The sequence below is a fragment of the Streptomyces chlorus genome (genome assembly GCF_042655885.1).
Classification (GTDB): Bacteria; Actinomycetota; Actinomycetes; order Streptomycetales; family Streptomycetaceae; genus Streptomyces; species Streptomyces chlorus.
In genome coordinates this window covers 22011-79681 of the sequence record NZ_JBHSOA010000004.1, presented here as the reverse complement: position 1 = coordinate 79681, position 57671 = coordinate 22011, and the positions used below count along the sequence as shown (strand labels likewise).

43 protein-coding genes, 1 tRNA gene and 1 pseudogene (1 of these 45 only partly in view) are annotated in these 57671 nt (G+C 71.0%); 15 read left to right on the top strand and 30 right to left on the bottom strand.

Going from position 1 to position 57671, the window contains the following annotated elements; all coding sequences use genetic code 11:
* A protein-coding gene (locus ACFPZI_RS02510) for a S41 family peptidase (RefSeq protein ID WP_381357548.1) crosses the window boundary here: on the top strand, positions 1-2538 show its 3' portion. It extends 1029 nt beyond the left edge of the window; the window shows 2538 of its 3567 coding nt (coding positions 1030-3567); the start codon falls outside the window, past its left edge; it ends in the stop codon at positions 2536-2538.
* Between the two features lie 49 nt (positions 2539-2587).
* Here the strand turns inward: ACFPZI_RS02510 and ACFPZI_RS02505 are convergent, their stop codons facing one another.
* From ACFPZI_RS02505 to ACFPZI_RS02495, 3 genes are all read right to left on the bottom strand, one after another.
* Positions 2588-2890, bottom strand: a complete 303-nt coding sequence (locus tag ACFPZI_RS02505) for a hypothetical protein (protein ID WP_381357545.1) — start codon at positions 2888-2890, stop codon at positions 2588-2590.
* A gap of 75 nt (positions 2891-2965) precedes the next feature.
* Positions 2966-3850 (bottom strand): SDR family oxidoreductase, encoded by an 885-nt coding sequence (locus ACFPZI_RS02500; protein WP_381357543.1) that lies wholly within the window; start codon positions 3848-3850, stop codon positions 2966-2968.
* Complete coding sequence (locus ACFPZI_RS02495; RefSeq protein ID WP_381357540.1) at positions 3847-5382, bottom strand: flavin-containing monooxygenase; 1536 nt, start codon at positions 5380-5382, stop codon at positions 3847-3849. Before ACFPZI_RS02495 ends, ACFPZI_RS02500 begins: the two co-directional genes overlap by 4 nt.
* 184 nt (positions 5383-5566) lie before the next feature.
* Here ACFPZI_RS02495 and ACFPZI_RS02490 point away from each other — a divergent pair, with 184 nt between their 5' ends.
* Entirely contained in the window at positions 5567-6187 is a 621-nt protein-coding gene (locus ACFPZI_RS02490) for a MerR family transcriptional regulator (RefSeq protein WP_381357596.1), read from the top strand.
* Between the two features lie 6 nt (positions 6188-6193).
* Here ACFPZI_RS02490 and ACFPZI_RS02485 read toward each other — a convergent pair whose 3' ends face one another.
* The gene (locus ACFPZI_RS02485) at positions 6194-6997 is read right to left on the bottom strand and encodes an exodeoxyribonuclease III (RefSeq protein WP_381357538.1); all 804 of its coding nucleotides are present in this window, start codon (positions 6995-6997) and stop codon (positions 6194-6196) included.
* 80 nt (positions 6998-7077) lie between these two features.
* Between ACFPZI_RS02485 and ACFPZI_RS02480 the strand changes: the two genes are divergently transcribed.
* Complete coding sequence (locus tag ACFPZI_RS02480) at positions 7078-7554, top strand: GNAT family N-acetyltransferase (protein ID WP_381357535.1); 477 nt, start codon at positions 7078-7080, stop codon at positions 7552-7554.
* 17 nt (positions 7555-7571) lie between these two features.
* Here ACFPZI_RS02480 and ACFPZI_RS02475 read toward each other — a convergent pair whose 3' ends face one another.
* The 8 genes from ACFPZI_RS02475 to ACFPZI_RS02440 all read right to left on the bottom strand — a co-directional run bounded on the left by ACFPZI_RS02475 (position 7572) and on the right by ACFPZI_RS02440 (position 19548).
* Complete coding sequence (locus tag ACFPZI_RS02475) at positions 7572-9764, bottom strand: DEAD/DEAH box helicase (protein WP_381357532.1); 2193 nt, start codon at positions 9762-9764, stop codon at positions 7572-7574.
* Positions 9761-11101: a BREX system ATP-binding protein BrxD gene (brxD, locus tag ACFPZI_RS02470; RefSeq protein WP_381357529.1), complete on the bottom strand. Its 1341-nt coding sequence runs from the start codon at positions 11099-11101 to the stop codon at positions 9761-9763. Before brxD ends, ACFPZI_RS02475 begins: the two co-directional genes overlap by 4 nt.
* Complete coding sequence (pglZ, locus tag ACFPZI_RS02465; RefSeq protein ID WP_381357527.1) at positions 11098-13854, bottom strand: BREX-2 system phosphatase PglZ; 2757 nt, start codon at positions 13852-13854, stop codon at positions 11098-11100. The genes brxD and pglZ overlap by 4 nt, the downstream gene beginning before the upstream one ends.
* Positions 13851-17816 (bottom strand): BREX-2 system ATPase PglY family protein, encoded by a 3966-nt coding sequence (locus tag ACFPZI_RS02460; protein ID WP_381357524.1) that lies wholly within the window; start codon positions 17814-17816, stop codon positions 13851-13853. Before ACFPZI_RS02460 ends, pglZ begins: the two co-directional genes overlap by 4 nt.
* A 218-nt stretch (positions 17817-18034) precedes the next feature.
* Positions 18035-18361, bottom strand: coding sequence for a hypothetical protein (locus tag ACFPZI_RS02455; RefSeq protein ID WP_381357521.1), 327 nt, complete (start codon positions 18359-18361; stop codon positions 18035-18037).
* On the bottom strand, positions 18358-18705 hold the full coding sequence (locus tag ACFPZI_RS02450; RefSeq protein WP_381357519.1) for a hypothetical protein: 348 nt from the start codon (positions 18703-18705) through the stop codon (positions 18358-18360). The genes ACFPZI_RS02455 and ACFPZI_RS02450 overlap by 4 nt, the downstream gene beginning before the upstream one ends.
* A gap of 124 nt (positions 18706-18829) precedes the next feature.
* Entirely contained in the window at positions 18830-19201 is a 372-nt protein-coding gene (locus ACFPZI_RS02445; protein ID WP_381357517.1) for a hypothetical protein, read from the bottom strand.
* Positions 19201-19548 (bottom strand): hypothetical protein, encoded by a 348-nt coding sequence (locus ACFPZI_RS02440; RefSeq protein ID WP_381357514.1) that lies wholly within the window; start codon positions 19546-19548, stop codon positions 19201-19203. The genes ACFPZI_RS02445 and ACFPZI_RS02440 overlap by 1 nt, the downstream gene beginning before the upstream one ends.
* Before the next feature lie 158 nt (positions 19549-19706).
* On the opposite strand from ACFPZI_RS02440, the gene ACFPZI_RS02435 reads away from it, so the two are divergent.
* The gene (locus ACFPZI_RS02435; RefSeq protein ID WP_381357512.1) at positions 19707-20003 is read left to right on the top strand and encodes a GntR family transcriptional regulator; all 297 of its coding nucleotides are present in this window, start codon (positions 19707-19709) and stop codon (positions 20001-20003) included.
* Positions 20004-20029: 26 nt separating this feature from the next.
* On the opposite strand, the gene pglX is transcribed toward ACFPZI_RS02435, so the two are convergent.
* The 4 genes from pglX to ACFPZI_RS02415 all read right to left on the bottom strand — a co-directional run bounded on the left by pglX (position 20030) and on the right by ACFPZI_RS02415 (position 27371).
* The gene (gene pglX / locus ACFPZI_RS02430) at positions 20030-23833 is read right to left on the bottom strand and encodes a BREX-2 system adenine-specific DNA-methyltransferase PglX (protein WP_381357509.1); all 3804 of its coding nucleotides are present in this window, start codon (positions 23831-23833) and stop codon (positions 20030-20032) included.
* A gap of 132 nt (positions 23834-23965) precedes the next feature.
* Positions 23966-25453, bottom strand: coding sequence for a hypothetical protein (locus tag ACFPZI_RS02425; protein WP_381357506.1), 1488 nt, complete (start codon positions 25451-25453; stop codon positions 23966-23968).
* Positions 25450-26877 carry a KGGVGR-motif variant AAA ATPase gene (locus tag ACFPZI_RS02420; RefSeq protein WP_381357504.1) on the bottom strand — a complete coding sequence of 476 codons (1428 nt, stop codon included), beginning with the start codon at positions 26875-26877 and terminating at the stop codon, positions 25450-25452. The genes ACFPZI_RS02425 and ACFPZI_RS02420 overlap by 4 nt, the downstream gene beginning before the upstream one ends.
* Entirely contained in the window at positions 26877-27371 is a 495-nt protein-coding gene (locus tag ACFPZI_RS02415; RefSeq protein WP_381357502.1) for a hypothetical protein, read from the bottom strand. The genes ACFPZI_RS02420 and ACFPZI_RS02415 overlap by 1 nt, the downstream gene beginning before the upstream one ends.
* A 263-nt stretch (positions 27372-27634) precedes the next feature.
* Between ACFPZI_RS02415 and ACFPZI_RS02410 the strand changes: the two genes are divergently transcribed.
* A complete protein-coding gene (locus tag ACFPZI_RS02410) occupies positions 27635-28063 on the top strand; it encodes a hypothetical protein (protein WP_381357499.1) in 429 nt (142 codons plus the stop codon).
* A gap of 57 nt (positions 28064-28120) precedes the next feature.
* On the top strand, positions 28121-28465 hold the full coding sequence (locus tag ACFPZI_RS02405; RefSeq protein ID WP_381357496.1) for a hypothetical protein: 345 nt from the start codon (positions 28121-28123) through the stop codon (positions 28463-28465).
* A 130-nt stretch (positions 28466-28595) separates the two neighbouring features.
* Here ACFPZI_RS02405 and pglW read toward each other — a convergent pair whose 3' ends face one another.
* The 8 genes from pglW to galU form a co-directional block, all read right to left on the bottom strand.
* The gene (pglW, locus tag ACFPZI_RS02400; protein WP_381357494.1) at positions 28596-33032 is read right to left on the bottom strand and encodes a BREX system serine/threonine kinase PglW; all 4437 of its coding nucleotides are present in this window, start codon (positions 33030-33032) and stop codon (positions 28596-28598) included.
* Between the two features lie 333 nt (positions 33033-33365).
* A tRNA-Ala gene (locus tag ACFPZI_RS02395) sits at positions 33366-33439 on the bottom strand.
* Between the two features lie 82 nt (positions 33440-33521).
* Complete coding sequence (sepX, locus tag ACFPZI_RS02390; RefSeq protein ID WP_381357491.1) at positions 33522-34835, bottom strand: divisome protein SepX/GlpR; 1314 nt, start codon at positions 34833-34835, stop codon at positions 33522-33524.
* 180 nt (positions 34836-35015) lie between these two features.
* Positions 35016-35666 (bottom strand): GNAT family N-acetyltransferase, encoded by a 651-nt coding sequence (locus ACFPZI_RS02385; RefSeq protein ID WP_381357488.1) that lies wholly within the window; start codon positions 35664-35666, stop codon positions 35016-35018.
* Between the two features lie 17 nt (positions 35667-35683).
* Entirely contained in the window at positions 35684-36229 is a 546-nt protein-coding gene (locus ACFPZI_RS02380; RefSeq protein ID WP_381357486.1) for a MogA/MoaB family molybdenum cofactor biosynthesis protein, read from the bottom strand.
* The gene (gene moaC, locus ACFPZI_RS02375) at positions 36226-36753 is read right to left on the bottom strand and encodes a cyclic pyranopterin monophosphate synthase MoaC (RefSeq protein WP_381357483.1); all 528 of its coding nucleotides are present in this window, start codon (positions 36751-36753) and stop codon (positions 36226-36228) included. The genes ACFPZI_RS02380 and moaC overlap by 4 nt, the downstream gene beginning before the upstream one ends.
* A gap of 84 nt (positions 36754-36837) precedes the next feature.
* Positions 36838-38160: a molybdotransferase-like divisome protein Glp gene (gene glp, locus ACFPZI_RS02370; RefSeq protein ID WP_381357481.1), complete on the bottom strand. Its 1323-nt coding sequence runs from the start codon at positions 38158-38160 to the stop codon at positions 36838-36840.
* Entirely contained in the window at positions 38157-39068 is a 912-nt protein-coding gene (gene galU / locus ACFPZI_RS02365) for a UTP--glucose-1-phosphate uridylyltransferase GalU (protein ID WP_381357478.1), read from the bottom strand. Before galU ends, glp begins: the two co-directional genes overlap by 4 nt.
* A gap of 167 nt (positions 39069-39235) precedes the next feature.
* Here galU and ACFPZI_RS02360 point away from each other — a divergent pair, with 167 nt between their 5' ends.
* A complete protein-coding gene (locus ACFPZI_RS02360) occupies positions 39236-39778 on the top strand; it encodes a 5-formyltetrahydrofolate cyclo-ligase (RefSeq protein WP_381357475.1) in 543 nt (180 codons plus the stop codon).
* Positions 39779-39892: 114 nt separating this feature from the next.
* Here the strand turns inward: ACFPZI_RS02360 and ACFPZI_RS02355 are convergent, their stop codons facing one another.
* Complete coding sequence (locus ACFPZI_RS02355; protein WP_381357472.1) at positions 39893-42739, bottom strand: penicillin acylase family protein; 2847 nt, start codon at positions 42737-42739, stop codon at positions 39893-39895.
* Between the two features lie 246 nt (positions 42740-42985).
* On the opposite strand from ACFPZI_RS02355, the gene ACFPZI_RS02350 reads away from it, so the two are divergent.
* From ACFPZI_RS02350 to mscL, 6 genes are all read left to right on the top strand, one after another.
* Entirely contained in the window at positions 42986-44512 is a 1527-nt protein-coding gene (locus ACFPZI_RS02350) for a potassium/proton antiporter (RefSeq protein WP_381357469.1), read from the top strand.
* A gap of 444 nt (positions 44513-44956) precedes the next feature.
* Complete coding sequence (locus tag ACFPZI_RS02345) at positions 44957-46249, top strand: MFS transporter (protein ID WP_381357466.1); 1293 nt, start codon at positions 44957-44959, stop codon at positions 46247-46249.
* Positions 46250-46525: 276 nt separating this feature from the next.
* On the top strand, positions 46526-46885 hold the full coding sequence (locus tag ACFPZI_RS02340) for an FmdB family zinc ribbon protein (protein WP_381357463.1): 360 nt from the start codon (positions 46526-46528) through the stop codon (positions 46883-46885).
* 78 nt (positions 46886-46963) lie between these two features.
* Complete coding sequence (locus ACFPZI_RS02335) at positions 46964-47806, top strand: S-methyl-5'-thioadenosine phosphorylase (protein ID WP_381357462.1); 843 nt, start codon at positions 46964-46966, stop codon at positions 47804-47806.
* Between the two features lie 372 nt (positions 47807-48178).
* Positions 48179-48685, top strand: coding sequence for a hypothetical protein (locus ACFPZI_RS02330; RefSeq protein WP_381357459.1), 507 nt, complete (start codon positions 48179-48181; stop codon positions 48683-48685).
* A gap of 140 nt (positions 48686-48825) precedes the next feature.
* Entirely contained in the window at positions 48826-49314 is a 489-nt protein-coding gene (gene mscL / locus ACFPZI_RS02325) for a large conductance mechanosensitive channel protein MscL (RefSeq protein ID WP_381357457.1), read from the top strand.
* A gap of 27 nt (positions 49315-49341) precedes the next feature.
* Here mscL and ACFPZI_RS02320 read toward each other — a convergent pair whose 3' ends face one another.
* Positions 49342-49518 (bottom strand): hypothetical protein, encoded by a 177-nt coding sequence (locus ACFPZI_RS02320; RefSeq protein ID WP_381357454.1) that lies wholly within the window; start codon positions 49516-49518, stop codon positions 49342-49344.
* 125 nt (positions 49519-49643) lie between these two features.
* Here ACFPZI_RS02320 and ACFPZI_RS02315 point away from each other — a divergent pair, with 125 nt between their 5' ends.
* On the top strand, positions 49644-50669 hold the full coding sequence (locus tag ACFPZI_RS02315) for a P1 family peptidase (RefSeq protein WP_381357452.1): 1026 nt from the start codon (positions 49644-49646) through the stop codon (positions 50667-50669).
* A 347-nt stretch (positions 50670-51016) separates the two neighbouring features.
* The gene (locus ACFPZI_RS02310; RefSeq protein ID WP_381357449.1) at positions 51017-51772 is read left to right on the top strand and encodes a DUF6227 family protein; all 756 of its coding nucleotides are present in this window, start codon (positions 51017-51019) and stop codon (positions 51770-51772) included.
* 624 nt (positions 51773-52396) lie between these two features.
* Here the strand turns inward: ACFPZI_RS02310 and ACFPZI_RS02305 are convergent.
* From ACFPZI_RS02305 to ACFPZI_RS02290, 4 genes and pseudogenes are all read right to left on the bottom strand, one after another.
* Positions 52397-54619 (bottom strand): PTS fructose transporter subunit IIABC, encoded by a 2223-nt coding sequence (locus ACFPZI_RS02305; protein WP_381357446.1) that lies wholly within the window; start codon positions 54617-54619, stop codon positions 52397-52399.
* 208 nt (positions 54620-54827) lie between these two features.
* On the bottom strand, positions 54828-55775 hold the full coding sequence (gene pfkB / locus ACFPZI_RS02300) for a 1-phosphofructokinase (RefSeq protein WP_381357444.1): 948 nt from the start codon (positions 55773-55775) through the stop codon (positions 54828-54830).
* On the bottom strand, positions 55772-56533 hold the full coding sequence (locus tag ACFPZI_RS02295) for a DeoR/GlpR family DNA-binding transcription regulator (RefSeq protein ID WP_381357441.1): 762 nt from the start codon (positions 56531-56533) through the stop codon (positions 55772-55774). Before ACFPZI_RS02295 ends, pfkB begins: the two co-directional genes overlap by 4 nt.
* 413 nt (positions 56534-56946) lie before the next feature.
* Positions 56947-57671, bottom strand: a pseudogene (locus ACFPZI_RS02290) (TetR/AcrR family transcriptional regulator); the annotation flags it as partial.

Sequence of the window (57671 nt, the reverse complement as noted above, 5' to 3'; positions counted from 1 at the left end):
GGCAGCCTGTACTGGCTCACCCACCGCGACGGCCCCGCCCGCACCCTCACGGACACCCCGGGCGTACGGGTACGGCTGCCGGAGATGCTCGGCGCGGGCGGCCAAGTGGCGTACGTGACGGACGCCGACGGCGAGGACGCCATCGAGATCGCCTCCCTGCCCCGGGCGAGCGGCCCCCGTCCCGCACGGCGGCTGGCCTCGGGGAAGCTGGGCCGGGTACTGGAGATGGTCGCCGACCCGGACGGCGAACGCCTGGCCGTCGCCTCCCACGACGGCCGCCTGCTACTCGTCGACGCCGGCGAGGCCGACTACGGCCTGGGCGACAACGTGGGCGGGGACGGCAGCGGGGGCGAGGACCCCAGCAGCCCCAGCAGCGAGGGCGAGGACCCCAGCAGCCCCAGCAGCTCCAGCAGCGGGGGCGAGGACCCCAGCAGCCCCGGCAGCGAGGAGGCTTCCGGCGGCGAGGGCCCCGGCATCGCCGACAGCTCCCCCGGACCCGGACCCGGACCCGACAACCGGGTCACCGAGCTGATCCGGTCCATCAACGGCCCCGTGCGCGACCTCGCGTTCTCGCCCGACGGCGGGTGGCTCACCTGGTCGCATCCCGGCATCGGGCGGTCGCTGCGGCAGATCAAACTGGCCCGGATGAAGGACCGGCTGGTCATCGACGTCACCAACGGCCGCTTCGAGGACGAGAATCCGGTCTTCACCCGGGACGGCCGCTACCTGGCCTTCCTGTCCTGGCGCGGCTTCGACCCGGTGTACGACGTGCACACCGGCGACCTGTCCTTCCCGCTGGGGTGCCGCCCGTACCTGGTGCCGCTGTCGTCGGCGACCCCCTCCCCCTTCGCCCTCAGCCCCGAGGGCCGGCCGGCCGCCGGGGGCCTGGACCCGGTGGAGGCCGACGACACCGAGGACATCGGCGACAGCGGCACGGTGACCGTCGAGACCGAGGGCCTGGAGAACAGGGTCACCCCCTTCCCGGTCGCCGCCTCCAAGTACTCGGCGCTGCACCCGGTCGCGGGCGGCGGGCTGGTCTGGCTGCGCTGGCCGATCTCGGGCGCGCTCGGCGAGACCTTCGCCAACCCGGACGACACCAGCGGCCGGCCGACGCTGGAGCACTTCAACATCAGCAGGGCGAAGAAGTCCGAACTCGTCGAGCACCTCGACTTCTTCGCGGTCAGCGGCGACGGCACCCGGCTGGTCGTCGCGGACGAGGGCGAGCCGCGCGCGGTGCCCGCGACCGAGCCGGGCGACAGCGACTCCACCGTGTGGATCGACGTCCGCCGCATCCTGCACGAGGCCGACCCGGGGGCCGAGTGGCGGCAGGCGTACGAGGAGGCCGGGCGGCTGATCCGGTCCTACTTCTGGGAACCCGGCATGTGCGGCATCGACTGGGACGCGGTGCTCGCCCAGTACCGCCCGCTGGTCGAACGGGTCTCCTCCCCCGACGAGTTCGCGGACCTGCTGCGCGAACTCCTCGGCGAACTCGGCACCTCCCACGCCTACGTCACCGCCGCCCGCCGCAACGAGGGCCCGCCGCACTACCAGCGCCGCCAGGGCTTCCTCGGCGCCAACCTCGTGCCCCGCGAGCACGGTTGGACGGTCCGGCGGATCCTCCCCGGCGATTCCTCGGACTCCCGGGCCCGCTCCCCGCTGGCCGGCACCGGCATCCGCGAGGGCGCCGTCCTCAGCCATGTCGACGGCCGCCCGGTGGACCCGGTCACCGGCCCCTACCCGCTGCTCGCGGGGGCGGGCGGTACGACGGTGGAGCTGACGTTCACCCCGGCCGAGGGCGCGGGCCCGCCCCGCAGGGTCGCCGTGGTCCCGCTGATCGACGAGCGCCCGCTGCGCTACCAGGACTGGGTGGCCAAACGGCGTGTCGTGGTGCGGGAGTTGAGCGGCGGCCGATGCGGCTATCTGCACATCCCCGACATGGGCGGCTCGGGCTGGGCCCAGTTCAACCGCGACCTGCGCATGGAGGTGTCCCGTCCGGCCCTGATCGTGGACGTGCGCGGCAACGCCGGCGGCCACATCAGCGAACTCGTCGTGGAGACACTGACCCGCACCATCCTCGGCTGGGACCTCACCCGCGACGCCCAGCCCGTGTCGTACGCGGCCAACGCCCCGCGCGGGCCGGTGGTGGCCCTCGCGGACGAGGCGACCAGCTCCGACGGCGACATGATCACGGCCGCGTTCAAGCTGCTGAGGCTGGGGCCGGTGGTCGGGCAGCGCACCTGGGGCGGGGTGGTCGGCATGACCGGCCGGCACCGGCTGGGGGACGGCACGGTGATCACGGTGCCGATGAACGCGGCCTGGTTCGACGCGTACGGCTGGTCGGTGGAGAACAAGGGCGTCGCCCCCGACCTGGAAGCACTGCGCACCCCGCTGGACTGGGCGGAGGGCCGGTACGCCGTACTGGACGACGCGGTCCGACTGGCCCTGGAACTCCTGGAGTCCGAGCCCCCGGCCACGCCCCCGACCTACAGCGACGTCCCCGACCGCTCCCGCCCGAAGCTGCCGCCGAGGGCGACATGAGAGGGGGCGCCTCCGGTGGAGGCGCCCCCTCCCGCTTCAGTACGCGACGTCAGGCGTCGTAGTCCTGGTGTCGGCGTTCCTCGGACTCCTGCTGCCGCCGGCCCTGTGGGTTGTCCGAGTCCTCCTCACGGCCGCGGCCGCGCTTCTGGCCCTGCTCCCTGGCCTCGCCCATCTTCTGCTTGGCCTGGCCCTGTTCCCTGGCCTCGCCCATCTTCTGCTTGGCCTGGCCCTGTTCCCTGGCCTCGCCCATCTTCTGCTTGGCCTGGCCCTGTTCCCTGGCCTCGCCCATCTTCTGCTTGGCCTGGCCCTGCATCTGCTCGGCCTTGTCCTGGAACTTGTCCTTCATACCCATGTGGGTTCACTCCCGTGGGGGTGTGGGGCTGTTGCTCGACCAGATTCACACGGGCGATTACCCCTCGCATGTCGATCAGTTACGCAGCGTGGTCCGGTGCTGTTCATCGGCGTTGCCGCCGGCTCCGACCAGTCCCGTCCGCATGCCGGTGAGCCGGTCCGCGAACCGCCGCACCTCCCGCTGCCCGACGGTTCCGATCATGCCGGGGAGGTAACCGCGTACGCTCTGCATGCCGCGCAGCCACCACTGCCCGTACACGTGGGCGGAGCGCCGCTCGATGCCGGCCACCAGCCGGTCCACGGCGGGACCCAGCGGGTACGTCTTGTTCGTCGGCCACGGCAGCCGCTGCCGCAGCTCCCGCATCGCGTCCTCCTGGTCGGCCCCGCGCACCATGTCGGTGTCGGTCCACGACAGATAGCCGACGCCGACCCGCACACCCAGGTGCCCGACCTCGGCCCGCAGGCTGTGCGCGTACGCCTCCACACCGGACTTGGACGCGCAGTACGCGGTCATCATCGGGGCCGGGGTGATCGCGGCGAGCGAGGCGATCTGGAGCAGGTAACCGCGGCTCTCGGTCAGCAGCGGCAGGAACGCGCGGGCGGTGACCGCCGATCCGATCAGGTTGACCTCGATGACGCGCCGCCAGGACTGCGGGTCGGAGTCGGCGAACGGACCGCCGTTCGCCACACCGGCGTTGGCGACCACGATGTCGACCCGCCCGAACCGCTCCTTCACCTCCGCCGCGACGAGGGTCATCGCCTCGTGGTCGGTGACGTCGGCGTGCCAGTGGTCGCTCTCGCTGTGCAGCCGCGCCGACACCTGCTTGAGCGCGTCCGGCTCCAGCCCGACCAGTGCCACCTTCACCCCGCGCGCGGAGAGCTTACGGGCGAGCAACTCCCCCACCCCACGGGCCGCTCCGGTGACGACGGCGACCTGCCCTTCGAGACGGCCCCTGCTCATGCGACCACCTCGGCGTTCTCGTGGGGCGCGGCGGTCTTCTCCGCGGGTGCGCGCAGGACGGCGTACTCGGACATGTCCACGCGCCGGGTCGCGCGCCGGAACTCGCCGGTGGTGCCCGGCCAGACGGTGGTGTTGCGGCCGTCCGCGTCCAGGTACCAGCTGGTGCAGCCACCGGTGTTCCACACCGTGCGCTTCATCCGCTCCTGCACCCGGTGGCTCCAGACGCGGACGGCGCTCCTGCGGGCGTCGAGGGCGACCCGGCCGCCGAGGACGTCGAGTTGGCGGAGGTAGTCGGCCAGGTAGTTCAGCTGGGACTCGATCATGAGGATCATGGAGGAGTTCCCGAGGCCGGTGTTGGGCCCGATGAGCGTCATGAAGTTGGGGAACCCGGCCGCCGAGGCACCGCGCAGTGCCTCCATCCCGCCCGTCCAGGTCTCGGCGAGGGTCTTCCCCTCCGCGCCGACGACCCGCTCGGCGATGGGCATGTCGGTCACGTGGAACCCGGTCCCGAACACGATGGCGTCGACCTCGGCCTCGGTCCCGTCGGCCGCCACGACCGTCGACCCCCGGACCTCGCTCAGGCCGCCGTCGACGACCTCCACGTTGGGCTGCGCGAGCGCCGGATAGTACGTGCTGGACAGCAGGATGCGTTTGCAGCCGATGCGGTAGTCGGGGGTGAGCCGGGCGCGCAGGGCCGGGTCCTTGATGGCGCGGGCCATGTTGCGCTTGGCCAGCTGCTCCACGAAGCCCAGCTCGCCCGGGTGCTTGGTGAACGCCTGGACCTGCAACTCCCTTACACCCCACAGCAGTCCGCGGCGCAGCTGGGTGGTGAAGGGCAGCGCCCGGTGCACGGCCCGCTCGGCGCCGCCGATGGCCCGGTCGAGGCGGGGCAGGACCCAGGGCGGGGTGCGCTGGAAGAGCGTGAGCCGGGAGACGAGCGGCTGAATGGACGGCACGATCTGGATCGCCGACGCTCCCGTGCCGACCATGGCGACCCGCTTGCCGCGCAGGTCGTAGTCGTGGTCCCAGCGTGCGGAGTGGAAGACCTTGCCGGGGAAGGTGTCGAGCCCCGGGATGTCGGGGGTCCTCGGATCGGACAGCGGCCCGGTGGCGGAGACGACCACGTCCGCGCTGAGGCTGCCGCTGCTGGTCTCGATGTCCCAGCGCAGCCGCTCCGTGTCCCACACCATCCGCTTCACCTCCGAGTCGAAGCGGATGTGCGAGCGCAGCCCGAAGACGTCGGTGACGTGCTCGAGGTAGGCGCGGATGTGCTCCTGCCCGGAGAAGGAGCGCGGCCACTCGGGGTGGGGCGCGAAGGAGAACGAGTACAGATGGGACGGCACGTCGCACGCGCACCCCGGATAACTGTTGTCCCGCCAGGTGCCTCCGACGCTGCCGGCCCGCTCCAGGACGACGAAGTCGGTGACCCCCTCGCGCCTCAGCCGCACGGCGGCCCCCAGCCCGCCGAACCCGGACCCCACCACCGCGACCCGTACGTGCTCGTGCTCGTGTTCGTGTTCGTGTTCGGCCATCCCGAAGCCTCCAGCCCTTGCGCACCGCCGAGAACCTTGCCAGTGACCACTGGCGCAATGGGGAGAGTAGGGCAGTCGCCTACTGATGGGTAGGGGGCACACAAGGAAAGTTACCGTCGGTACGCCCTAGGCTGCTGCCGTGGCAGAGGAAGCAGGACCCAGGGGCGAGCGGCGCGAGTACCGCATGGCGGAGCTGGCCCGGCTGGCCGGCATCACGGTGCGCACGCTGCGCTTCTACCGCGAACGCAAGCTGATACCGCCACCCCGCCGCGAGGGCCGCATAGCCTGGTACGACGACCACCACCTGGCCCGGCTGAACACCATCACGGCGCTGCTGGAACGCGGCCACACCCTGAACGGCATAGCGGAACTGGCCGAGGCCTTCGACCACGGCCGCGATGTCGGGGAGCTCCTCGGCGTGGACACCCCCACCGAGGAAATCCCCGTCCGCCTCACCCCTGAGGAACTCGCCGACCACTTCGCCGGCGAGGTCACCGCGGAGAACCTCGCCGCCGCGATGGACCTCGGCTACCTCGGCACGGACGGCGGGGAGATCGTCCACATCAGCCGCCGCCTGCTGGACGTCTCGTCCGCCCTGGTCCGCGAGGGCATCCCGCTCGCGGAGGTGCTGCGCGCGGGCCGGGAGGTCCGCACCCACACCGAGGCCATGGCCGACTTCTTCGCCGAACTGATCCTGCGCCACGCTCCCGAGGAGGCCGTGCACCGCCTGCGCCCCCTGGCCCGCAGCGTGGTCGACGCGGAACTCTCCCTGGCGCTGGACCGCCGACTGCACAAACGGGGCTGAGGGCCGCTAGCGGTCGTAGACCACCGTCACCGGCGCGTGGTCCGACCAGCGCTCCGCATGGGTGGCGGCCCGCTCGACGTACGCCTCGACCGCACGGGCGGCGAGCCCGGGGGACGTCACGTGGTAGTCGATCCTCCACCCTGCGTCGTTGTCGAAAGCCCGCCCCCGGTACGACCACCACGTGTACGGGCCGTCGACCTCAGGGTGCAGCGCCCGTACGACATCCACGTAACCGCCGTCGGCCGGGTCGAGGACCCGCCCCAGCCACTCCCGCTCCTCGGGCAGGAACCCGGAGTTCTTGGTGTTGCCGCGCCAGTTCTTCAGGTCGGCCTGCTCGTGCGCGATGTTCCAGTCCCCGCACACCACGACCTCGCGGCCGTCGGCGGCGGCCCGCTCCCGCAGGCCCTTCAGATACGCGAGGAACTCCCCCATGAAGCGGATCTTCTCGTCCTGCCGCTCGGTACCGACCTCGCCGGAGGGCAGGTAGAGCGAGGCGACGGTGACCCCGGGCAGATCCACCTCCACGTACCGCCCGCTGCCGTCGAACTCGGCCGACCCGAACCCGACCTGGACGCGATCGGGTTCACGCCGGGTGTACAGCGAAACCCCGGCACGCCCCTTCGCCGCAGCAGGCGCATGCACCACATGCCACCCCTCGGGCTCCCGGACGTGCTCGGGCAGCTGCTGCGGCTCCGCGCGCACCTCCTGCAGGCATACCGCGTCGGCGGAGGTCCGGTCGAGCCACTCCGCGAAGCCCTTCTTGGCGGCGGCGCGCAGTCCGTTGACGTTGACGGAGGTCACAGTGAGCATCCGGGCACGATACCGGCACACTGGACGGGGTCCGAAAAACGGATCCCTCACCCTTACCGGATTGATATACTTTACTGCGCATGAATATTCGCCACGTCTCCTACGACCACCCCGACGCCGTCAAGCTGAACGACGAGGTCCAAGCCGAGTACGACGTCCGCTACGGCGACGGCGGCGACTCCACCCCCATGGACCCCGCGGACTTCCGGCCGCCGAACGGCGTCTACCTGATCGCCTACGACGAGCACGACACCCCCGTCGCCTCCGGCGGCTGGCGCGTCCAGAACTCCAACGGCCAGGGAAACCTCGACGGCGACGCCGAGCTGAAGCGGATGTACGTGATCGAGCAGATGCGCGGCCGGGGACTGGCCCGCCGCATGCTGGCCGCCCTGGAGGACGACGCCCGCGCGGCCGGCCGCCTGCGCATGGTCCTGGAAACGGGCACCGAGCAGCCGGAAGCCATCGCCCTGTACACCTCCAGCGGCTACGAGCCCTGCGAGAAGTTCGGCTACTACCGCTTCCACGAGAACAGCCGTTGCTATGCGAAGGCGCTGTAGCAGCGGGACATCGACTGCTAGGCGCCGGTGAGCGTGACGAACCGGACCGGCTCCGCGAGGACCTTGCCGGCGCCCTCCTCGTCCGCACCTCGCGCGGCGAGAGTCGCTTCGGCGAGTCGCGGCGGCAGTGCTTCGCCGAACTTCAGGCCGCGTACGGCGTGCTCGTCGACCTCGGGCAGGCACAGGCCCGTGCGGCTGTCCGCGCGGGCGGCCTTCCAGCCTTCCGCGGTGAGATCGTCGCGGAGGCGGAGCCACTCGCCGTTGACGCGCCGGTGCGGGACTACGACCGAGGGCAGCGAGCCGGCCAGCGTGGCGTTGGCCCGGTGTCCGGCCCAGGTCCACCAGCGGACATCGCCGTCGGAATGCCGGGTGATCAGGCTGCCGCCGGGGTGGACGGTGTGCAGGTGCCTGTCGCGGGCCTCGGTGAGCCCAGTGGTCGCTCGGGGCGTCAGACGCACGGGCGGGTCCTCACCGAGCAGGACGTCGCGGGCGGCACGGGCAAGGGCGTAGGACCGGACGCGCTCGGCGGCGAAGCCGCTCCACCGTGCCCGTCCGCCCTCGTCAGCCGGTTCCACGAAGCAGCGTCTGCGGCTCCAGTCGATGTACGTCACCAGCCAGTTGCGTCCCGCGAGCAGCAGCTTGCGTGGTCCCTCGATGTGCTCGGTGAGCAGGTCGGGGTCGGTGCGGCCGATCTCGGTGCGGCCGTTGAACACCGTGAACTCCGGTGGAGCCGTGAAGACCGCCGTCAGGTTCATGAAGTGGCGGTATCCGTAGCGGCGTTCCGCCTCGGGGCCGATGAAGAGCAGTCCGCCGTCCTCGTCCAGGTACCCCTGTTCCACCAGGTGGCGTACGACGGGCGCCGCGCCGGGCCCGAAGGGGCCCATGCCGTTCCACCACTCCTGCCACAGGTTCTCGCCGACCCGCTGTTCCTGGAGGCAGAGCGCCAGCAGTTGCTGGGCGACCAGGTGGCGGGGTTCCGGCGGTGCGACGACCGGCTCCACCCATCCGCGGGACCACTGGAGCAGGAGCGCCGCCGCGGAGAGCAGCCCTTCACCGGTGAGGGCGAGGAAGAGGCAGTTGCGTGTCGTGCCGGGACGTCGGCCGGTGCGGCCGAGGCGTTGCAGGAACGAGGCGACGGTGGAGGGCGCGTCGAGCTGGATGACGCGGTCCAGGTCTCCCACGTCGATGCCGAGTTCCAGGGTGCTGGTGGAGACGATCACGCAGTCCCGTTCCTCAGCGAACGCCGCCTCGGCGCGTCGCCGCTCGTCGACCGCGAGCGAGGCGTGGGACAGGAAGGTGGTGACGCCCTTGGCACGCAGTTGTTCGCCGAGTTCCTCGACCGTGCGGCGGCTTTCGCAGAAGACGAGGCGCTTCTCACCCCGGTGCAGGGCTGCGATCACCGTCGCGGCGTTCGTAACCGAACCGACGTAGTCGAGTTCGATGTCCCCGGACGGCGATGAGGTGGACAGCGCCGGACCGGGGCCGGGCCGGCCGGCCGGATGAGGGGCCACGACGCGAGCGGGCCGCCGCCCCTGTCCCGAGCCCTGAAGCCAGGTCAGCAGCTCGTGCGGGTTGCCGATGGTGGCCGACAGACCGACCCGCTGGAGTGGGCGCCCGATGACACGGCTCAGCCGCTCCAGCACGGCCAGCAGATGCCAGCCGCGGTCGTCGCCCGCGAAGGCGTGCACCTCGTCGACGACGACGGTGTGCAGTCCCGAGAAGAAGGCACGGTGGTCGACATGCGTGCTCACCAGCATGGACTCCAGGGATTCCGGCGTGGTGAGGAGGACGTCGGGGCGCTGGGCGAGGATGCGGCGGCGGCGTGGCGTGGTGACGTCGCCGTGCCACAGCTCGGCGGTACGGCCCAGCCACTCCGTGTAGGTCCGCAGCCTCGGGTGCAGGTTGTTGAGCAGGGCCTTGAGCGGACAGATGTACAGGACGCTGGTGCCCTTCCAGCCGTGCCGGCCCATCCGGGTCAGGAGCGGGAACATGGCGGCTTCCGTCTTGCCGCCGGCCGTGGGCGCGAGGAGCAGTGCGTCCTCCCCGCCCAGGAGCGGTTCGATCGCCGCCTCCTGCAGGGGGCGCAGGGAACGCCACCCCAGGGCGTTGACGATGTGGTGGCCGAGGACGGGGTCGAGAAGGTCGAACACGTCGTCCGTGCCGCCCGACCCCTCCCTGCCCGGCAGCCCTCCGGCACCGGTTTCGCTCATGACAGGTCCAGCGCGATGTCCGCGGCGCTCGTGGCCGCGTTCCGCTCGGTCTCCGTGAGTTCCGCGGTGTTCACAGTCAGCGCGTAATGGACGCGCGGGTCGAAGTCGGCGAACTCGTCCACCCGGTCGAGGACGTCGGCGACGAGCTTGCGCAGGTACAGCCGGGGCGCGATGCCGACCTTGCCGCCGAGGGAGCCGGTGACCGCGCGCGCCAGCTCGTCGAGGTAGGTGTCGTCGGCCCGCTCGGTGAGCCGTTCGGGGTGGCGGGCGGCCCCCGCGTACAGGTCCCGCACCGTGCGCCCCAGCTCGCCGAGCGACGTCAGGTCGAATCCGGGCAGGCGCAGCTGTACGGCACGCGGGGAGTCGAACCGCGGGTCGGTGGTGAAGTCGGTGGCCAGGCGCTGGGCGAGCGGTGCCAGGCGTTGCACGCCCTGCTGCCCGTCGTAGAAGGCGGGCGTGCCGGTGATGACGAGGAACAGTCCCGGGAACCGGCCCGCGTCGATTTCGTCGAGGAGCTGGCGCAGCGCGTTGAGGGACTTCTCCCGTACGTCGCTCCGTACCCGCTGGAGGGTCTCGACCTCGTCGAGGACGAGGAGCAGTCCGGGGTGGCCGCAGTCCCGCAGCACGGTGAGCAGTCCCTGGAGGAAGCCGAGGGCGGCGAAGTGGTCGAGGTCGCCCCGCACGCCCGCGGCGCGTTTGGCGGACGCGGCGACGGACCGCTGCCCGCCGAGCCAGGCGATCAGCGCCTCCGCGCCCGCCCCGTCCCCGGCCGCCACGGCCCGTCGGTAGCCGCGCAGGGCCGCGGAGAAGGCCGGTGTGGTGCGGGCGACGTCGGCGAGCCGGCGTTCCAGCAGTGCGTCGACCGCCTCGGTCAGCGCGGCTTCGTCGTCCTCGGCGATCTCATCGCCGTCGAGGACCTCTTCCTCCAGCGCGTAGAACCAGGAGTCGATCACGGCCCGGAGCGCGGAGGGCGGGTGCGTGGCGGTGGTGAGGCGTTCGCCGAGTCGGCGGTAGACCGTCTCCAGCCGGTGCAGGGGGGTCTCGGTCTCGGAGATCTGCACCTCGCTCACGGCGAGGCCGTGCCGTTTGGCCCGTTCGGCGAGCCAGCGTGCGAAGAACGTCTTGCCGGAGCCGTACTCGCCGCGCAGCGCGTGGAAGGCGGAGCCGCCGCGGGCGACGGTGGCGAGGTCGTCGTCGAGGGCGGCCTCGAAGCGTTCCAGGCCGACGGCGAACAGGCCGAGGCCGGCCTGGGGCACGGTGCCGCGCCGCAGGGCGTCGATCACGTCGCGTCTGCGGGCGAGGCTGATGTCCGTTCCGGGTGCGGGCCTGCCGCTCATGCCGGGTCTCCCAGGAACTGCTGGGCGAGCAGCGCCTTGTCGAGCTGGACGGTGCGTCCGGACTCGACGAGCTGGAGGACGGGGTAGCCGTCGATGTTGAGGAGGCGTTCCAGTACCGTGGCGAACCGCTCGGGGTTGCGCTGCGACTTCCCGGTGGCCGCCTGTGCCGCGGCCGCCACCGCGCCGGGCGACAGCTTTCCGCCCGCCGTGAGCAGTGCGTCGATGACGGCGGCGACCGCCGTGTCCGCCGGGGCGAGCCGCACGAACTCGCGCTGCGCCTTGTACGGGGCCGACTGCACGGTCCGTTCCCCGTGCGTCCCCTGGCCGGGCACCATGAAGATGCCCTCGTCCTGCGGCTCCCGCTTCTGCTTCTGCTTCTGCCCACGCGTGGGGCCTGCGACGGTCCCGGGGGCGGACAGGGGTCCGGGGTCGGCGGGCACGTTCTCGTCCCCGCCGTGCCACCAGCCGGGTGCGATGCCCTCGACGGGCAGCAGTGTCCAGCCGCTGGGGATCTGGTCGGCGGACGGTACGAGGGTGATCACGGGGACGGTGACCTCGGCGAGGGAGGCGCCACCGTGGTACCCGGCCTGCCGGGCCGTGTAGCGCAGGTCCTCGCGCCAGGGCAGGACGGCCCGGCCGCCGGGGGTTCGCACCCGCGGCCCCTCCACCGCGATCTCGCCGTCGCCCGGGGTGCCGGTGCGCCACCGGGCGCCTCCGGCTCCGTCGGCCGGGGGCGGCTGCTGTCCGCGGGGGGTGCGGTCGAGGACGTGGCCGTGGTCGGAGACGAGCATGACGGGCCGGCCGTAGTCGCGGGCGGCGTTGAGCAGGTCGGGGAGCCTGGCGATGTCGGCCGGCGACCAGCGTCCGCGGGCGCTTTCCCGGCCGTCGGCCAGCGCGTCGTCGATGGTGTTGACGACGACCGCGACGATGTCGTCGGCGGCCAGTGCCTGGAGCAGTTCCGGGGCCAGCCGGTGACCGGGAGGTCCTTCGAATCCGCCCTTGTGGAAGAGGTGCGCGCCTCGGTGGCGTTTCTTCCAGAACGTGCCGAATCCCGCGCGTTCCTTGTCCTGTCCGCCCTCGGTCGGCTGTCCGCAGAGCAGGGAGGTCCTGCTGGTCCGGGTGACGGACGGCAGCATCGACACCGCCGCCTGACGGGCCGCCCGGTCCCCTTCCCGGGGCTTCGGCACCACTTCGGTCCACACGCGCCGGTCGAGTTCTCCGGCGAGCTGGACGGCGACGTCCGCGCTCATGCCGTCCAGGACCAGGATCAGCGGCCGTCCGCCGTCACGGGCGAGCGGTGCCGCCGCCTGGGCGAGGACGTCCTCGATGAGCAGGGCGCCGCCGGGTGCCTGTTGGCAGGCGGTCTCCGTCCACCGGGCGAGCCGGTGGGCGAATGCCTCGTCGAGCCGGGTGCGGCGGGCGCGTACGGCTCCTATCAGCCGCTGGTAGGCGTCCGCGACGGCCGGGTCCCGGGAGGTCTCTCCTTCGGCGAGGACGCCCACGGCCAGGTCGGCCCAGCCGGAGGAGGCCAGGTGGGTGCGCACGCCCTGGGCGACCGACTCCACCTCGGGCAGGGGCGCCCGCATCCAGCGCACGAGCCGGACGGCGGTACGCGCCCTCTCCGTGGACTCGGCGTACAGCCCGCTGAGCTGGTGTCCGGTCAGCTCGCGGAGCGCGGCTTCGGCGGGTGCGGCGGGTCCGTCGAGGAGGGTGCCCAGGGTGCGCAGCCGTGCCCGGTATCCGGAGGGGAGCAGCCGGTCGGTGCCGATCAGCGGGCTGAGCCGGGCGTCCGCGGCGAGCCGGTCGGCACGGTCGAGGACGTCGAGGACGCGGTCGCGGGCTTCGGTGCGCTGCGTTCCGCTGCCTTCGGCCTGGGCGATCCACCGGCTGAGAACGCCGGTGGCGGCGTTGGCGAAGGGCTGCAGGGCGTCGAAGGAGTCCAGTGCCGAGCCGAAGAGGGTGCCGAGGGCGAACCCGGCCGCTTCGGCCGCCGTGGAGGACAGCGCGGCCGAGGCGAGGGCCCCCAGCGGCAGCGCGTCGGTGCCCCGCCCGTCGGCGGCGAGGGCCAGCAGGGTGGGTGCGGCGAAGCCGACGGTCAGGGCGAGCCATGCGCCGATGCCGTCGCGCTCGGCCGCGGGCAGTGCGGCGAAGCGTGCCGGACCGGCCGGGTTCCGGGACCAGGTGAACAGGGTGTCGGCGTCGAGGTCGAGGGTGTCGGCGGTGGTGTCACCGAGTCCGAGACGCACGGCGATCAGTGCCCGCACCGCGCGGTCGCGGGTCAGGACGGCACCGGCGCGCGGCCAGCCGTCGACCGGTTCGGCTTCCAGCAGGGCGTCGAGCAGCCAGCGCTCGCCGGCCATGCGGGTGTCGAGGTCGGCGACGCCGAAGAGCTGCTTGACGATGTCTGCGCGGTCGACGGCCAGGGGGTGGTGGCGCAACGCGTGGGCCCTGAGGTCCCAGCCGAGCTGGTCGGCGGGGACCTGCCCGGTGACGACGAGGACGTCGTTGCCGTCCGGTTTCGCCTCGGCGCGGTGGCGTCGCCAGGCGTCGGTGATGCCGAGCACCGAGTCCTGGTCGCTCACGCGGACCCAGTAGGTCCGGCCGTCGACGCGCAGGCCGAACTCCGCCTCCTGGCCGCGGGCCTCGTACGCGGCGTCGACCAGCACGAGCCGCCGGTCCGGCGCCTTCGGCAGTTCGGCCTGCAGCAGGACCTCGATCGCACGCCGGCCGACGACGGGACGCGTAGTCGTCAACGAGTACCTCCGGTATCGGTGCCGCCGGTCTCCCGGCCGGTGCGGTCCATGCCGTCGGCCGTCCGCCAGATGATCTCCACCTCGGCGTCCGGGTGCCCCGCGCGGAACTCCTCGATCTCCTGCCGTACGGCGGCCAGTTCGGTCAGCAGCGTCTCGAGGCCGCTGGTCCCGGCGCCGATGACCCGGCGGACACCGCTGGTGGACGCACCGGCCGACGTGGAGCCTTTGCCCTCCGTCGCTCCGGGTGCCGAGTCGTCCGGCTCCCCGTCGGTGGGGCGCGGAGGGACGGACTGCGAGGGCACTGCCGGTTTCCCGTGCTGGGTCAGGGACACCTGCTCGGGCCCCGGGGCGGGCGGCTCCGGGACCAGGGGGGCGGTCCGTTCCACCTTCAGCGCCGCGTCGACGACGGCCATCGCCGTCTCCCGTACGCCGTCCAGCACCGGCACCAGCGACCGGTCGTACTCCGAGGCCCGGCCGGCCTCGGTGAGCTGGGCGAGGAGCCGGCTCGCCCGGTCGCCGACGCTGTCGTCGCGGCCGGTCAGCTCGCGGACGCTCTTCAGCAGCCGCCAGTCGGTGCCGTCCAGGGCGGTCAGGACAGCCGCGGAGGACTCCATGGCGTGCGCCAGTTCCCGTGCGGGCGTCTCGTAGGAGAGGCCGGCGAGTTCCTCGATCAGTGCGGTGGCGTCGGTGGCGTGCCGGCCGAGCCGGGCGAGCAGTGCGGCGGCCTCACGCAGGATCACCGTGCGCGGGGCCGGGTCGGGCCCGTCGAGCCCGAGCAGGGTGGCATGCCGGTCCAGGGTGGCGCGTACGGCGGCCACGTCGTCCTCGAGCTTCCCGGCCCGGGTACGGACCTCGTCCGCGAGTTTGTTGACGTGGCGCGCGTACGGGTTCGGCTTGGAGGGGACGCCGAACAGGCGGGCCGCCTGGTCCCGGGCGGTCTCGTACACGTCCTTGTCGGGCAGCGGCTGGGCGCGCAGGGACCAGCCGGGCCCGATCGCCGTCAGGTCGGGCGCGGTGCTCTCGGGCTTCTCGTAACGTTCCCAGGCGCGGTCGTCCAGCAGGGCGTACACCGCGATGAGGAGGTTCTCGACCTGCCGGTCCAGGCCGGTGTAGCCGAGGTCCTTGGCGATCCAGCGGCGGATGTCCTCGACGCCCAGCAGTTCCCGCTCGCCGTGCTTGGCGGCGGCCTGGTTGATGCGGGTGCGCCAGTCCGCGCGCAGCACGAGCGGGCCCTCGTGGACGGTGCCGATCTCCAGGGGCTCCACGATGCGCTTGACCGTGAAGAGATCGTTCCTGTTGTCGATCTCCACGCGGCCTTCCTCGTCCATCGCCCGCGTGATCCACTCCAGTGTGGTCCGCAGTTCTCCGGCGGTGACGGCCTTGCGCTGCCCGGTGCGGTCGGGCCCGAAGTCGGGGTGCTTGTCGTAGAGCGCGCCGAAGACGCCGTCGGCGAGGTGGAGCACGTTGTCGGCGAACGTCTTGCCGCCCGTGGGCTCGGGCCGCGGAAACTCGGGCAGCAGCGAGAGCACGTGCCGGCCGCCCACCACTTCGGCGCCCTTGGTGTCCTCCCTGGGCTGGGAGATGCCGTACACCTCGCCGAGGGAGTCCACCAGGATGGTGGTGAGGTTGTCGCGGCCCCTCTCCAGCTGCCGCCGGATCTTGGCGCGGTCGTCGGGGGCGTAGTTGCGGGTGAACTCGTCGAGCCGGTTGCGTTCCAGCAGGAAGTTGATCCGCATCAGCTGACCGAGCTGGGCCTTGCGCTGCTCGGAGAAGAAGTCGGCCAGCCAGACGAGGGTGGGTTCCTCGACGTCCTTGTCCGAGAGTTCCTTGACCCGCTGGTAGTCGTACGACGGGGTGCGGTCGTTGTCCTCGTCGAACGGGTAGTCGACGACGAAGCGGATGTTGCCGGTGGTCGCCGGGCCGAACTGTTCGTCGGACAGCTTCCGGGATTCACAGACGTTGCCGAAGACGAACTCCACGGTGCGCCTGGTCCCGCGCCAGACGATGTCCTTCTGATCGATGATTTCGTCCTGCTTGCCCTGCTTGACGCCGAAGAGCTCCCAGAGCCGGTCGCGCACCCATACCCGGCGCACCCCGTCCTTGTCCTCGCCGGCCACGGCGCCGAGCAGCGGCTCGATGTCCAGGTCGGACAGCTGCAGCGAGAACACGGGGTCGGTGTCGCCCTCGGTGCGCACCTCGGTGATGAACTCGCCCTGCAGGGCGGCCATCCGCTCGACGACCTTGTCGCCCACGGGCACGGTCCGCGAGTGCACGGACCCGTGGTTGAGGGCGGCGAGCCGTCCGCCGGTGAGCCTGCGCAGCGCGGGCACCTCCGGGGCCAGGGCGGCGAGGAGCAGCGTCTTGACGAAGCGGTCGTCCGCGAGGAAGTCGGGATGGTCCGCGCGGCCGTACTTCTTCAGCAGGTGCTGGCGGGCCTTGGTGTGGAACTTCTTCGCCCCGTCCGCCTCGTGCGCGAGCTGGTCGGTGAAGGCGGCTCCCGTGTCGTCGACGAGGACGTCCCACAGGTCGCCGAGCGGGATGAGCCGGCCGAGCGGGGCGTCGGCGTTCCGCTCCAGCAGCTGCTGGACGAGTTTCAGGCCGCTGCGCTCACGCTGGAGCGCGCCGGAGAGCGCGACGAGGACGTTCAGCAGGGCGGGCGAGAGCGGGTAGACGGCGCGGAAGTCGTCCCAGTCGGCGTGCGTGACGCCCTTGCCGTCCAGCAGGACGTCCTTGACCTGCTGGTTCGACCGGTCGATGCCCCGGAAGGCGGCCTCGAGCACCTCTTCCTGGCCCGGCCTGGGCTTGAGTACCCGCTCCTTGATGATCTCCGGGAGGTTGCGGTCCTCCAGGTTGATGACCGTGAAGCGCTCCTTGAGGTACTCCAGCGCCTGCTCCATGTTCTGCACGTCGGAGCCGAGGATGTCCTTGCCGACGAGCTGGGACAGGTCGCGCTGGCGGGAGATGAAGGAGACGATCGGCACCGGCCGGTCGGGGTTGTCCGACTCGATCAGCTTGACTAGCTTCTGGATCTCCTCGTTGACCCAGGTACGGTCCCGCATCCGGGCCTGGAGCCAGAGGATCAGCTCGTCGAGGAACAGCACCACGCCGTCGTAGCCGAGGCCGCGGGCGTGCTTGCTGATCTCGCTGAGTCCGTCGTCGAGCGACAGGAACCCCTCCGCGCCACCGGCGTACGACTTCATGGGCCCGTTGACGAGGGCGGACACCAGCCGCTCGCGGCCCTTGTCACCGGCGGGCGCGGCGAACGCGGCGTCGAGGTCGGTGCCGGTCCACGCCGTGGCGGCGGCCCCGGCACCGAGGGGCGCGAGGCCGCCTCCGGCGGCGGGTCCGGACCCGGATCCGATGGGGGCCAGACCGTCTCCCGCCGCGGGGGCGGTGATCGCGGTGTCCAGGAGCCGGATGAACGCCTCGTCGCGGATGGACTCACGCAGGGCGCGGGCGTCGGCCAGCAGCGCGTCCGACTTGTGCACGGTCGGCACGGGCACGTCCGGGTGCAGCGACCGTACGGTCTTGACGTAGCCGCCGAGCAGCGCCGACTCCAGGTTGACGGCGCCGATCAGGTGGTAGGGCACCATCAGGAAGTTCCGGCCGCCGAGCCATTCGCGGTGCTCCGCGACCACCTCGCGCAGCCGGGGCTTGGCCTGGACGGACGGCTCGCCGTTCAGCACGGCGTGCAGCACGGTCAGGAAGTGGCTCTTACCGGAACCGAACGATCCGTGCAGGTAGGCGGCGTAGGAGCTGTTCTTCCGCACGGCGCCGCGGATCAGCCGCAGCGCCTTGTCGAACTCCTTCGCCAGTTGCTCGGTGACGACGTAGTCCGCCACGGAGCCGGCCGAGTCGTCGCCGAACCCACGGGACAACTCGATCTTGAAGTCACCGGCGTGGGCGTCCTCCCTGATGTCGAGAACGTCCTTCAGTACGACATTTCCGCCGCCCCTGGCCATCAGCCGCCCCTGCTTCCCACAACGTCCCGCCCGGCCGCCACCCGGCCGGCTGCCCGGCGGGGCCCAACGGTCACCCGGGCCCCGCACACACCCCGCCCATCCTGCCAGCTCGGCGGGACGGGACGGGTGGGGTTGGCATGTGCGGGGCCACGAGCGATGCCCGGGGGCCGGTCGTCACCTGACGCGATTGATTTCAGACCGTCGCCTGTGACCGTCGGTCATTGCCAGAAGACCTCTTCCACGATGATCTGGGGGTCCTCGGTGCGCGGTACGAAGGTGTAACGCAGCCAGCCGTGCCCGTGGTCGAAGTGGAAGATACGAGAACCCTTCGGAAGATCGGACCGCGCCGGCAGGACCTTCATACCTGCGGGAAGGTCCGCATCCGCCTCGATTCCCCGGTAGTAGGGATCCTTCGCCGTGACCAGCTCGGCCCGCGCGGCGTCGACGGTCTTCCGTACCTGCTCGGGCAGGGCGTCACGGGCAGCCTGAGCCTTGAGCGTCCAGTCCATCTGCCATGGCGGCCCCATGAACCCGTCGTCGGTCACAGGCCGGGCTCCAGTCGCTGTGCCTCGTATCGGATGTGGGAGGCCTCTTCGAGAAGCGCCTTCGCCTCGGCAAGGTCGGTGGCCTCTGCCGCACGATGATGCAGATCAGCCATGTGCGCGTCGAGCTTCGGATCCCGGGCAACCGCGTACTCACCCCACCAACGGGCCATGAACGCGGGCACTGTACTGATGTCGTACGTGTCCGCGACGGCCCACTTCCAGTGGTCGTCGAAGTCCGGAAGAAGCTGGGGGGCGTGCTGGGCGATGGCAGCACGCAGTGCCTTCGGGTTCCGCTCGGGCATGGGCGGAACGACCGGCGTGGGTTCTGGGGCGTGTGCGGTCATGACCGGACGTACTCCTTTTTGCTCCTTCGGCGCACCGGGCCTACGACGATAGTCCGTCTCGTCGGGCCGGATGACCCGTTCGTCCCCGAGGCCCGGACGCCGGGCCAGGTACCCGGCGCGGGGCTCATGAGCACGCTCCCGAGTCGCGGTCACCGGTCTCGTTGCCGGTCTCATGGTCGGTGGCGTCCTCCACGTCGTCGGCATCGACGTCGGCCGCGGGCAGGCGTCGGCCGCGGGACTCCGCCACCCGCAGCGCGTCGGCGAGGCACTCGGCCAGCCTGATCGCGGTGTAGCGGACCTCGACGTTCGGGGTCAGCGGGTCGTCCAGCATCCGGCGGGCGGCGCGGAGGACGTCCAGCCCGTCCGCGAGCTGCCGGGCCTCCGTCGCGTCGGCGAACCGGGACACGATCCCGCCGTCCTCACCGGGAACGAGAAAGCAGGGCTTGCCCTCCGCCGACAGCCAGGGCAGCAGCCGGAGCGCGGTGAGCGAGTTCATCACGCGGCCACCCTCCGCGCGCCGACGGTGTGCTGGGCGAGGTCGAGGTCGATCCCGAAGCCGGCGGCGAGCACGACGATCCGGCGCCGGTTCCGCCGAAGCGCCTGCTCCTGCTCATGGGCGGCGAGGTAGGGACGGACGAGGCGGGAGGCGGCGCCGTCGAGGGGAAGGTGACGGCAGTACGGGGAGTGGAGGAGGGGGAGGTGGGGTGCGGGGGCGGTGAGGTGCGGGGTGAGGTGCGGGGGGCGCTGGGCGCGGTGGCGGGGGACGCCGGCGCGGTGGGCTCCGGTGCCGGGGCCGAAGAGAAGGCTCAGCCAATGGGCGATGCGGTGGATAAGGTCTTGCATGTCGACGCTCCTGTTAAGCGTTGGCCGTGCCCCGGGAGGTCTAGCCACCTCGCCGGGGTCTTTGCATTGCTGAAACTACACCGATATGCAGCCCTCTGCATACAAGTACAGAGGGATCTACTCGAACGCGCAGATCAGGGCACGCCTACGTTGGACATATGAGCGATACACAGCACCCGACAGCTCTGGACCCGATGAGCGCGAGACCGCTCTACGTTCAACTGGCCGACGTCATCGCGAAGAGGATCGAGTCGGGGGAACTGGCGCCTGACAGACCCATCCCGTCGGAGAACCATCTCGCCGACGAGTACGGAGTGGCACGACTCACCGCTCGTCGGACCGCACAGGAACTCCGCGAACGAGGACTCATCGTCACTGTGCGCGGCAAGGGCTCTTTCGTGGTGGAGCAGCCGCCAACCAGCGCGCCCGCAGACGAGGACGGGACCGCCGACTGACGCTCCCGTCCTGATGCGCTGTATCGCTACTCGGCAGTCTTCGTACGTCCGCCACGCCTCTTCTCGGGACGCCAGTCGCGGAGATCGGACTCTGCGAGGTGGCGGTCGGTGCAGCCCTTTTTCAGCGCGGTCTGGAACTCACGGGCCGGGTTGTCACCCCACTCCTCATCGTGCTCGTCGTACCACTGGCGGACCCAGGGCATGATCTCCAGCAACCCGGCCAGCAGCGGCACGAACCGCGGGTCCTCCCGCTTCCAGCCATCCTGGTCGGCACGGTCGGTGATGAGGTTGACGAGGGCCTCGGCCTGATCCCGGTGGTTCCAGCCGGCCCAACCCAGCAGCAGGGAGGGGTCGCTGTCGGGGGAGGCGCCGGGGTAGGAGATGAACCGCTCCTTCGGCACGTCGAGCTTGCCGCGGTTCGACCAGTAGGAGTGCCGGAGGAAGTCAGCGCCGGAGTACTTCGGAGCAGGCTTGATATCCCGTCGCACACCGTCGTGGTCCTCCTCCCGCTGCTCTTCCCAGACTCGTTCCCACTGGGCACGCTTACGCAGGCCGGTCTCCTTGTAGCGGAGGGCGGCAAGGTAGGGGACGTGCTCGTTCTCGATGACGGCCTGGAGCACGGTGGCGAGGGATGCCTCGGGCTTGTTGAGGTGGTCGGCCGCGTAGAGCGCGGCGACAGCCTGAACGTCCTCGTCGTGCCGCAGCACGTCGGCAAGCTGGTACACGGTGAGAGCGCGAGGTGCGGTGTACTCACCACGCTCGCCGAACCACAGTTCCTTGCGCTCGGCTGCGTCCAGCAACCAGGCCCGCAGCGCGGCGGCCTCGCGCTTGCCCCACGGTTCGGTGGACCAACGCCGCTTGTACTCAGGGCGTTCGAGCAGCCGAATGTCCTTGTTGGAGGCGATGAGATCGAGTCGAGCCTGCACGACCTTCTTGTATGCTTCGGGCCATTCGGCGGGGATGCCGGAGACGGCAGTTTCTTCGGACCCGTGCCGGTCGAACCAGGCGGTCTCGATCTCACTGGTGTCAACCGTCCGCTTGAGCACAATCTCGAAGGCCCGCTGCCCTAGGGCGAGTTGCGGAACGGCTTCGTCGCTCAGCTCGGTGGGATCACCAGGCAGGGTGGCCGCCTCGACCTCTTTGGCCGTGAGCAACCCATACGCCCCGTAAACAACCCAGTCCAACTCCTCCTGAAGAAGGATCATCCATGCACGGATGCGGGCCTGCGCCTTGCTTGCTGCGTGGAGGGCAGCTCGGGTGGGAGGCCCAGACGTGGCAATCACGGAGGGCTCATGCCTGGCCAGTTCCTGAGCAAGGGTGTCAAGTTCGTAACCAAGAGCGAGGGGAAGCCTTTCAGGAAGAGGAAACTCCTCAAGCTTGGTTCCAGTGAACTCGTAGCGTTCTTCCCACTCTTCATCTTGCACGCCACGCCCGAGGCCACTCCCACCCTTGCCCTGGCTAACCTGCTTCAGCCAGAAGCAGGCGGCTGAAGAGTTCAGTACTCCCATCAACTCCAAGTACCGTTCTTCGCTCACCCCTCCAGGCAATTTGATCACCGGAGCGGTCTGCTTAAAAACCTTTCCACCCCGGTCTAGCACAAAATGGTTATGCGTAGCAACGAACGGGAAAGAAATACCGAGAGAACTGGTGTATCGCTCGGGATGCCACCGACTCCATTCATACCAGGTCAGCCCGATCTCTTCATGAGTACCGCCCGGTTCCCGGCGTTCGCGAAGTTCTGACCGAAGTTTCCACAGAAGTCGTTCGAGGGAGGGGTCACCCAGGTCAGCTGAGAGCTCACTTCCGTACGGGAAAAGCGCTTCAGTTTCGGGATAAAGGAACCAATCTCGAATCACTGTCCCTTCAACGAGCGGGACAACTCTCTGTCGAGGAACCCCCTGGCGGCGCCAGGCCCCCGGCGGCGCAAAGTAGGCACTGTCGGCACCGGTGTGAGCTGTACGCCCAATGAGTTGCACAATGGAACCGAAACGTTGCGGAGACGCCCGATGAAGTTGGGCCATAAGACCGTGAGAACTTCCCCCTTGCAACGACCAAGGGAAACTTCGGAACCGTTCCCGTTCGGCATCAAGAACCGAAACCCACCCCTCTTCCGCCCCAGGCTTGCCGACGGACCTTACGATGTCCTGCCAAACACGCCCCCGGGAAGCGTCGTCCGGCTGGCTCGGCTCACCCCGAACACCTAGCACAGCCCGAATGGGCTTGACCTGACGAGCCACCTGATTACGCCCGGCCAAAATCACCGTCGGCGTACCGTGTCCCGGAATATAAGCCCCGGACGTATCGATGATGTGCGTGAGATCTACGCCACCGAAGTCACGTTTCCGCTTGTTCCTGGGGTCCTTGTAAGGGCCGCCGTAGAAGAACGACTCAATCAGAACCTTGCCGAACTCCCTCTTCATGAACGAGTTCGCCGTGATCTGCCCGGTGAAGCCACCATCCTGACCGCTTCCACTCGCCCTCAGCGCAAGCTCAAAAATCCGCTGGGCGAATGGCACTGACAGCGCATACTGGCGAGAGCAGGCCCAGTACACATCCCGGTAATTCTGGTTCTCCTGCTTGTCCTTGACCGTGATGTAGGGCGGGTTCGCCACCACCACGTGATACGACCCCCGCCCCAGCAGGTCGACTTCCGTCACGTACTCCTTGACGTCTTCCGTCCGGTACGTGAAGACCTCTCTGCGGGCGAGGTCGTCAAACGTCTGGTCGGCTTCCTGCCCGGCATCCCGTCCGTGCAGCAGCGAGTCCCCCACCGCCACCCGAATGGGCAATCCCGGCGCCCGCTGAAGCTCCCGTACCCCACCCTCCTTCAGCGCGGCGACAAGCAGCCGGAACCGTGCGATGGAAGCTGCGAACGGGTTCTTGTCGGCCCCGTGAACCGACTCCAGCGCGCGCCGGATGAGAACCCACCCGTCCGTACCGGGCTCCAGCTCACGCCATTTGGTGAGGATCCGTTCGAACAGGCCGAGCAGGAAGTGCCCGGAGCCGCACGCGGGGTCGATGCAGCGCAGCCCCCGCACCCGGCCGTCCTCGTCGATCTCGCCCCGCCAGCCGTCGGGCCGGTGCTTCCACACCGGGTCGAGGCCGAACTCCTCCACGGCCGGTTCCAGCGTCAGGTCGAGGATGAACTTTTCGACGAACACCGGCGTCTGGAGCAGCGCGTAGGTCTTGCGGGCATGCTCGGAGAGGTCCTGGTACAGATCGCCGAGGAAGCGGGTGTTCAGCTCGGGGTCGGTGAAGTCGTGCCGGAGCCGGCCCTCGGCGTCGCGCTCGCGCCAGAAGGAGAGGAGGCGGGTCGCGGCACCGTAGGACGGGGTGACCTCCCACAGGGGGTTGAAACGCCGGTCGAAGAGACCCTCGGCCGTGGTGTGGGCCTCACCGAGCCCTTTGAACGACTCCAGCAGCCAGTCGCGGTCGTTGCGCTCGGGGTGCAGGCGGAAGTAGTCGTCGTGCCGGTCCTGCGCCTCGGCCAGCCGCTCACCGGGGCCGGACAGCCAGGCATCCGGGATGAGTCCGTTGTCCTCGCTGAACCGGACGAAGACGCAGGCCAGCACCCACGCGGCGGCGACCTGCACCAGCCGGTCGTCGAGCCAGGTCTCGTAGCCGACGCCCGTACGGCCCTCGCCGTCGGCGCGCTGGTACTCGGCCAGCAGCGACGGCGCGAACTCCTCGCCCGCCGCCCGCTCCCTGAGATCCTGCTCCAGCAGGGCGACCTGCTTCTGCAGGTCCTTCAGCAGCGCCTCGTGGCGCGGCGAGGCACCCTCCGCAGGTGATGCGGGCGATTCCACGCCGTGGACTTCCGCAGATGACACCGGTGCACACTCTCCATCCCGACCGACCCGCCGTGTGGCACGGCGTGCCCGCCCATCCTGCCAGGTCGACTTTGCAAAGTGAGAGTGCTATAGAGCGCACGGGACGTGCGGAGACGGCGAACCGGGCGGCGACTACGCCCTCGGCTTGGGAACACCGCCTCTGCGTCCCAGTCCGAACGCGATCCGGTACACGTCGGGCAGGTCCAGCCGGCCGTCGCTGCGCGGATCCGTCATCACGCCCAGCTCCCTCAGCTCGGCGATCAGGCGTGGCAGGTCGTCCGGGTGGCGTGGGCCGGTGCGGACCAGCTCGGGCCGGTCGGCCTGCACGTACCGCGCCGCGTCCTTGGCCAGCACGCTGGGCAGGTCGGCGTCCTGCCACAGCTTGAGGACCATCTCCTCCTCGATGGGCACCTGGCAGCCGACGAGCGGCTCTATCGCCAGCTTCACCCACGGCGTGTCCTCGCTCACCTCGTTCACCCGCCGCTTCGAGGCATCCTGCACCCCGGCGCGGATCGCCTCGTGGTGCAGGGCGCGGTCGTGCCCGGGGTGGGTCGAACGAGTCACGTCGGCTGCCGTGGCCAGGGCCTGGAGGAAACTGCGCGGGCTGGTCTTCCCCTTGCCGTCCATGAGGTGGTTCGGCAGCCAGGTGTAGGGCCTGCCCTTGCGGTAGTTGCCGCCCATGAACGGGTCTGCGATCTGCGCGAAGAGCTCTTCTTGCCTCGCAGCATCGTTGCGCAGCAGCATCGGCGGAACATGCCGCGTGCCCGCGTCGTCGGTGTCCCAGCCCCCGGTGATCCGGCGGAACCGCTGCGCCGGCTCGACCTGCTCCTCGTCCTCATTGCCCAGGCAGTGGAAGAGCAGCCCGTACAGATCCGTCTGCGTCCACTCCAGGGCCGCCGCGTACCCCGACAGCTTCGCGGCGTCGGCGAAGGCGAGCTTCGCGGCCTCGAACATGTCCGGGCGGATGAACACCTTCAGCCGGATGTTGCGCGTACCGAACCGCATCTGAAGGGCCAACCGCAGGAGGCCGCCGACCAGGAGGTCCGCCCGCGCGCGGTCCGGGTGCAGATGCTCAAGAGCGTCGAAGAGCAGTAGATGGACGACGTTCGCCTCGTACGCCTCGCGGTCCGCCCGCTCCAGCGTGCGCTGCGCCGCACCGGTGTGAGCACGGACCCAGGCGACCTTGTCCCGCCACTCCAGCAGTCCGCGCAGCTCCTCCTGCCCGAGCGCCGTCAACAGCACCGCGTACCAGATGTCGTACGGGTCCTCCCCCGCCTCGACCAGCCCCCTCAGGTCGGGCGGCCCCGGGTAGCGCTCGGAGTTCAGGTCCAGCCCGTGCCCGGGGTGGACCTTCAGGTGGCGCAGGCGGTTGATGCGGTACTCGTCGGCAGCCAGCTCGCGCAGCCGCTCGTCCAGGAGCGTGTGGTACCAGAACGTCTTGCCGACGCCCCGCCCGCCCGGCACCACCACGTTGTCGACGTACAGGGCGGTGCGGTGCGAGTCCGGCATGAACAGGGTGTGGGCGGTCGGCCGGCGGGTGTCGGCGTAGACGGACTCCCGCAGTGCCGCCGTCAGCAGGTCGCGGTACTCGTGGGCGGTGAGGCCGGCCTCGTTCGTCACGTGTCTCGCGTTCCTTCCTGGTTCCGGCCGGCCGTCAGCGCCTGCTCGATCAGCGGGGTGGCTCCGGCCAGGAAGTCACCGTATGCGGCCCGCACGAACGCACGGTCCTGCCAGCCCGGCGCGTTGATCGCGTCCATGCCCACCAGGCCCGGTTCGAACAGGATGGGGAGCGGAGAGTGCGGCGCCAGGTCGTCGGCGAGGGCGGGAGAGAACACCTCGTCCCCCAGCGTGGCGACGGCGCCGTCCTCCCCCACGTCGACCGGGTCGACGGAGTCGTACAGCACCTCGAAGCACTCGAACGCCCGCCTGCGGAACGCCTCCAGATAGCCGTCCATCGGATAGTGCACGGAGTCCGGCACCATCGAGGCGACCATGCGCAGCTTCTCGCGGATGCGCGGCGCCTGCCCGGAGGACCACCATGTGGCGAACAGGTCGCTATAGCCCATCCATGTCTGCTCGTTGTGGCTGCCGAAGAGGAGGGCGAGGTCGCAGAGCCGGGAGATGGCCACGGCCGCCACGTCGTGGATACCGGCCCTGCTGTCGAGGAGGACGACGTCCGGGCGTCGGCCCGTGTCGCTGTCCCGCTCCACGGCGTCCTCGCAGGCCCGCACCGCCCGCTCCAGCCGGTCCGCGAAGCTCACGTCGGCGGTGTCCGCGTAGACGCGGTTCAGTTTGTCGGCATACGAGTACCGGGCCTGGCCGTCCGTGCCCCTGCCGCGGGCCGGAGCCACCCACAGCTCGCCGAACCGGCCGTCGGCCGCCCGGGGAGGGTCGTACGGGGAGCGGATGACGATGTCCAGGCCGTCCGCGTTGCCCACCGCGTCCTCGACGAGGTGGTCCACCAAGCCGTGCGGAGACAGGTCGCGGCCCATGAGCAGCGGGCCCGCGCCCGGGGACTCCAGGTCCAGGTCGACGACCAGGACGGCATGGCCCCGGTCGGCCAGATGGCGTGCCAGCACGGCCATCGCCGTCGTACGCCCCACCCCGCCCTTGAACCCGTACAGCGCGGTGCGGTGGGCGCGGACGCCGTCGGGACCGGACCCGGGCGTGGAGACCATCGCCCAGTCCTCGCCGACGACGGTGTTGTCGAGGAAGCGGACGGAGCCCGGACCTGACGTGCCGTCCGGGTCCGCCACCGCCCGCACGGAACCCAGCAGGGCATCCGCCGAGAACATGTCCGAGGCCAGCAGCACCGGCTGGCCGGACCGGTACGGGCCCAGGCCGTCGGAGAACGCCGTTTCCCAGTCCGCCATCAGCCCGCGTACCGCCGCCTTCTCCTTCCCGGCGTCGTCGACGACGAGGGAGAACCGGCCGAGTACGTCGCGGACCAGCACGACGGGGAATCCCTGCCCGGCAACGTCACGGGCGGCTTCGAAGGCGCGGTGCCGGGCCTGGTCGAAGCGGACCGGAATCTCGACGGACATCACGTCAGCTTTCCGTGGAGCAGTGCGTGTTCGTGCAGGGTGAGTATGCGGCGGGCCGCGTCCCGGCGTCGCTCCACCACCTCGGCCTGCGCGTAAGTCCCGTCCGAGTAGCGGGTGCTGACGTGCCATCCCCTGAAGACCCGCAGGTCACCGTCGAGCGCCGCGTGCAGAGGCGCCCCGCTCCGGCCACGCGCCAGCAGCTTGATCTCCCTGACGAGCTGGTTGATGTGACCGAACTGGAGAGTGCGTTCGGGATCATCGTCCGGCGGCTCCGGGTGCGCGACCTCCGGCTTGTTGGACGGGCCCATCGCCACGTCCGTGAAGCGCAGCAGCAGACTCTTGACCGCGCATTCCGCGGCGAAGCCGTAGAGATGGTCGGCGGTCGGCAGGCGGCTGTCGCGGTGGACGTAGGCGGCGTCGTCGAAGTGACGCTTCGCCGCCCTGGCGAAATGATCCTCTTGTAAGGTCTCCGGCACATCACGGATCTTAGCCACGCCCTCCTGCTCAACAGCCTTGAACCGGCAGCCTCCGGCGGAGGGCCGACGGCTCGGCCGAGTACCGGTCCATGGGGGCCACTCCGAGGCCACGAAGATCCACGATGTCTTGAACACCCCTTGTTTGCCCCTTAATTGGACATGTTGGGTTGTATGCGTCCCTAGAACAGGGGTCCGAGAAATGGCGCCTCCGCTGACCACGGAGGCGACTTCACAAGGGGGAAGGCTTGCGTCGCATCGCTTTCTGTACCGTCAACACAGCGTTGACCGCCGCGGTTGCCGCTTCCATTCTGCTGGTGCCGGCCGCTTCCGCGTCCGCCGCACCCGCTTCGGGTGACAGGGCCACCGGCGTCGCCGTCGACAGCATTGACGCCACATGCAAGAGCCGCAGCCGGAATCACATAGTCCGCACGTACTACCGTGGCCCGGAGTTCTCCACTCTGCGCTGCGGCACCAAGACGTGGGGATGGAAGCACATCAAGGCCCGCCACGGCTGGAACAAGACCATGGACAAGAAGATCAGCACGGCCATCTGGTCCGGCAGCCCGAACGGCCGTGGCGGGTTCTCCACCTACACGAACACCTGCCCGCGCATCGAGAAGTTCCGGACGATCATCGGCACCCCGGCCGGGACGAACGACCTGCTGACGGCGTACAAGGTCGACCAGCCTGCCGTCGTCGCCACGTGCTGAGGACCGGGTAGAGCTTGAGGCGGGCCTACGCGGATGGCTCAGGGAAGGAAGGCACTCATGACGGCGCAGACACCGGCCGAGCAGGCGCTGGCTCGCTCGTACACCACCGGTGACGGCAGCGTGCGATTCGACGTCGCCGACCTGTCGGTCGACCGCCTCCCCGGGGGCCACGCCCTGCTGGCCTACCGGCTCAGGGTGGAGCGTCCGGGTCTGCCGGACGAGCACTGGGCCGTCACCCTGCCCTGGGAGGACAGGTCCTTCGCGGATGTCCTCGACTCGCCGGCCCCGGACCCCGAGCGGCTGCGGCAGCTCGTGCACCTCGTTCGTGCCCTGCTGGAGGAATGGTGGGACACGAAGGGACACAACCGGCGGTCGGCGAAGCTGGGACACCGCCTCCCCTGACCTCCCCGGCATCGGGGGTCGGCCTCCTGCCGAACAGCACATCGGGCTGAAGGTCCGGCTCTGGTTGTACGAGCGGCATTCCGTCGCTTCCCAAGGCAGCCAGAGCCGGGCCGACCGACCGCATCACGCGTCAGACTCGCCTCACCGGCTCATCCGTCGCTGCCCCTTGGGACTTCAGTTCCTTGAGGAACAGGCCCTTCACCCGCGCCCATTCGCTCATCCGGTCCACGATGTCCACCGTGCGGCCGTCCAGCGCGGGCGACGCGTCCGGGTCCTCCATCGGAACCAGCAGCCACAGGCCGTGCGGAGCATCGGACGGACGTCGGGCAGCCTCCTGGAGCGCCACCAGCAGCTCACGGCCGCCGGCCGTCCAGTAGCGGGCGGTGAGCGCGGCCTCGTGAGCGAAGAGCACCGTGCGCGGACCGGTCCTCTCCGCGAGGGCGACGGCGCGTTCGGTGACCCGCTCGGTCGCGGCCCGCGCGTAGGAGGCGAGGCCCGCTCCGAGTGACCCCGAGGCGGCGAACGCGGCGTCCGCGCGCAGCAGCGCCTGCCATGCGACACCGTTCTCTGCGGCCAGTCCCCTCAGCGCGTCGAGGAACAGGTCGTCCAGCGAGACCGGCACGACGTCGAAGCGTGTCGCCAACTGCTCGGCGACACCCGGAAGTTCGGACGCCTTGACGGTGAGCGCGAGGAAACCACCGCGCCGACGGGCCGCCTGAAGCCGCGCCGTCATGACCCGGCGTGGGTCGTTCCCCAGGGCCAGCTCGCTCTGCGCGGCCGCGATGAGGGTGCCGGTGCTGGTGAGCATGGACACCGACGGCTCGTAGTGAGAGCCGACGGTCTCGCGGACCCGCGGCATGAACCGCTTGCGCTGGTGGTCGTAGGCGAGCGGGAAGTCGGTCTGGGCCAGCGCCTCCTGAAGTTCCACGTAGGTGGTGTCGGCCAGCACCGCCAGTCCGGGGAAGCGGGCCCGGACACGGGTGATCAGGTCCGCGGCGCCTATACCGGTGTCGGCGCGGACACCCGCGGGGGCCTGGGAGATGCGCAGGGCACGGACCAGGTCCAGATCCAGCGGGAAGAGTTCCAGGCGTGGGGAGACGGCGACGCCGGGCGCCATGGCCGCCGCCAGGTCGACGAGCCGGGTGTCCGCGATCGCCGCCATGCCCTCCGGCGCGGGCACCGCGCGCAGCTCGCGCAGCACCGTCGCCCGGCCCGGCAGCGGATCGCGGCGGGCGACCGACACCGCCGCCTCGCCCAGGAGGGCGGCGTAGTCCGCGAGTTCCGCCGGGGTGGGGTCGTCGGTGCCCGGCTGGTCCTCCAGGGCCAGCAGCACCCGTCCGCCGCGCCGCAGAACCGCCAGCCGGACCGGGGGCTCCGCGTCGGGACCGGTGTTCTCCTCGCGCTTGCGGAACTCCACCTCCGCCGCGGCCCGGACCACGGCCAGCGCCTGAGCCAGCGTGTCGCCGGGGTCCCCATCACCCGCTCCGTGCCGGGCACGCAGATCGACGGCCAGTTCCTCGGCGGTCATGATCCTGCCCCGGTTGGACAGGATCGTCACCATCTCGTCCCGGACGCGACGCAGCCAGGACAGCTCCGACCACAGTTCGATCGCGGCCTGCTGATGCTGGGAAACGGTGGTCTGGGTGATGCCCAGGGCGCGCGCGATGGCCGACTGGGCGGGCCACAGTTCCAGCCGCTCGGCGCCGGGCAGCTGGAGCATGGCCCGTACGACATCGGGGCGGGGCTTCGTGCGACGCCTGCCCTCCTGCGGGGTGAGCCGCACGGCCAGGGTCTCCACCGGCTCCAGCGCGTCCTCGGGCGCCTCCGCCGGAACGTCCGCTGCCGGGCGGGCGGCGGGGCGCTTGCGCAGGGCATGTGTCCACTGGCGGTGGCGGCGGTTGAGCTCCTTGCGGATCACATTGCCCGCACCCCGGGCACGGGAGATCGTGTGCGGGGCGATGTCGAGCAGGGCCCCCACGGTCGACGCGCCGAGAGCGGCGGCGACGGACACCGCGCGGGGTGACAGACCCGCGGCGTCCAACGGGGTGTTCGGTTCCGCCGCCGCGGCGGCCTGCTCCCTGGCCTCCTCGATGTCCTCGACGGTCATCCCGACCGTGGCGGGCGTGGTGGCCGGAGGCGCCTTGTCCGCCGTGCGGAACAGCCTTCGCCACGCCTCCTGCATTTCACGCAGGCTGTCGTAGCGCTGCTCGACGTCACGGTGCAGGGCACGAGGGAAGAAGGTGCTCAGCCCGTCGCGGAGCGCCTGGTCGAACAACTCGTCGGCGACGTGCAGTTCGGCATCGGCGACGGTGAGCGGGCTGCCCTGGCCGTCGCCCCACACGGGCCGCTCGCCCGAAGCCATCTCGTGCAGGGTCACCGCGGCGGCGTACCACTCGGCGTGGTCGTCGTAGCGCTCACGCCGGCTCCCGCCCAGGAACGGGTCGAGATAGCCGCGCGTCCCCGCGTGCAGATCCTGGTCGGGTGCGTCGGCCAGCGAGAAGTCGAACAGCATCAGCTGCCAGGAGCCGTCACTGCGCTTGAACAGGCCCAGGTTGTCCGGCTTGATGTCCCGGTGCCGCACCCCGCGCGCCGAGAGACTGTCCAAAGCCTCGAAGAGGTCGTTGCCGAAGCGCTCCAGCTGGTCGTAGCCGAGCGCTCCCTCGCCGCGCAGCCGGGAACCGAGACTCACCGCCTCCCGGTCGCCGGGAGGCCGGAAGCCACCCGCGTACTCGATTTCCAGGATCATCCGCCCGCCGAGTTCGCGCGGCTCGGCCAGCAGCTTCACGATGCGTCCGCCGCCGACCTCCTTGAGCGCCGCGGCCTCCGCGGTGAGACGGGCATCCTTGTCATGGTCCAGCGCGACCTTGAAGACGCGGGGCGAGTCCGCCTCGCCGCCCGGCTCGCCCTCCGTGCGGCGTACCAGCAGGGCACGGGCCGTGGCACCGGTGCCGAGCACCCGGGCCACCGTCCAGGTGTCGTCGAGAGACTGGCCCGGCTGCACCGTCAGGGGATCCAGGACCGCCGCGTCCGTGGGCTCGGGCGCCGCGGCATCGGCCTCGGCCGCGTCCAGCAGCCGCAAGAACTCCTCGGCCGACGTCAGCCGGTCCTGCACGTCGGCCGCGGTGGCGCGGAAGACCAGGGAGTCCAGCGCGGTGGACACGCCGTCGGCGACCGCGTACGAGTGCAGCCCGCCCTCCTCCCGCAGCCGGTCCACCAAGGTGCTGCGCCGGTCGGCCGGCGGGCGCCCGGTGAGCAGCAGATAAGCGAGGCTGCCCAGCCCGAACACATCGAGGTCGATCGGATCCGCGAACTCCTGGTCGGTCTCGGGAGCGAGGTACACCTGCGCGACGTCCGCGATCAGGTCCGCGTCCAGCGGAGTGTCCCCGAGCGTGTGGTGCATCGTGGTCTTGAAGTCACGGGCGGCGGTCTGCCAGTCCGCGATGCGCAGTACCGGCTCGCTGCCGTCCTCCCGCGCCGACACATACACCGAACGGGCGGACAGGGCCCGGTGGTAGAGGGAACGGTTGTGGGCGTACCGGACCGCCTCGGCGAGCTGGCGGACCAGGTCCAGCCGGGCCTCCGGCGTGAGCCGGCCGCCGTACGCGTCGAGGTAGGCGTCGAGGCGCAGGTCCGACGCGCGGTGCCGGAAGAGGATCGCCGGGCCGCCGGCGTGCTCCTGGATCTGCACCGCCTGCACGATGCCGCGGTGGTTGATGCCCTGCAGCACGTGGTACTCGCGGCGGGCCGCCCGGTCCACCTGGTGCCGCTGGTGCTGCGACGCCGCCTCTCCGGCCAGGTAGATCCGCACCCGGCCGTTCTCCCGCACCAGCCCGTCGTCGCGTTGCGCGAGCCGGTCCTCCCAGCCGGGGCCCGCGTCCAGCGCGCGCGGCTCCAGCCGCCAGTCGTCACCGAAGCGCAGGTGAGCCGTCGAGTGGCTGACCCCGATGCGCTTCATCAGCTCTTCGAGCAGCAGGCCGGTCTGCGGAGTGACGCGCCAGCTCTCGCGCTCGGGCGGCAGGCTCAGCAGCCCGTCCCAGATACCGGGCAGCCCGCTGCCGCCGCCGTCGCGCCCGTAGACGCCGGTCCGCTGGAACTCGTCGAGGCCGCTCACCAGATCGGGATCGTGGAGGAAGACGGCCGGTTTGATGAAGGGGACCCGCCTGGGGTCCTGCTTGAGGGCGCGCGCGGCCCGCGCCAGCTGCTCCTTGAGTTCCTTGGCCTTGAGATCGGTGAGGTGCAGGGGATTCTTGATCGTGCGCACCCGGTCGTCGTGGAACTGCCAGGTGTCCCCGTGGTTCACCACCCGGCCCGGGTGGCCCTTCAACTCCAGCAGGTACACCCCGCCGGGTACGGCGATCAACAGGTCGCACTCGCTCACGCGGCCCGAGGGACCGGTGAACTGGAACGTCGCCCACGCCCGGTACGGCTCGGCCTTCGGCATCCGCTGCCGGACATGGTCCAGCCCGTCCTGCTCCCACGCGTGGCCACTGCGCCTCGGCTGGAACCAGCGCTCACGGGCCGGAGGCGGTCCTGATTCGGGAGCGGACGGCCGCACGGCTGGCGTCACCGAAACCTCCCGGAATGATCATCGTCGGCGCAGAGAGGCAGGCATGGTACCCACGTCGTCGGCCTGACGCACAAACCACGAGCGGCTTCGCACCCGCGCGCTTGATCGTGTTTTGTCCCAGGCTCGCACCGCATCCTAGATGAATCATTCCAAGGCATGGGGCGCGAGCGACCGGCCCATCAGATCCACGCCGACGGCACCGGCCAGGGGTGCCGGATCCTGCGTCTCACGGTCCGTTCGAGCGATGGCGCGCAGGGATCCGGCCGGCAGAAGTTCCTCGCGCCAACACGAAGAAGCCCCCGCCGGTTTCCCGGCGGGGGCTTTCAGCTGCGGTGGACCTGTGGGGATTTGAACCCCAGACCCCCTCGATGCGAACGAGGTGCGCTACCAGACTGCGCCACAGGCCCTTGCGACGAGTGAAACTTTAGCATCCCGATCGGCGTGCTCGGAAATCCGTTGCGGGTGGGGGGTCACCTGCGGTTTCGGGGGTCATTCGTTGGCCGCGCGCGGCCGGTCGCCGTCCTCGTACTGGTCGAACAGCGGGGTGCGGCCGCGCTCGCGCGCCCGGCGGGCCGAGGCCGCCGTGGGGGTTCCCCCGCGCGAGCGCCTTCGAGCGTGGGGGAGGGCGTCGGTGCGGCCGTCGTCGTCCAGGCGGTCGTCGTGGTCGCTCTCCGCGCCCGCGTCGTGGGGTTCGGCGTCGTCGGACGCGGCGGCCTCCTCCGGGCCCGGGGCCATGGAGCTCGAGCGGGCCGAGCTCCAGGTGTCCGGGGCGCCGAGGTCCACGTCGCTGGTGGCGCGCGGGGCGACCGGGGCGGTCACGTACGTGGGCAGCGGGACCGGGACCGGGTCCCAGCTGTCGCCGCCCTGGCCGGGGCGGCGCTGGCGCTCGCGCTGCTGGTCGACCCACTCGGCATGGTCGGTCTGCTCCACGAGCGCCCGCCGGTCGGCGGCGAGCGCCAGGAGGCCGGGGTCGGTCTCCTGGTCCGGTTCGACGGCCGGCTCGAAGCCCTGCCCGGGCCCCTCCGGTTCGTCGGTGTCCGCGTCGCCGACGGACGGGCGGCGGCGCGGCCGGCGCTCGCGCTCACGCAGCCGCTGCGCCGCGGCCTCCGCCTGGCGGCGGTCCATCTGGTACGCGAACCGGCGGTGCTCCTGGGAGCGCAGGTACACGATGTAGGCGCTCAGCAGTATGGCCGGCACTCCGGGTGCCCACAGGAACGCGAGTCCGCCGATCGCCGCGACGACCGCGCCGAGCGTGAAGGCGACGAACAGCAGGGTGGTGGTGCGCCGACGGCGTGCGAGCACCTTCGAGCGCCGGGCGCGCGCCGCGGAGGCCTGCGCCGACCGGGACTGCTGGGCGGCGGACCGGGCCGGTCCGGCGGGCTGTGCCCGTCGGGGGTCCCGTTCACGGCGGGCGGACGGGACACGCTCGCGCGCGGGACCAAGTTCGGGGCCTGGACCGGGTTCGGAGCCGCGCCGGTCCGGCCGCTGCGCGGGCTGCTCCCGTACGGGGGCCTGTACCTGCGGACGGGTCTGGGACACGGCGAAAGCCCGGACGTCCACCGAATCGGTGACCGCGTCCGGGTCGTGAGCGCTCCGCTCCTCCTCGTCGGTGGAGCGCTCCCGCAGGTCCTTGGCGTACCGGCGCTCCATTCCCGCCCGTCCGGACAACAATCGGATGGCGGTGCTGAAGCGTTCCGTCGGACGGGCTTCGTTCAGCTCGTCCTGCCTACGGAGCCACATCGGCACCAAGTAGGCGGCCCAGGCCCCGACAATGACTGCGTAGATGAGGCCGCTGCTGCTCACGCCTCACACGGTAGAGGGGTTTAGGTGGGGCCATCCGCCAATTGAGCCGGTGTGTCGCACGATCCGGCTGATATCTCGAACTTTTTTGGATCCATGTGATCAGCAGACCACTCGAGATGCGAAATTCCCTGCCTTCACATGCTTCAGCCGGTCACCAGGCGATCAAATTCGAACATTTATTCAATTACCGGGGCTGTGCGGGATTCCGGGATTACGCCGCTCGTCCTCCGGCCGCTCACGCCGGGAGCGTTCCCGCTGCCAGCGGCCGAGCAGCCCCTCGGGCGCTTCCTCGGCTGTGAGCGCGAAGACGAGATGGTCGCGCCAGGCTCCGTCGATGTGCAGATAACGCGGGCGCAGCCCCTCCGCGCGGAATCCGAGTTTCTCCACGACCCGTCGGCTGGGCCCGTTCTCGGGGCGAATGCACACCTCGACGCGGTGCAGCCCGACCGTACGGAAACAGTGGTCCACGGCCATCGCCACGGCTGTCGGCATCACTCCGCGGCCGGCCACCGCCTCGTCCACCCAGTAGCCGACGTGACCCGAGCACATCGAGCCCCAGGTGATCCCCGCGACTGTCAACTGGCCGACCAGACGTCCCTGGTACTCGATGACGAACGGCAGCATCCGGCCCGCGTGTGCCTCGGCCCTCAGATGACGGACCATCTGGCGGTAGGTCGGCCGGTGCACGACCGGACCGGCGGGGGTGGGCGGCGGGATGGTCGCCTCCCAGGGCCGCAGCCAGTCACGGTTGCGGCGGTTGGCCTCGCGCCAGGCCCGCTGGTCGCGCATCTTTATGGGCCTCAGGACGACGTCACCGACCGCCAGCTCCACGGGCCAGGCCGAGCCGTTCAGCTCACACCCCCGCCACCGGCCCCCGGTCCGGGGTGGTCACCACCGCGCAACTGGTCGACCGCGTGCTTCAGCAGCGGCTCCAGGACGGCGAGACCGTCCTTCACCCCACCCCTGGACCCCGGCAGGTTGACGATCAGGGTCCCGCCGCCCGCGACCCCCGCGATGCCCCGGGAAAGGGCGGCCGTCGGCACCTTGTCCCGGCCGTACGCCCGGATGGCCTCCGCGATGCCGGGCACCTCGTGGCCGATCACCGCGCGGGTCGCCTCGGGGGTGCGGTCGGTGGGCGAGATGCCGGTGCCGCCGGTGGTCACGATGACGTCGTACCCGGCCTCCGTACCCGCGCGCAGCGCGGCCTCCACCGGATCACCGTCGGGGACCACCTGGGGGCCGTCGACGGCGAAGCCGAAGCGCCGCAGGCCCTCGGCGATCAGCGGGCCGCCCGTGTCCTGGTAGACGCCGGCGGCGGCCCGGTTGGAGGCGGTGACCACCAGGGCGCTGTACGGCGCGGGAAGTGCGCCGCCGATGGATGCGTCGAGTGTCATGCCCTGCTCCAGTGGCCCGACGTGCCGCCCGTCTTCTCCTCCACCCGCACGGCCGTGATGACCGCCTTCCTGTCGACCGCCTTCACCATGTCGATCACGGTGAGCGCGGCGACCGAGACCGCGGTGAGCGCCTCCATCTCGACGCCCGTGCGGTCCGTCGTCCGCACGGTGGCCGTGATCTCCACGGCGTCGTCCGCGACCGACAGGTCCAGTGTCACACCGGAGAGGGCGAGAGGGTGGCACAGCGGGATCAGGTCGGGGGTGCGTTTGGCTCCCATGATGCCCGCGATCCGCGCGGTGGCCAGGGCGTCTCCCTTGGGGACCCCCTCGCCGCGGAGCAGTTCGATCACACGGGGCGAGACCAGGACGCGGCCGGTGGCGCGGGCGGTGCGCGCGGTCACGTCCTTGCCGGAGACGTCGACCATACGGGCGGCGCCCGCCTCGTCGAGATGCGTCAGACGGTCCTGCGTACGGTCGTCCTGCGCTGGAGGTCCGGGGGTCTCCCCCCGGGAAGGCACGGTCATGAGTGTGGCGCTCCCGGTCCGGGCCCGCCGCGGTGCGGCGCGCGGGCCTGCTGTGCGCGACACGGTACCGCCAACCCGTGCGGGTCAGCCGAGCAGGATCACCTCGACGTCGGTGCCGGAGGCGATGGACTCGACGTCCTCGGGGACGACGATCAGCGCGTTCGCCTGGGCGAGAGCGGCCACCAGGTGGGATCCGGCGCCGCCGACCGGGGTCACCTCGCCGTCGGCGTACCGGCCGCGCAGGAACTGGCGGCGGCCCTTCGGCGAGGTCAGCGCCCCGCCCGCGGTGAGGGTGGCGCGGGTTCTCGGCCGGTGGACGTCCGTGAGGCCCATCAGGGTACGGATGGCGGGACGGGCGAACAGCTCGAAGGAGACGTACGAGGAGACCGGGTTGCCGGGGAGGGCCAGCAGCGGGGTGTGGTCGGGGCCGATGGAGCCGAAGCCCTGCGGCTTGCCGGGCTGCATGGCGAGCTTGCGGAAGTCGATGCCGCTGCCCGGCTCGTCCTCGTCGCCGACGGACGACAGCGCCTCCCTGACGACGTCGTACGCCCCGACGCTGACGCCGCCGGTGGTGACCATCAGGTCGGCGCGCACCAGCTGGTCCTCGATGGTGTCGCGCAGGGTGTCGGCGTCGTCGGCGACGGCGCCCACGCGGTAGGCGATGGCGCCGGCGTCGCGGGCGCAGGCGGTGAGGGAGAAGCTGTTGGAGTCGTAGATCTGACCGGCGCTCAGCTCCTCGTCGGGCTGGACGAGTTCACTGCCGGTGGAGAGCACGACCACGCGCGGGCGCGGGTGCACCCGTACGGAGCCGCGGCCGATCGCGGCCAGGAGGGAGATCTGGGGCGGGCCGAGGATCGTACCGGCCTCCAGGGCGCGGTCGCCGGCCCGTACGTCGCTGCCCTTGGCGCGCACGTGCGCGCGTGCCCCGGCCGGGCGGTACACGAGCACCTGGCCGGTGGCGCCCTCGGGGGCCAGGCTGCGGGCCCGCATCCCGGTGACCGGGCCCTCGCCGAGCCCGCCGTCGGTCCACTCGACGGGGACGACGGTCTCGGCGCCGGGCGGGAGCGGGGCGCCGGTCATGATGCGTACCGTCTGGCCGGGACCGACCTGGAGCAGGCCGGCCTGGCCGGCCGCGACGTCACCGACGACCTCGAGGGCCGCCGGGTACTGCTCGCTCGCGCCCGCGACATCCGCGACCCGTACCGCGTACCCGTCCATGGAGCTGTTGTCGAACGGCGGCAGCGACACCGGCACCGTGACGTCCTCGACCAGGACGCAGCCCTGGGCATCGAGGAGCTGCAGCTCGATGGGTTCCAGGGGGCGGACGGTGGCGAGGATGTCGTCCAGGTGCTCGTCCACCGACCAGAGGTGGTCCGGGCCTGCGGTGCGGGGCGCGGCGGTGCTCAAGGCTGCTGCATCTCCTCGGTGACGTAACGGCGGAGCCAGGTCCGGAAGTCCGGGCCCAGGTCCTCACGTTCGCACGCGAGTCGGACAATGGCACGCAGGTAGTCGCCTCGGTCGCCGGTGTCATAGCGGCGGCCCTTGAAGACCACGCCGTGCACCGGGCCGCCGATCTCCTCGTCCTCGGCGAGCTGCTGGAGGGCGTCGGTGAGCTGGATCTCGCCGCCGCGGCCCGGCTCGGTCTTCCGCAGTACGTCGAAGACGGCCGGGTCGAGGACGTAGCGGCCGATGATGGCGTAGTTGGAGGGGGCGTCGGCGGGGTCGGGTTTCTCGACCAGGCCGCTGACCCGGACGACGTCGGAGTCCGTGGTGGTCTCGACGGCGGCGGACCCGTAGAGGTGGATCTGCTCCGGGTCGACCTCCATGAGCGCGACGACGCTGCCGCCGTGCTGCTCCTGGACCTCGACCATGCGCTGGAGCAGGGGGTCCCGGGGGTCGATCAGGTCGTCGCCGAGGAGGACGGCGAAGGGTTCGTCGCCGACGTGCGGGGCGGCGCACAGGACGGCGTGGCCGAGGCCCTTGGGGTCGCCCTGGCGGACGTAGTGCATCGTCGCGAGGTCGCTGGATTCCTGGACCTTGGCGAGGCGGGCGGCGTCACCCTTCCTGTTGAGGGCGGACTCCAGTTCGTAATTGCGGTCGAAATGGTCCTCCAGGGGGCGTTTGTTGCGGCCCGTCACCATGAGGACGTCATCGAGACCTGCGGCGGCGGCCTCTTCGACCACGTACTGGATCGCCGGCTTGTCGACGACCGGCAGCATCTCCTTGGGAGTGGCCTTGGTGGCCGGTAGGAACCGGGTACCGAGGCCCGCCGCGGGGATGACAGCCTTGCTGATCCGAGGGTGCGACTGAATCATGCCCGCCACCATATCCGCTGCCTTCGCAGGGAATCTGGGGCTCCGCACATTTAATGCTCATATGAGCATATTGGAACGTTACGGGGACAGAGTTGAGACAGAACGAACGCGTGGACAATCATGGCAAGCGTGCGTTGCGACGGGAAATCCTCCTGGCGAGAGGAAGGTTGACGGCGGATGACGTACGGAAGTCCGCGACCGCGCTGGCCGGCCGCGCGCTCGGACTGCCCGAATTGTCGCACGGGCGCACGGTGGCGGCGTACGTCTCCGTGGGGAGCGAACCCGGCACGCCCGCACTCCTCGACGCCCTGCGCGCGCGGGGCGTCCGCGTGCTGCTGCCGGCTCTGCTCCCCGACAACGACCTGGACTGGGGCCCGTACACCGGCGAGGAGTCCCTCGCGCGCGTGCGGCACGGCGGCGGGCGGATGACGCTGCTCGAGCCGTCCGGGGAACGCCTCGGGCCGGACGCCGTGACCGGAGCGGACGTGGTGCTGCTGCCGGGCCTGGCCGTCGACGCGCGCGGGATGCGGCTGGGGCGCGGCGGGGGCTCGTACGACCGGGTGCTGGCCCGGCTGGAACGCGCGGGCGCGCACCCGGCGCTGGTGGTGCTGCTGTACGACACGGAGGTCGTCGAGCGGGTTCCCGAGGAGCCCCACGACCATCCGGTGCACGCGGTGGTGACGCCGTCGGGGGTCCGGCGGTTCGGCTGAGCCGGCCCACGAGAAGCGGCCTCCACGCGTGTGCGTGAAGGCCGCTTTCCTATCGGACGAGCGGCTCACTCAGAGCCCGCTCAGAGCCCCCCTCAGAGCCCCCTCAGAGCCCGCTCACGGCTTGAGCAGCAGGGTGTCCTCGGTGCCCTCCTCGACCGCCTTCTCCGAGTGGGCCCACTCGAGCAGTTCGCCGTCGGCCCACTTGTCCGTCTGGTCGACGTAGTGGGAGCTGTAGGCGTGGCCGGAGGCGCCGGTGAGGTTGATCCACCGCGACTTGTCGAGGTCGCCGAGGTTGACCACCATGCGCATCGACGGCACCCACACCACGCCGTAGCCGCCGGCGGCGTTCCAGCCGGTCGCGTTGACCGTGGCCTCGCCGCCGCCGAGCTTCCAGGGGCCGCGGTTGAGGGCGTACTGCACGAAGCCGGGGCCGGCGGTGCCCAGGGTCTGGTTCTTCAGGAACAGGCGGTGCAGCCTGCCCCAGCTCCAGGTGTCGATGTCCTTGCCGAGCTTGGCGGTGAGCTCCCACCGCGCGTCGATCATGGCGCGCTCGAACAGCTCGTCACGGTTCTCCGCGGGAGGACGGGTGCCCGACTTCGGGGTCGTCCACCAGTCGCTGTCCTTGTCCTCCATCAGCGTGCGGACCACCTCGAACCAGCGGTCGCCGCCGTCGGGCTGGGCCTGGTCCGCCTCGCGCAGACCGCACTCGCGGACCTTGACCCGCTCCTCGGCGGGCCCGGTCGGGTCGACCGGGTCGACCCACAGGCACTGGCCCTTGACCCGCAGCTCCTTGGGCAGCTTGTGACCGAAGCCGAGCTTGAGGATGTTGCGCCAGACGGAGTTGAAGTAGGCGGCTGCCGCCGAGTCGGCGTCCTGGGTGTAGTCCCAGCCCTCCAGCAGCTTCTGCGCCTCGCGTACGTCCGGGTCGTCGATGTCGACCTTGAGCAGCTCGGGCACGAGCAGCTTGGCGATGGCGCTGCTGTTGTCGAGCTGCATCTGCCGCATGTCGTCGGTGGAGATCTTGCCGCCGTCCTTGATCTTCGACTGGATCAGATCGTTGATCCGCTGGCTGCGGGCGCCGTAGCCCCAGTCGGTCGTCAGGGTGTACGGGTACGCGTCGGGGTCGACGACGGCCTGGTTGGCGGTGACGATGTAGCCGCGGGCGGGGTCGAACTCGTAGGGCAGTTCGTCCTGCTCGATCCAGCCGGTCCATTCGTACGCGGGGTTCCAGCCGGGCGCCGGGATGGAACCGTCGTGGCCCTTCGCGCGCGTGGGGATCCTTCCGGGCAGCGTGTAGCCGATGTGGCCCTCGGTGTCCGCGTAGACGAGGTTCTGCGAAGGCACCTCGAACAGGGTGGCCGCCTCGCGGAAGTCGTCCCAGTCCTTCGCGCGGTTGATCGCGAAGACGGAGTCCATGGTGCGGCCGGCGTCCAGCGCGGTCCAGCGCAGGGAGACGCCGTAGCCGTCGCCCCGGTCGGGCGCGGCGGAGTCGACGGTGGCCTTCTTGCCGGTCCGCACCAGATCCTTGGACCGGTCGGAGAGCAGCGGGCCGTTGTTGGTCTCCCGGACGACGATCTTCCGGGAGGCGCCGCCGGCGACCTTGATGGTCTCCTCGCGGGACGTGAACGGCACCACCTTGCCGCCGTACTGGTAGCCCTCGCCGGTGATCTTCTCCAGGTAGAGGTCGGTGACGTCGACCCCGGAGTTGGTCAGGCCCCAGGCGATGTCCGCGTTGTGGCCGATTATCACGCCGGGCAGGCCCGCGAAGGTGTAGCCGGAGACGTCGTACTGGCACGTGGCGGAGACGCTGCGGCAGTGCAGGCCCATCTGGTACCAGACGGACGGCAGTGCGGGCGACAGGTGCGGGTCGTTGGCCAGCAGCGGCTCACCGGTGATGGTGTGGTTGCCGGAGACGACCCAGGAGTTCGAGCCGATGCCGTCGCCGTTGACGCCGACGGCGGTCGGGAGGTCCTGCAGAATCTGCTGGAGACCCGTCAGCTGGCCTTCCAGGCCGCCCGCGGTGCCCGCGGTGCCGTCCGCGGTGCCTGCTCCGGACGCGCCCTCCACGCCGGTGCCGGTGCCGGTGCCGGTGCCGGTGCCGGTGCCGGTGCCGGTGCCGTCGCCCGTGCCGGTGCCGGTGCCGTCGCCCGTGCCGGTGCCGCTCTCACCGCCGCCCGACTCGTAGGTACCGGTGAGCTCGTTGTACTGGCCCTCCTGCACCACCGGCTTGTTCCGGCCGTACGGGTACGCCGGGTACAGGTCGGCGATCTGCTCCGGGCCGAGGCGGCTGGTCATCAGGGCGCGGTCGATCTCGTCCTGCATGTTGCCGCGCAGGTCCCAGGCCATCGCCTTCAGCCAGGCCAGGGAGTCCACCGGCGTCCACGCGCCGGGCTTGTAGTCGTTGGTGAAGCCCAGCGCCGCGTACTCCAGGGAGATGTCGGCGCCGTCCTTGCCCTCCAGGTACACGTTGACGCCCTTGGCGTAGGCGTCGAGGTACTTCTTCGTCGCCGGGGAGAGCTTCTTCTCGTACTCCTCCTTCGCGACCCGGTCCCAGCCCAGGGTGCGCAGGAATTCGTCGCTCTCGACCTGGCTCTTGCCGAACATCTCCGACAGACGCCCGGAGGTCATGTGCCGGCGGACGTCCATCTCGTAGAACCGGTCCTGCGCCTGGACGTAGCCCTGCGCCATGAACAGGTCCTCGTCGGAGGAGGCGTAGATCTGCGGGATCCCGTAGCCGTCACGCTTGACGTCGACGGTGCCCGACAGGCCTTCGAGGGTGATCGAGCCCTTGGTCTGCGGGAAGGAGGCACGCACGGTGCTGACCGACCAGTACGCCCCGTAGACGGCACCGCCGATCAGTGCCAGCACCAGGACGAACACGACCAGACGGGCTTTGCGCCCCTTCTTCCTGCCGGACTTGCCGGGCTGCTGACCCGTGGAGGCGGTGGTATTGGGGGGCATCGCTGTCCTTGCTGTCCTTACGCGAGCGGCAGGGCGGGCTGTGCTTTTAACTGAGCGCTGGAGCCACGATAGGCGCAGGGCCCTCCGCCACTTGACGCGGAGTCGGATACCAGCACGGACGGACGTTCGATGATGCCAGGGGTACGCGTCAAGAAAGCGTCAAGAGTTAGGTAAGGTAACGAAGCAGTTCGCCGTGAACGCGCCGGCCACCCGGGCCCCGGACAGGAGCTCGGGCGCACCGCGCGGGTGCCAGGGAAGGGAACGGCCACGACTGTCCACCACCTCAACCAGCTCCTGCTCGTCTGCTCGCTGGTCCTGCTCATCGCCGTCGCGGCGGTCCGGATCTCCTCGCGCAGCGGGCTCCCCAGCCTGCTCGTCTATCTGGGCATCGGCGTCGCCATGGGCCAGGACGGCCTCGGCGACATCCAGTTCAACAACGCCGAGCTGACGCAGGTCATCGGATACGCGGCCCTGGTCGTGATCCTGGCCGAGGGCGGTCTGGGCACCAAGTGGACGGAGATCAAACCCGTCCTGCCCGCCTCCGCCGCCCTCGCGACCATCGGTGTCGCGGCGAGCGTCGGTGTCACCGCGACGGCCGCGCACTTCCTGATCGGACTGGAGTGGCGGCAGGCGCTCATCATCGGCGCGGTGGTGTCCTCGACCGACGCGGCGGCCGTCTTCTCCGTACTGCGGCGCATCCCGCTCCCCTCGCGGGTGACGGGCACGCTGGAGGCCGAGTCCGGCTTCAACGACGCCCCCGTGGTCATCCTGGTGCTCGCCTTCTCCACGGCCGGCCCGATCGAGCACTGGTACGTCCTGCTCGGCGAGATCACCCTGGAACTGGCCATCGGCGCCGTCATCGGACTCGCGGTGGGCTGGCTGGGTTCCCTGGGGCTCAGGCACGTGGCGCTGCCGGCCTCCGGCCTCTACCCGATCGCTGTCATGGCCATCGCCGTCACCGCGTACGCGGCGGGCGCCATGGCCCACGGCAGCGGCTTCCTCGCCGTCTATCTCGCCGCGATGGTGCTGGGCAACGCCAAGCTGCCGCACTGGCCCGCCACGCGCGGGTTCGCCGAGGGACTCGGCTGGCTCGCGCAGATCGGCATGTTCGTCCTGCTCGGCCTGCTGGTCTCCCCGCACGAACTGGGCGACGACATCGTGCCCGCACTGATCATCGGGCTGGTGCTGACCGTGCTGGCCCGCCCGCTGAGCGTCGTGCTGAGCCTGGTGCCGTTCCGGGTGCCCTGGCAGGAGCAGGCGCTGATGTCGTGGGCGGGGCTGCGCGGCGCCGTGCCCATCATCCTGGCGACGATTCCGATGGTGCAGGGCGTCCCCGGCAGCCGGTCGATCTTCAACATCGTCTTCATCCTGGTCGTCGTCTACACCCTCGTCCAAGGGCCGACGCTGCCCTGGCTGGCCCGCAAACTGCGCCTCGGCGAGGGCGCGGAGGCCGCCGACCTGGGCATCGAGTCGGCGCCCCTGGAGCGGCTGCGCGGACACCTGCTGTCGGTCGGCATCCCGGAGGAGTCGAGGATGCACGGCGTGGAGGTCGGCGAACTGCGGCTGCCGAAAGGGGCGGCCGTCACGCTCGTCGTGCGCGGGGGCGCCTCGTTCGTTCCGGGGCCGACGACGATGCTGCGGCGCGGGGACGAACTCCTCGTCGTCGCCACCGACCCGGTCCGGGACTCCGCCGAGCGCCGCCTCCGCGCGGTGGGCCGCGGCGGCAAACTGGCCGGCTGGCTGGGGACGGACGGGGCGAGGCCCGGGGGCTGACCGGGGGGCAGGCGGAGGCTGAGGCTGAGGCTGAAACGCCACTTCCGGCGTCGTTCGCGTCGCCTCTCGCGCGGTTTCTCGCGCGGTTTCTCGCTCCGCTTCTTGTGCTGTCTCTTGCACCGTATGGTTCGTCGCTGCTTGCGCTGTAGCGTGCGGGTCGGGTCGAGCCACGACCCGTCCTTCACAGGGCCACAGCCTCCCTGTGCTCGCTTTCACAGGATCACAAGCACCTGGCGCCTGTGTATGCCTGGAACCGTCTGTACCATGCAAACGGTACCCAGATCGAACCAACTCTGCCTGACGCAGAGCTGGCGCGACCGTATGGCGGCCGGCACGCCCTGAGCTGTGGCACCGGCATCTACCGCAGTCAGCGCAAGAGGACAGCTCTCGGCGCGCCCGACACCAGGGGCCCACGCGCCACCAGGCGGCAGAAAGGCACGGGCCGTGGCATCCACGGTCACCACGTCGAAGGACTCTGCGGCCACCTCCCGTCCGGGATACGGCCGACTGCTGCGTACGCGCGGCGCCTGGACGTTCCTGCTCCCCGGCTTCGCGGCACGCCAGCCGTTCGCGATGCTCACCCTCTCCATCGTGCTGCTGGTGCAGCACACCACCGGTTCGTACGGCGCGGCCGGCGCCGTCGCGGCGGTCACCGGCGTATCCATGGCCGTGTTCGCGCCGTACAGCGGACGCCTCGCCGACCGCTACGGGCAGCGCGCCGTCCTCGTCCCCGGCGTGCTGGTGCACACGGTGTCCGGGCTGACCCTGACCGTGCTGGCACTGAACGGCGCCCCGCTGTGGGCATTGTTCGCCGCCGCTGTTCCCACCGGCGCCTCGGTGCCCCAGGTCGGGCCCATGGTGCGCGCCCGCTGGGGCGTGAAGCTCAAGAACTCCCCACTGATGACCACGGCTGCGGCCTTCGAGTCCGTCACCGACGAGCTGACCTTCGTCGTCGGACCGCTGCTGGCCACCGTCCTGTGCACGGCCGTGGACCCGGCGGCGGGCCTGGCGACCGAGGCCGCGCTGACCCTGATCGGCGGTCTGCTGTTCGCCGCGCAGAAGGGCACACAGCCCGAAGTGGCCGCTCGCGGGCACGCGCGCGTGGAACACGTTTCCGCACTCCGCGTCCCCGGGGTGCGCGTCCTGATCGTCATCTTCCTGGGCATCGGGTCCGTCTTCGGCGGTATGCAGGTGTCACTGGCCGCATACACCGAGTCGATCGGCGAACCCGGACTGAACGGCATCCTGTACGGCGTCTTCGCCGCGGGAAACATGCTCTCCGGCATCGCCTGCGGCGCCATCGCCTGGAAGGCCGCCCCGCAGCGGCGCCTGGTCATCGGGTACGTGGCGCTCGCGGTGACCGCCTCCGCCCTGTGGACCGCCCACTCGGCACTGCTCCTCGCCGGGCTCGGCCTCCTGGTCGGCATGTCCATCGCGCCCGCCCTGATCACCGGATACACCCTGGTGGACGACCTGGTCCCGGCCGGCGCCCGCACCGAGGCCTTCACCTGGCTGACCGGCGCGGTGGCACTCGGCCAGGCGACCGCGGTCACGGTCTCGGGACAGCTGGAGGACCGCCTCTGGGCCGGCGCCGGGTTCTTGGTGCCGATGGTCGGCACACTGCTCGCCCTGGTGACGCTGCTGGCCCTGCGGTCACGGCTGGCACCGCCCCGGGCGTCCCGCGAGGTCACGCGCGGCGCAGCCCGGCGCGATCCCGTCGCGATCAGTGAGATGTGACGCACTCGCAGGCCGTCGCACAGGCCCCCGCCAGGTTTGCCCGCGCACACGCGCGGGGTCATGGCGACGCCGTGGACATGGCTTCCCGCCTGGGAAGCCATGCCGCGAAGCGCGTCCGGAACACGCGCTGAGCACGTACGGAGGCCCGCCCTCATGACGGTCACACTCCGGCGGCCGCCCGTGGCGGGGTGACGCACGTTACGCCGCTCACTTGCGGCACGGGTTACCATTGACGATCGTTAGCACTCATCGAGTGAGAGTGCCAGGAGGAAGACAGTGCCCACCTATCAGTACCAGTGCACCGAGTGCGGCGAGGGCCTCGAGGCGGTGCAGAAGTTCACCGATGACGCTCTTACCGAGTGCCCGAACTGCCAGGGGCGCCTGAAGAAGGTGTTCTCGGCGGTCGGCATTGTCTTCAAGGGCTCCGGCTTCTACCGCAACGACAGCCGCGGTTCCTCGTCGAGCAGCACTTCGGCGTCGAAGACGTCCGGTTCGTCGACGAGCTCTTCCTCGTCCTCGTCCTCCTCGTCTTCTTCCTCGTCCTCCTCGGGCTCCGGCTCGGGCTCGGGCTCCGGCTCCGGCTCGTCGTCCGGGTCCGGCAGCTCCAGCAGCACCGCCGGCAGCACCGCCGCCTGAGGCCGAATCCTTACGGGACCCTGTCGTCGTCCGACGACAGGGTCCTCGGCGTTTTCGGGGCCGGTTAGGGTGCGGAGCATGGCGAACAAGGCGAACGTCGAGATCGGCATGATCGGCGGCTCCGGTTTCTACTCCTTCCTCGACGACGTGACCGAGGTCCAGGTGGACACCCCGTACGGGGCGCCCAGCGACTCCCTCTTCCTCGGTGAACTGGCCGGCCGGCGGGTCGCCTTCCTCCCCCGGCACGGACGCGGCCACCATCTGCCGCCGCACCGGATCAACTACCGGGCCAACCTGTGGGCACTCAGGTCGGTCGGCGCGCGCCAGGTGCTCGGGCCGTGCGCGGTGGGCGGACTGCGACCCGAGTACGGGCCGGGGACGCTGCTGGTCCCGGACCAGCTCGTGGACCGTACGAAGTCCCGGGCGGGCACCTATTTCGACGGACTGCCGCGACCCGACGGCATTGTCCCGAACGTCGTGCACGTGTCGCTGGCCGACCCCTACTGCCCCGCCGGCCGGGCCGCCGCCCTGAAGTCGGCGCGTGGGCGGGACTGGGAGCCGGTGGACGGCGGCACGCTGGTCGTGGTCGAGGGGCCGCGCTTCTCCACCCGGGCCGAGTCGTTGTGGCACCAGGCGCAGGGCTGGTCGGTGGTGGGCATGACCGGCCACCCCGAGGCGGCGCTCGCCCGTGAGCTGGAACTCTGCTACACGTCCCTGACCCTGGTCACCGACCTCGACGCCGGTGCCGAGAGCGGCGGGGGCGTCTCGCACGACGAGGTGCTGCGGGTGTTCGCGGACAACGTGGACCGGCTGCGGAACGTGCTCTTCGACGCGGTGGCGGCGCTGCCGGCGACCCAGGAACGGGACTGCCTGTGCGCCTCGGCGCTGGGCGGAATGGATCCGGGGTTCGCGCTGCCGTAGGGCTGTCGGCGCGGGGCTCTGCCGTAGGGATGCCGGCGCGGGGCTCGTGGCGCACGGTCGGGTCGCGGCGCACGGTCGGGTGAGAGGGTTTTCCACAGGCCGTGGTCTGTCCACAGGCTCCGGCGGAGAACGGCGGGAAGCCTCATCGTGGGATCCGCAAGCCGATCCCTCGTCGCAGGTGGTGGTCCCGTGTCGTTCCCGCCCTCGTCCCCTCCCCCGTTCCCTCCGTCGTCTCTGCGTCAGCCATCGCTCCAGTCCCCCTCCCCTTACTCCCCCCAGTCCCCCTCCCCCTCACCGGTTCCCTCGGCTTCTCCCTCCCGCCCCGCCGTAGTCCCGCACCCGCCCTGGGCCGGGGTCCCCCCACGGTGCGAGGTGCCGCACTTCGCGCCGGTGCGGGTGCGTGGCGGGCTGCTGCGGTCGGCTCGGCTGGTCCGGCACCGGAGGCGGGCGGCGGCGGCCGGTCTCGCCGTCACGGCGGTGGCGCTGGTGGCGGCGGGCGGCCCCCGGGAGGCGGACCGGTCGCGCGGGCGTCCCGAGGCCGCTTCGAGCGCACATGCCGGGCCGGCCTCCACGGGAGACCGTGTCGCACGGGAACGGCGCGCGGGAGCGCGTGTCACGGCGCCGGTGCGGATCGCCGACGCCGCCACCGTGCGACTGCTGCGGCCGGGCGACCGGGTCGATGTCATCGCCGCCGAGGAGCGGGTGACAGGCGGTGAGGCCCGCGTGGTCGCGCGTGGGGCGCGGGTCACCGAGGTGCCGAAGCCACTGGAGGACACGGGCACGGGCGGGGCCCTGGTGGTGCTGTCGGTTCCGCGCGCCGCCGCGGCCGACCTCGCCGGCGCGAGCGCCACGGCACGGCTGGCGGTGACCCTGTGGTGAGCGGGTCCTTCCCGGCCGATGGCGCGGGTGTCGTGTCAAGTATCTCGCTCGAGGGGCCCAGTGGACGGTTCGGCGGGGCGCTGGCATAGGTTGCGGAGCGTTTGATTTCCCATGTCACGCGTACAAGATGGAGCCCCGGGGTGAGCGAGAAGAACGAAACCAGCGTCTGGCAGGGCTTCAAGGCCTTCCTGATGCGTGGGAACGTCATCGACCTGGCTGTGGCCGTGGTCATCGGCGCCGCCTTCACCAACATCGTCAACGCGGTGGTGAAGGGGGTGATCAATCCGCTGGTCGGCGCCTTCGGCACGCAGAACCTGGACACTTACAGTTCGTGTCTGAAGGGCCGCTGCACGGGCACGGGCGATGCTGCGACGGGCGTCAGGATCCTGTGGGGTTCGGTCCTCGGCGCGACGCTCCAGTTCGTGATCACGGCTGCGGTCGTCTACTTCCTGATGGTGATGCCGATGGCCCGGTATCTGGCCCGGATCGAGGCCCGCAGGAAGGCGAAGGAAGGCACGCAGGAACTCGTCGAGCTCTCCGAGCTCGAGGTGCTCAAGGAGATCCGCGACGAGCTGGTCGCGCAGCGCGGCTCGGATCGCAGCGGGGACCCGGGGCACAGCGAGCGATAGCCGGCACCGGCCTGCACGGCACTCCGGTCAGATGTGGTGGGGCGGCTTCTCGTCGAGGAAGCGCTTCAGGTCCGACGCGCTGTCGCCGGACGGGCGGTCGCCCCACCCCCGGTCCGTGTCGTCCGCGGACTGCTGGTCCAGCGGATCGTCGAAGACCAGCGCGGGCTTCGGCTCGCGGGGCCGGGGATCGGAGGCAGTGCTCATACGACCAGAGTACGGCTCCGGCGGAACCTTCCCCCGACGGCGACTGCTTCCTGGCGACTGCTTCCTGGCGACTGCTTCCTGATGGCGGCTCCCTGCTCCGGCGGTGACCGCGCGAGACTGGCGCCATGACTGTCGACGCTCTGACCGATGTGGCCGGTGTGCGCGTGGGACACGCGACCCGTACCGGAGACGGCCTGCTCACCGGTACCACGGTGGTGCTCGCGCCCGAGGGCGGGGCCGTGGCCGCCGTGGATGTGCGGGGCGGCGGTCCCGGTACGAAGGAGACCGACGCGCTCGATCCCCGCAACCTCGTGCAGCGGGTCGAGGCGGTCGTCCTGACCGGTGGCAGTGCCTACGGACTCGACGCGGCGTCCGGGGTGATGGCCTGGCTGGAGGAGCAGGGGCGCGGGGTACGCGTCGGCCCGGATCCCACGCACGTGGTGCCGGTGGTGCCGGCCGCCTGTGTCTTCGACCTGGGCCGGGGCGGAGACTTCCGGGCCCGGCCGGACGCGGCCACCGGGCGCGCGGCGGTCGAGGCGGCAGCGGCGACCGCGCCGGGGGCGCGGGTACCGGAGGGATGCGTGGGCGCCGGTACGGGGGCCGTGGTCGGAGCGGTGAAGGGCGGGATCGGCACCGCGAGCACGGTGCTGGAATCGGGGATCACGGTGGCCGCGCTGGTGGTGGCCAACGCGGCGGGGTCGGCGCTGGACCCGGAAACGGGGACGCTGTACGGCGAATTGTTCCGGGGCGGCCGGGTACGTCATCCCGACGCGGAGGTACACGCGGCGGCGCTCCGGCGGCTCGCCGGCATCGCGGAGCGGAACGGGCCGCAGCCGCTCAACACCACGCTCGCGGTGGTCGCCACCGACGCGGACCTGTCCAAGGCCCAGGCGCAGAAGCTGGCCGGTACCGCGCACGACGGCATCGCGCGGGCGGTGCGGCCGGTGCATCTGCTCAACGACGGGGACACGGTGTTCGCCCTCGCCACAGGTATCCACCCGCTCGACGCCGCGAACCCTCTCGCCCTGAACGAGATCCTCGCGGCGGGTGCCGACTTGGTGACCCGCGCGATCGTACGGGCTCTGCGCACGGCCGGGTCGGTGGACGGACCGGGCGGAGTCTGGCCGTCGTACGAGGAGTTGTACGGGTAGTTGCACGGGTAGCCGCACGGGTAGTTGTATGGCGAACCGGGCAGGGAGGCGTGTGGCGCCCCGGACGGGGAAGCGTAGGGGAGTCGGGCGGGACAGCGGGGACGTCCGGTGAACGGAGGGGGTCAACCGCTGAGCGGAGTGCGTGATCAACGGCCGCCGACCCGGCGACGAGCGCAGGAGCGGCGCCTGAGCAGGGGGTACGGGCGTCCGCCGGGGACGGACGGGAATTCTTCGCGCGATCCGTTCGTTTTACCGCCGTACGTTTTCTCAGTTCCCGGACATGATGTCCGCCCGAAGGGCTACGGTATGCACCCACAAGGTGACATGCAGCGACGCCGGGAGAAACCTTGAGCGTTCCGTACGAGACGGCAGCGTACGAACCAGCCGACTCGCCCGAGTCTCCTGAGGAGCATCTCGCGCGACTGCTCGGCCGTGCCCTGAACTCCTTCGAACTGCCCGACGAGGCGGTACGCCTGCTCGACTGCGCGCTGGCGTACGACAGTTCGCTGCACTCCGCGCACCACAGTGCCGGCCTGCACCGCGAGACGTACCGGCACACCTGGCTGCTCGCCGACGGCTCGGCGCTCACGCTCTGGGAGCTGGTCCACAACACGACCCCGGGCAGCGAGCCCCAGCACGAGGTGTATGCGGACGAGGAGGAACTGGGCGTCGCCACCGCCCGGCTGCCGCTGCCGCCGGAGACCCCGGACTTCGAACTGCCGGTGGCGGTGCAGTTGTCCCAGATCCCCGCACCCCTGCCCGTCTACGTCCCCGACGCTTCGGCGGACCACGCGCGCCGCTTACTGCGCCGGGCGGAGAACACGGACCGTCCGGGACCTCGGACGGCCGCGCTGCTGACCACGGCGTCCGCCCACCAGATCACCCAGGCCTTCGGCCGCCCGTCCGCCGCGGGAGGGCCGGGGCGCTCGAGGCTGTCCTTCTCTCTGTACGAGCACGCGTTCCTGCTGCGTGACGGTGTGGAGATTTCCCTCTGGGAGGTGGAGCACACGGCCACGCCCGACGGGCGGCACATGTGCGAGGTGTACGTCACCGAGGACGCCGCCCGGGACGCGATGGAGCGGCGCGCGACACAGGCGCCCTGATCGGGGCCGGACCGCCCGACCCGCTGTCATCGCCCTTCCCTGCCACCGGTGAAGCGCCGCACCAGGACGGCGAACGCCTCACGCTCGGCCGGGGTGAGCCGCACCTGCTCCGCCCGTGGGCCCGTTCGCCGCTGACGCGGAATCGTCCGGAGTGCCGGCGGCTCCTGCGGCCCCGGAACGTCGCGCCCCGGCTTCGACTCCGGATGCGGCTTCCGATGCGACTTCTGATGCGGGCGAGGGCCGACATCCTCGTCCCGCCGTCCCGGCCCTCCGGGCCCCCACTGCGCTCCCGCTCGGGCCAGCGTCCGCATCCGCGTCCGCAAGCCGACGCCACTCCCCCGCACCCGCCTGCGGTCCCGCCGCAGGACACCGGCCAGGCCCACTGTGCAGGCCACCGCCACCAGGGTGAGGACGGTGGCGCCCGTCACCCTCAAGATCGAGTCGTGCTCAGGCATGGGCCCAGTACACATCACGGTCCGGGACTTTGGTCCCGGACCGTGATGAACGTGATCTATATCGCAGTTGACTCGTTTGCCTGCGAAAGTCTCACATGTACCTATTGGGAAACTTTGCCACTCTTGCCGTCTTCCGTCGTTGCCGGCTTCCGTGCTGTCCGCTCCCGTGTCACGCGGCGACCGGCTGCTTCGATTCCGCCGCCGAGGCCGCCGAGCCCTCGCCGCTGGTCGCGCCGGGCGCTCCCGGAACCGGCTTGCGCAGGCCCTTCAGGACGATCACCAGAGCCGCCGTGACACAGACGCCCGCCGCGATGGCGACCAGGTAGAGCAGCGGGTTGCCGATCAGCGGGACCACGAAGATGCCGCCGTGCGGCGCGCGCAGGGTGGCGCCGAAGGCCATCGACAGGGCTCCGGTGACCGCGCCGCCCACCATCGAGGCGGGGATCACGCGCAGCGGGTCGGCCGCCGCGAACGGGATCGCGCCCTCGGAGATGAAGGAGGCGCCCAGGACCCAGGCGGCCTTGCCGTTCTCCCGCTCGGTCCGGGTGAAGAGCTTGCCGCGGACCGTGGTGGCCAGGGCCATCGCCAGCGGCGGAACCATGCCGGCCGCCATCACCGCGGCCATGATCTTCATCGCGGAGTCGCTGGGGCTGGCGACCGCGATACCGGCCGTGGCGAAGGTGTAAGCGACCTTGTTGACGGGGCCGCCGAGGTCGAAGCACATCATCAGGCCGAGCAGGGTGCCGAGCAGGATGGCATTGGTGCCGGTGAGGCCGTTCAGCCAGTCGGTCATGCCGTTCTGTGCCTCGGCGATCGGCTTGCCGATCACCACGAACATCAGGAAGCCGACCACCGCCGAGGAGATCAGCGGGATCACCACCACCGGCATGATGCCGCGCAGCGCCACCGGAATGCGCACCCGCTGGATCCCCAGCACCACCGCACCGGCGATCAGACCGGCCGCGAGGCCGCCGAGGAAGCCAGCGTTGATGGTGAGGGAGATCGAACCGCCGACGAAGCCGGGCACGAGTCCCGGCCGGTCGGCCATGCCGTACGCGATGTAGCCCGCCAGGACCGGGACGAGGAACCCGAAGGCCACGCCGCCGATCTGGAAGAGCAGGGCGCCCCAGCTGTCGGCCTGGGTCCACACGAAGTGTTCCATCACCGACGGCGCCTTGTTGATCTCATAGCCGCCGATCGCGAAGCCGAGGGCGATGAGGAGACCGCCCGCCGCGACGAACGGGACCATGTAACTGACGCCGGACATGAGCCACTTGCGCAGCTTGGTGCCGTAGCCCTCACCGGGTTCGCCGGTGCGGTCCACGGGGGTGTCGCCCGATGCGGCAGCGGCGGTGGCCTCACCGCGCTCGGCCTTGCCGCGGACCTCGTCGATCAGTTCGGCGGGGCGGTTGATGCCCGCCTTGACGCCGGTGTCGACGGTCGGCTTGCCCGCGAAGCGTTCCTTCTCCCGGACGGGCACGTCGTGGGCGAAGATCACGCCGTCCGCCGCCGCGATCACGGCCGGGGCGAGCCGGGTGAAGCCCGCCGAGCCCTGCGGCTCGACCGCGATCTCGATGCCCGCTTCCCGGCCGGCGTTCTCCAGCGCCTCTGCCGCCATGTACGTATGGGCGATGCCCGTGGGGCAAGAGGTGACGGCGACGATCCGGAAGGGACGCGCGCCCTCGCCGGACGTGGCCGCGTGCGGGGTGCCTTCGCCCGTGGCGCGTTCGCCGGTGGCGCGTTCGCCGGTGGTGCCTTCGCCCGTGGCGCCTTCGCCCGTGGCGCCTTCGCCGGAAGTGCCCGTGGCGGTACCTGTGAAGGCCGCCACCGGCGCCGCCACGGAGTCCGTGGAACCTGTGGAACCCGCAGAACCTTCGAGGTCGCCGGAGCTGTCGGAGCTCCCGGAGCCGGCCGCGTCCGCCGTGGCCCCGGTCCCGTCGGCCGCCGGCTGCTCGTCACCGCGGATGAGCGCCGCGGCGCCCGCTGCGTCGCCGGCCGCCCGGAGCCCGTCGGTGAACTCGGAGTTCATCAGTTTCCGGGCCAGCGAGGAAAGGATCGTCAGATGAGCGTCGTCCGCACCGGCCGGAGCGGCGATCAGGAAGATCAGGTCGGCGGGCCCGTCCGCGGCACCGAAGTCGATCCCGGCGGCGCTGCGCCCGAAGCCCAGCGTCGGCTCGGTCACGTGCGCGCTGCGGCAGTGCGGGATGCCGATGCCGCCGTCGAGGCCGGTCGGCATCTGGGCCTCACGGGCGGCCACGTCGGCGAGGAAGCCCTCCAGGTCGGTCACCCGGCCCAGGGCCACCATCCGCTCGGCGAGGGCTCGCGCCGCCGCTTCCTTGGTGTTGGCGGACAGGTCGAGGTCGACCAGGTCCGCGGTGATCATCTCGCTCATCGCGGGCTCCTTTGCACGCGTATCGCCCTTGACGTGGGGTGGGCGGAAGGGTGAACGGGGGTGGTGGTGCGGTGGGGGATGGCGGGAGTTGCGGAACTTGAGGCACGTGTGGGAACTGACGGGCCTGTGAGGGGAGTGGGATGCGTGAGGGCAAAGGCGCCGGCCGTGCCGGCCGGTCCGGGAAGCGAAGCGGTACGAATGTCGGTGTTCATGTCACCGGCTCCTTCAGTACGCGGTCCAACGGCACCGTCGGCGTGACCGTCACCGCGGCCGGGTCCAGGTCGCCCGGCGTGGGCATCACGCTGCCGGGAGTCTGGACGGCCGCCGCTCCGTGGGCGAGCGCCGAGGCGAGCGACTCCGGTCCGTGCCCGCCGGCGATCAGGAAGCCGGCGAGCGAGGAGTCGCCCGCGCCCACATTGCTGCGGACGACCTCCACCCGGGCGGTGCCGAACCAGGCGCCGTACTCGTCGACGAGCACCTGTCCGTCGGCGCCCAGACTGGCGAGCACGGTACGGGCGCCCATTCCGCGCAGTTCCTCGGCCGCCTTCACCGCGTCGCCCACGGTGGTCAGCCGGCATCCGACGACCTCGGCGAGCTCCTCGGCGTTCGGCTTCACCACGTCGGGCCGCTCACGCAGCGCCGCGGCCAGCGCCGGCCCCGAGGTGTCCAGGGCGATGCGTACGCCGGCGGCGTGCGCCCGCGCGACCAGCTCGGCGTACCAGGAGGGCGCGAGGCCGCGCGGCAGACTGCCGCAGCAGGCGATCCAGTCGGCGCCCCGCGACTCCCGGTGGACCGTCTCCAGGAGCAGTTCCTGCTCGGCCGCGGTCAGCTCCGGGCCGGGAGCGTTGATTTTCGTCAGGACGCCGTCCGCCTCGGCGAGCGCGATGTTGGAACGGGTGGCCCCGGCTATCGGTACCGGAGCGACCTCGATGCCCTGCGCGTCCAGCAGTTCGGCGACCACGGCGCCCGGGGCGCCGCCCAGGGGCAGGACGGCGACGGTGCGCCGGCCGGCCGCGGCGACGGCACGCGAGACGTTGACGCCCTTGCCGCCCGGGTCCACGCGTTCGCCGGTGGCCCGGTTGACCTCGCCGTGCTCCAGCGCGGGAACCTCGTACGTACGGTCCAGGGACGGGTTGGGAGTGACGGTGAGGATCATGCACGCACTACTTCCGTGCCGCCGCGCTCGATCGCGAGGGCGTCTTCGGGGCTCAGCCCACTGTCAGTGATCAGCAGGTCCACGTCGCTCAGGCCGCCGAAGCGGGCGAAGTGCTCCTGGCCGCACTTGGAGGAGTCCGCGAGCAGCACCACACGGCGGGCGGCCGCCATGGCGGCGCGCTTCACCGCCGCCTCGGCGAGGTCGGGGGTGGTCAGACCGCGTTCGAGGGAGAAACCGTTGGCCGCGACGAAGAGCACGTCCGCGCGGATCTCGCCGTACGCGCGCAGCGCCCAGGCGTCCACGGCGGCACGCGTGCGATGCCGTACGCGACCGCCGACCAGGTGCAGCTGGACACCGGGGTGGTCGGCGAGACGGGCCGCGATGGGCAGACTGTGGGTGACGACGGTGAGCGAGAACTCCACCGGCAGGGCGGCGGCGAACAACGCCACCGTCGAACCGGCGTCGACGATCATCGTGCCCCCGTTCGGCAGCTCCGCGAGGGCGGCCCTGGCGATGCGGTCCTTCTCGTCGGCGGCCGTGGTCTCGCGCTCGGCGAGGTCCGGCTCGAAGTCGAGGCGTCCGACCGGAATGGCCCCGCCGTGCACCCTGCGGACCATTCCTGCACGATCGAGGGCCTTCAGGTCCCTACGGATCGTCTCCGCCGTCACCTGGAACTGCTCGGCCAACGAGACCACATCCACCCGGCCGCCGTCCCGGGCAAGCCGCAGGATCTCCTGCTGTCGCTCTGGTGCGTACATGCCCACTCACCTCCAAACCGTGCCCGAACGTGTGGCTTTCCCCAAAGGGTACGCCGGGCAACTCAGGAAGTAAACAGGAACGGGCTCAATCGGGCATGAACGGGCATGGGCGGGCATGGGGATCGTGCCCGATGCCTTTCCTCTCCGACGCACCGACCAGAACGGCCAGAACGGCCGAGACGGCCAAAATTCAGGCAGGACACGAGTTCGATCCACCCATCCCCACCATCAGCGAGTCCGCCGACTTCGGCGACTCAGGCGACTCGGGCGGATCACGGACGGCATGAGGAGGTCACTGCCGGGCGGCCGTCAGGGCGCGCGGCCAGGCCGGCTCGTCAGAGCGGCCATAAGAGCGTCATCAGGGCACCGTCAGGACCACGTCAGGACCACGTCAGGACCACGTCAGGACCACGTCAGGACCACGTCAGGACGTCCCACGGGAAGTCCCGCAACGCCGCGAGGTGGGCCACGGCCAGCTCCGCCGCCCCCTGCGGGTCCTCGCCCGTACCGTCGCCCGCCGCCCAGCCCTCGACGGCCGCGCGTACGGCGGCGATCGCGACGGCGGCGGCAAAGCGCAGCCGCGCGTCCACGGCAGCGCTGCCGGCGCCGCCGGCGCCGCTGTCAGCGTTGCCTGTGTCGTCCACGTGCGCTGCGCGGTCGGCATGCCCGGCATCGTTGTCAGCCGCCGTGCCGATCGGCACCCGCGCCGCCAGGACCTCCGCCGGCGCACGTTCCGACGTCTGGCAGACCTCCGCCCACACCCTGCTCAGGGAGAGGGTTCGAGTGGGCCGGCCGGATCAGGGTGCGCACCCACACCCAGGAATCCGACGACACCCCCGCGCCCGGCCCCAGCGTGGACCGCACGGCGCCCTCCAGGGCCTGCGGCACGGACGTCCCGGGCGGCGCTGCCCGCACCACTTCCACCCAGCGCCGGGCGTCGGCCTCGTAGAGCGGGGCGACGGCTTCTTCCTTGGCTGCGAAGTACTGGTAGAAGGTGCGCAGGGCGATACCCGCCGCCTAGGCGATGTCCTCGGCACGGGTGGCTTTCAGGCCCTGGCGGACGAAGAGACCGGCCGCCGCGCGGGCGATCTCCATACGGGTCCCGGCTTTGCGCCGCTCGGCCGGCGGGACAGGAGGA

Bases quoted from the DNA above. Each gene is read 5' to 3' on its own strand.
- ACFPZI_RS02505 (WP_381357545.1), bottom strand. From the start codon at position 2,890: ATGGGTATGAAGGACAAGTTCCAGGACAAGGCCGAGCAGATGCAGGGC.
- ACFPZI_RS02500 (WP_381357543.1), bottom strand. From the start codon at position 3,850: ATGAGCAGGGGCCGTCTCGAAGGGCAGGTCGCCGTCGTCACCGGAGCG.
- ACFPZI_RS02495 (WP_381357540.1), bottom strand. From the start codon at position 5,382: ATGGCCGAACACGAACACGAACACGAGCACGAGCACGTACGGGTCGCG.
- ACFPZI_RS02490 (WP_381357596.1), top strand. From the start codon at position 5,567: ATGGCGGAGCTGGCCCGGCTGGCCGGCATCACGGTGCGCACGCTGCGC.
- ACFPZI_RS02485 (WP_381357538.1), bottom strand. From the start codon at position 6,997: ATGCTCACTGTGACCTCCGTCAACGTCAACGGACTGCGCGCCGCCGCC.
- ACFPZI_RS02480 (WP_381357535.1), top strand. From the start codon at position 7,078: ATGAATATTCGCCACGTCTCCTACGACCACCCCGACGCCGTCAAGCTG.
- ACFPZI_RS02475 (WP_381357532.1), bottom strand. From the start codon at position 9,764: ATGAGCGAAACCGGTGCCGGAGGGCTGCCGGGCAGGGAGGGGTCGGGC.
- brxD (WP_381357529.1), bottom strand. From the start codon at position 11,101: ATGAGCGGCAGGCCCGCACCCGGAACGGACATCAGCCTCGCCCGCAGA.
- ACFPZI_RS02460 (WP_381357524.1), bottom strand. From the start codon at position 17,816: ATGGCCAGGGGCGGCGGAAATGTCGTACTGAAGGACGTTCTCGACATC.
- ACFPZI_RS02450 (WP_381357519.1), bottom strand. From the start codon at position 18,705: ATGACCGCACACGCCCCAGAACCCACGCCGGTCGTTCCGCCCATGCCC.
- ACFPZI_RS02445 (WP_381357517.1), bottom strand. From the start codon at position 19,201: ATGAACTCGCTCACCGCGCTCCGGCTGCTGCCCTGGCTGTCGGCGGAG.
- ACFPZI_RS02440 (WP_381357514.1), bottom strand. From the start codon at position 19,548: ATGCAAGACCTTATCCACCGCATCGCCCATTGGCTGAGCCTTCTCTTC.
- ACFPZI_RS02435 (WP_381357512.1), top strand. From the start codon at position 19,707: ATGAGCGATACACAGCACCCGACAGCTCTGGACCCGATGAGCGCGAGA.
- ACFPZI_RS02420 (WP_381357504.1), bottom strand. From the start codon at position 26,877: ATGTCCGTCGAGATTCCGGTCCGCTTCGACCAGGCCCGGCACCGCGCC.
- ACFPZI_RS02405 (WP_381357496.1), top strand. From the start codon at position 28,121: ATGACGGCGCAGACACCGGCCGAGCAGGCGCTGGCTCGCTCGTACACC.
- ACFPZI_RS02380 (WP_381357486.1), bottom strand. From the start codon at position 36,229: ATGACACTCGACGCATCCATCGGCGGCGCACTTCCCGCGCCGTACAGC.
- moaC (WP_381357483.1), bottom strand. From the start codon at position 36,753: ATGACCGTGCCTTCCCGGGGGGAGACCCCCGGACCTCCAGCGCAGGAC.
- galU (WP_381357478.1), bottom strand. From the start codon at position 39,068: ATGATTCAGTCGCACCCTCGGATCAGCAAGGCTGTCATCCCCGCGGCG.
- ACFPZI_RS02355 (WP_381357472.1), bottom strand. From the start codon at position 42,739: ATGCCCCCCAATACCACCGCCTCCACGGGTCAGCAGCCCGGCAAGTCC.
- ACFPZI_RS02335 (WP_381357462.1), top strand. From the start codon at position 46,964: ATGGCGAACAAGGCGAACGTCGAGATCGGCATGATCGGCGGCTCCGGT.
- ACFPZI_RS02320 (WP_381357454.1), bottom strand. From the start codon at position 49,518: ATGAGCACTGCCTCCGATCCCCGGCCCCGCGAGCCGAAGCCCGCGCTG.
- ACFPZI_RS02315 (WP_381357452.1), top strand. From the start codon at position 49,644: ATGACTGTCGACGCTCTGACCGATGTGGCCGGTGTGCGCGTGGGACAC.
- ACFPZI_RS02305 (WP_381357446.1), bottom strand. From the start codon at position 54,619: ATGAGCGAGATGATCACCGCGGACCTGGTCGACCTCGACCTGTCCGCC.
- pfkB (WP_381357444.1), bottom strand. From the start codon at position 55,775: ATGATCCTCACCGTCACTCCCAACCCGTCCCTGGACCGTACGTACGAG.
- ACFPZI_RS02295 (WP_381357441.1), bottom strand. From the start codon at position 56,533: ATGTACGCACCAGAGCGACAGCAGGAGATCCTGCGGCTTGCCCGGGAC.